Source organism: Flavonifractor sp. An112 (genome assembly GCF_904377885.1).
Taxonomy (GTDB): Bacteria; Bacillota; Clostridia; order Oscillospirales; family Oscillospiraceae; genus Flavonifractor; species Flavonifractor avicola.
The window spans coordinates 1-56,790 of the sequence record NZ_CAJFGT010000003.1 but is presented as its reverse complement, the minus strand read 5'-3'; the positions used below and the strand labels follow the sequence as shown (position 1 = coordinate 56,790).

Here is a 56,790-nt window from a genome sequence, read left to right as displayed (position 1 = left end):
AGGTGTACCTGGCCTACGCCAACATCCGCATCTCCGACGGCGTGGCCTATGAGGTCATCAAGGCCGTGGGCAAGGAGGGCGGCGTGGTGGGCTGCCACTGTGAGAACGGCGACCTCATCGACGCCGCCATCGCCGAGCTGAAGGCCGCCGGCAAGCTCTCCCCCGCCAGCCATCCCCTGTCCCACACCGCCGTCATGGAGGCGGAGGCGGTGGACCGCTGGCTGGCTCTGGCCGAGCAGGCGGGCTACCCCGTCAATGTGGTCCACCTGTCCACCCGGCGGGGCCTGGAGGCGGCCCGCGCCGCCCGGAAGCGGGGCCAGAAGGTCTATCTGGAGTCCTGCCCCCAGTACTTCACCCTCACCGAGGACAAGTACCACCTGCCCGGCTTCGAGAGCGCCAAGTATGTGTGCGCTCCCCCCGCCCGGCCCCAGTCCGACGTGGACGCCCTGTGGGAGGCCCTGGAGAACGGTGAGATCGACACCATCGGCACCGACCACTGCTCCTTCAACTTCAACCCCACCAAGATGCTGGGCAAGGACGACTTCTCCGCCATCCCCGGCGGCATTCCCGGCACCGAGCACCGCCCCCCCATTATGTACACCCTCGGCGTGAAAACCGGCCGCATCACCTCCCATCAGATGATGCTGGCCCTGGCCCAGCACCCCGCCCAGCTCTTCGGTATGTTCCCCCGGAAGGGCGCTCTGGCGGTGGGCAGCGACGCCGATATCGTAATCTTTGATCCCAATTATATCTGGCGTATTACCGCCGAGGCCCAGTACCAGCGGGTGGACTACACCCCCTACGAGGGCATGGAGATGGCGGGCCGCACCGACACGGTGCTGCTGGACGGCCAGGTGGCGGTACAGGACGGCAAGGTGGTCCAGGAGGGTCTGGGTCACTATGTGTCCCGCGGCCCCTCCCAGTTCTGGCGATGAAACGGGTGGGCGCCGTGCTGCTGGCCTCCGGTCTGGGCCGGCGGTTCGGCTCCAATAAGCTGTTGAGGTTGGTAGAGGGCGTGCCCCTCTACCGCCGCGCCATGACCGCTCTGGCAGGGGCGGGGCTGGACCGGCTGGCGGTGTGCTCCCCCTACCAGGAGGTGCTGGAGGCCGGGGAGGAGCTGGGCTTTCTCCCCCTGTACAACCCCAATGGTGCAGAAGGGATCTCCGCCTCCATCCGCCTGGGGGTCTCCCGGATGGGGGACATGGATGGGGTGCTCTTCTCGGTGTGCGACCAGCCTTTTCTGACCACAAAAAGTATTATTCGATTGAAAGATGTCTTTGAGGAATCAAAAGATGCCATCTGTGCCCTGTCCTGGGGTGGAAAACGGGGCAATCCCGTCCTCTTCCCTGCCGATCTGCTGGGGGAGCTGGCCGCCCTCACCGGGGACACCGGCGGCGGCGCGGTGGTGAAGCGCCACCCGGAGCGGCTGGTGCTGGTGGAGGCCCTCTCCCCAAAAGAACTGGCCGATGTGGACCGGCCGGAGGATCTGAGCGTATAAGCAGCAGGGGCGGCCCATAAGGGCCGCCCCTGCTTAAATTTTTTCCCAAAACAGCTTATTTTTTAAGGGATATTTCAGGTTGCCACCATTCTCCTCCTATGTTATAATCTAGATTACGAAATAAATGCGCTCCATTTGTTTCGACCCACCGCATCGCGGCTGAAAAAGAAAGGAAGAATGTTATGAAGAAGCGCGCATTGACTCTGCTCCTGGCTCTGGCCATGATCGTCAGCCTGGCTGCCTGTGGCGGCGGCGGCAGCGGTGCTGCCGGCTCCTATAAGATGACCAAGATGAACGCCGCCGGCGTTGAGATGAACATCGACGACCTGGCTGCTCTGGCCGGCGTGGATATGACCGTTACCCTGGAGCTGAAGGCCGACGGCAACTTCACCCTGGACATGAGCGCTCTGGGCACCGGCAGCGTCTCCGGCACCTGGACCTCCAGCGGCAGCACCGTCACCCTCACCTCCGACGGCGAGGACGTGAACGCCACTATCAGCGGCAAGACCCTGGTGATGGAGCAGGACGGCCAGTCCCTCACCTTCGAGAAGCAGTAAGTCTTGTCTCTTACTTATTGAAAACGCCTGTAAACCGGACTGCCCCATCTGGGGCAGTCCGGTTTTTCTTCCAGTCTATGACCTTGCGCCCTTTCGACCCTTCGTGCTATAATGGATCCCTATTAAGGAAACACCGTCCCCCCTGCCATACCAGCCAGAAAGGAAGGACCTCATGAAGCTGATCCGAACCCGACTCCTTTTGCCCCTGTTGGCAGCGCTGTTTCTGACCGTGGGGCTGACTGCCTGCGGCAGCCCCTCCCAGCCCGCTCCCACCGACACCAGTGCCGACGTGGTGGGCATTTACCGCCTGCAGCACATCTCCGCCGCCGGGCTGGATCTGGACGCCGATGCGCTGAGCGAGACCATGGGCACCAAAATCTCTATCCAGCTGGAGGTGAAGGCCGACGGCACCTTTGTTATGGACTCCGCCATGCCGGAGCTGAACCGGCAGGAGACCATCTCGGGCACCTGGAGCCAGAAGGACGGCGCCATTACCTTTGCCACCGACAGCGAGGAACTGCCCGTCACCTTTTCCGACGGGGTCCTGACCCTGGAGCAGAACGACCAGAGCCTGGTATTTGAAAAGAGCTGAACCGAGAACCGCGGCAGACGAAACCCCCGTCTGCCGCGGTTTTTTGTAAAAACGGCAGAGGCCGGACGCCCGCTCCTGGCGCCCGGCCCCTGCCGAAGGAAAGAGGATACAATGAAATGAAAAGAAACTGTCTCTTGCAAGGATTATGATACCGGAGAGATGTTAACGAAAAAATCCCCAGGTGTTACAATTCCGTTAAATCTGCCATCCATTCTGTAAAGATCCTGTGAAGAAAAGCGAAACGGGCAGCGTTGCGCTCGCTGCCCATTTCTTATGATTGGAGGATAGAATGAAAAGAAGCTTTGTCTCTTGCAAGTGATATCCTAACAGTGGGTTGTTAAAAAAAGTAGCTCTGTTTGTTACAATTTGATTAAATGTACAAAAAAGCCGTCTTCTTTACCTCAAATTCTGGAAAAAGCTCTGGAGCAGTGCGGTACATTCCGCCTCCATCAGGCCGCCGTAGATGCGGGGATGGTGGTTGAACCGCTCCTCAAACAGATTGAGCACCGACCCGCAGCACCCGGCCTTGTCGTCCTTGGCCCCGTAGTACAGGGCGGGGATGCGGGCGTTGACGATGGCCCCGGCGCACATGGGACAGGGCTCCAGGGTGACGTACAGGGTGCAGCCCGTCAGCCGCCAGCCCCCCAGGGTGCGGCAGGCCTGATGGATGGCCTCGATCTCGGCGTGGCCCAGCGCGGTGCGGGCGGTCTCCCGCCGGTTGCGGCCCTCCCCCACCACCACGCCGTCCTTCACGATGACGCAGCCTACCGGCACCTCGCCCTCCTCCATGGCCTGACGGCCCAGCTCCAGGGCGCGGGCCATGTAATCCCGATGCTCCATCCGCTCTCCTCCTTCTCTCACACGGCTTTTGTGGTCATGTGTCCTTATATTTGTTATAGCATAATTTCAAAGGCTATGCTATACTATTTGAAGGAAACCTAACTTTTTTGCAGGTGATTGTTTTGGTCGAAATTTTCCTCATCGCCGTCAGTCTGGCCCTGGACGCCTTTGCCGTTTCGGTGTCCAGCGGCATCTCCATCCCCGGCTTCGGCGGCCGTCAGGCTGTGAAAATGGGGGTCTGGTTCGGTGGCTTCCAGTTTGCCATGCCGCTGATCGGCTGGCTGCTGGGCACCAGCGTCAGTCAGTACATCGAGGCGGTGGACCACTGGGTGGCCTTCGCCCTGCTGGCCGTCATCGGCGGCCGGATGGTATGGGGCGCCCTGCGCCACGGCGCCGGTGAGGAGGAGGAAGCCCCCTCCGACCTGTCCGCCCGGCGGCTGTGCCTTCTGGCCATCGCCACCAGCATCGACGCTCTGGCCGTGGGCGTGTCCATGGCCTTTATGAATGTGCCGGTGCTCCTCTCCGCTGTGGTCATCGGCGTGGTGGCCTTTGTGCTGTCTGTGGTGGGCGGTCTGGCCGGCCGCCGGCTTGGGGCCCTGTTTCAGCGGCGGGCTGAACTGGTGGGCGGTCTGGTACTGGTGGGCATCGGCATTAAAATTCTGGTGGAGCATACGATGGGAGGCTGAACCGTGGGCATTTGGGAACGTCTGGACCTGGACCCGGCGGTCCACCGCATGGTGGCCCTGGTGGGGGGCGGCGGCAAGTCGTCCACCATGTACGCCATGGCCAAACAGGCGGCGGACAGCGGGCGGAAGGCGGTGGTCACCACCACCACCCACATCCTTCCCCATCCCGGCCTGCCTCTGGCGGGGGATCTGGCCCAGCTGGCCGCCCTGCTGAAGAAGCACCGGGTGGTCACCCTGGGGGCCTACGACAGCCGGGGCAAACTCACCGGGGCGGCAGACCCCGCCGCCTGTCTGGAGCTGGCCGACGTGGTGCTCATTGAGGCCGACGGGGCCAAGCTGCGGCCTCTCAAGGCTCCGGCGGACCATGAGCCGGTGATCCCTCCCTCCTGCCACGCCGTTATCGCGTCGGCAGGCCTGGACAGCCTGGGCAAATCTGTGGAGGAGATCTGCCACCGGCCGGAGCGGGTATGCGCCCTGCTGGGGGTGGAGCCCGACCACAAAATCACCCCCGCCGACGTGGCGGCCATTTTGTCCAGCCCTCTGGGCGGACGAAAAGACGTGGGACAAGCCATGGCCTTCCGCTGTCTGCTGAACAAGGCGGACGACGATCAGCGGTGGGCCTGGGGCACGGAAATTCAGGGGCTGTTGGCCCAGCAAGGCATCCACAGCGCCATTACTTACTACAAAGAAGAGGAGCGGGGCGGATCATGCTTATTCTAGTGAAAGGCGCAGGAGATCTGGCCACCGGCACGGCGGTGCGGCTGTACCGGGCGGGCTTTCAGGTGGTCATGACGGACATTGCCCAGCCCACGGCGGTGCGGCGAACCGTGGCCTTCTCCCAGTGTATCTACGACGGTCAAACCACCGTGGAGGGAATTACCGCCCGGAAGGCGGAAAACCGGGACCAGGTCAGGGACATTCTGGCCGCCGGGGAGATCCCGGTGCTGGTGGACCCCCAGGCCGCCATCCTGGCCCAGCTGCCCTTTATGGTAGTGGTGGACGCCATTCTGGCCAAAAAGAATTTGGGCACCACCATCAGCGACGCCCCCATCGTGCTGGCCCTGGGCCCCGGCTTCACCGCCGGCACCGACTGCCACGGCGTCATTGAGACCAAGCGGGGCCACGATCTGGGCCGACTCATCCTGGAGGGGTCCGCCATCCCCAACACCGGCGTGCCCGGCGACGTGGGAGGCTACACCAAGGAGCGCATTATCCGCTCTCCCGCCGACGGGCCTTTTGAGCCGGTGGCTCAGATCGGCCAGCAGGTCAATCTGGGGGACGTGGTGGCAAAAGTCAACGGCATCCCCGTCACCGCCCAGCTCACCGGCATCGTCCGGGGGATGCTCCCCGCCGGTATCCCGGTGACCGCCGGGATGAAGTCCGGTGACATCGATCCCCGGTGCGAGGTGCGCCACTGCTTCACCGTGTCGGACAAGGCCCGGGCCATCGGCGGCGGCGTGCTGGAGGGTATTTTGTACTTTGGAAGGAGATTGCGCCTGTGGAACGACTGATTCTGTGCGGCGGCGGCCACGTCTCCCTGGAGCTGGCCTATGTGGCCGCCCGGCTGGAGTTTGAGGTGGTCGTCATTGACGACCGGCCGGAGTTTGCCAACACTGGCCGCTTCCCCATGGCCCATCAGGTGCTGTGTATGCCCTTTGACCGGGCCCTCAACCAGCTGGGCAGCCGGGACAGCGACTATTTCGCCATTCTCACTCGGGGTCACGCCTTTGACAAGGACTGCCTGGCCCAGGTGCTGCGGGGGCAGTACGCCTATGTAGGCATGATCGGCAGCCGCACCAAGGTGGCCGCCGTGTACAAGGCTCTCCGGGAGGAGGGCTTTTCCCAGGAAATGCTGGACGGGGTATACTCCCCCATCGGCCTGTCCATCGGGGGCCAGACCCCGGCGGAGATCGCCGTGGCCATTGCCGCCCAGCTGATTCAGGTCCGCGCCCAGCGGGGCCCCGGCGCCGTCAGGCCGCCGGAGGGGTCCGGGGTGCTGTGCACCATCATCGAGAAGCACGGCTCCGCCCCCCGGGGTGTGGGTACCTGGATGCTGGTACGCCCCGACGGCAGCTGCGCCGGTACCATCGGCGGCGGCGCCGTGGAGTATGAGGCCAAAAACCACGCCCTGGCGCTGTGGCAGTCCGGCGGACAGGAGGAGGTCGTGGAGTACGACCTGTCTCACGCCGCCGCCGAGCTGGGCATGGTGTGCGGCGGCCGGGTGAAGGTCCGCTTTACGCCGAGAAAAATTTGACTGTACAAAAGCCGCCGGGCGTTGCCCGGCGGCTTTTTTGCGTTTACTCCACAAAATGTCCCGGGAAATGAAACCGTTTGTCCGCCAAAACCGTGTATAGGGCAGAAAGGAGGGCAGCTCACATGGACGAAGGATGGAGAGAGCCAGGCTGGCTGGCCCGGCAGTACGGTCCGGCGGTGTTCCGGCTGGCCTATGCCCGGACGGGCAGCCGGACCGACGCGGAGGACATCATGCAGGAGGTCTTTGTCCGACTGCTGAGGGCAAAGCCGGAGTTTACCGACCGGGAGCACGCCAGGGCCTGGCTGCTGCGGGTGGCGGCCAACTGCGCCAATGACTGGTTCCGGGCCCCCTGGCGGCGGCGGGAGGAGCCCCTCTCCCCCACGCTGCCCGCGCCGGACGGACCGGAGCAGGGCGGTCTGGTGGAGGCGGTGTTGGCCCTGCCCCCCAAGTACCGGGCGGTGGTTCACCTGTATTACTATGAGGAACTAAGCGTAGCGGAGATCGCCGCCATTTTGGGCAAGAGCCAGGGCGGCGTCAAGTCCCGGCTGTTTCGGGCCAGGGGCCTGCTGCGGGAATGGATGGAGGCGGATGAAGATGTTCGGCACGGACTATAAGCGGGAGATGGACGCTCTGGAGCCCAGCCGGGCCGCCATGGACCGGCTAGAGGCGCTGACGAAAGGAGAAGCGGAAGTGAAGCAGGTAAGGCGGTTTGGACGCCGGGCGGTGGTGGCACTGGCGCTGTGCGCCGCCCTTGCGGTTTCCGCCGTGGCGGCGGGAACCGGCATCTGGCAGAGTATTTCCGCCAGGCAGGGCCCCTTTTCCCAGATTGCCCAGACCATTCACGGCGCCCTATGCACAGACCAGGGCATTGAGGTCCAGGTGCTCAGCGCCCTGGCCGACGATGTGCGGGGTCAGGTCTATTTTACCGTCCGGGACGTGACTGGCGACCGGCTGGACCGTCAGCTTACTCTGAAGACAACGGCAGACAGCGATATCGGCGGCGAGCTGGTGGAGTACGATCCGGAAAGCCGCACCGCTCTGTTTGTGGCCCATCTGAACTATTATGACCCCCAGATTCAGGGTGACGTGGGGATCGTCACAGGCCAAAAGCAGTCCGGCGGCGTTATGCGTCTGGCGCTGGACGGCATGACCGCCCGGAACGGATATCTGGAGGCCTCCGCCTCCTGCGCCGGAGTGACCAATCAGCTGCTGGACAGCCTGCCCCTGTCCGACCAGGACAGGGTAGTCCTGCACATCGAGGAGAGCGGCTATACCCAGGCCATCCTGCCGGACCGGCAGGTAGTGCTGGCCCCCGGCCAGACCCCCATGGCCATGGAGGGTACGGAGGATGTGACCATCTCCTCCATGGGCTTTGCCAGCGACGGCCGCTTCCATGTCAGGGTGGCCTATGCGTCAGGAATCACCCACGACGATGTGAGCATGGGCTATTTTCTCTCCCGGATCTATCCTGAAGACGACAGCCAGTCGGGCCAGGAGAAGTACTGGCTGCCCATGGTAATCACCCAGGTGGACGGGGGCCTGGATGTGATGTTCCCCCTCATTCAGGCCGGCGAAGCCAACGAACTGGACGAAGTGTATTTTTACGGCAACTATACCCGCCCGGGGATAGATCTCTCTGGAACCTGGGACATCTCCTTTAAAATGACCTACCACCCCTCCACCACCCTGGCCTGGACGGGCGAGCTGGCCGGACGGCAGGTGACCCGGGTGACGGTCTCTCCCATGACAGTCACCATAGACAGCAACGATACCGGCGGCTTCAGCTCCGACACGCTCTATGCCGTCCTGAAAGACGGCACATCGGTGGCCGCCCAACCCTCTGTGGGTCAGTATGTCAACGTGGGACAAGACGTAGAAGTAATGTGCGCCTACAACACCTGGGAGTTTGAGCAGCCCGTAGAGGTATCTCAGATTTACCATTTGAACCTTCTGGAGCAATCCATTCCCGTCAATTAACCGCGATTCCCCCAAGCCGCCGGGCGTTGCCCGGTGGCTTTTTGATACCCTTGACAGCCTCATGTTTCCCCGCTATAATCTTCTACATAAGAAGAACTTCTACAATAGACGAAGGAGGTGCAAACCATGAAGCAGGACATCCGCCGCCTGCCCGACAGCGAGCTGGAGCTGATGCAGATCATCTGGGACAGGGAGCCGCCGGTGACCCGGCCGGAGATCGAGGAGGCGCTGGCCAAGACCCATCCCCTGGCCCCCACCACCATCCTCACCTTCCTCACCCGGCTGTGCGACAAGGGCTTTCTCAAGCTGGAGCGCCGGGGCAAGGTAAACTACTACACACCGATTATCACCAGAAAGGCCTATCTGGCCCAGGCCAGCCGTGGAGTGCTGGACCAGCTCTTCGGCGGCTCGGTGGCCGCCCTGGCCACCTCCCTGGTGGACGCCGGGGTGAGCCGTGAGGATTTAGAGGAACTGCGTAAGATGCTGGAGGAGGGACGGCTGTGAACCTTGTGCTCATCTGGGGCTACCGTCTGTTTGTGGCCGTCCTGCTGGGCGGCGGCATCGCCTATGCCTTCCATCGGGAGTGGAGCTACGAACAGCAGGTGGCCCTCACCGGCTGCACCAGCCGGGACAGCAACGCACGCAGCACTGTGATTTGGCTTACCCCCTGGTCCCTCCCTATTGTGGTAGCCGTGCTGTGGCTGATCACCCTGATCTATGCCGGTCCGGCGGTGGGGGCCGCCGTACTGACGGAGTTCTCCCTCCAGCTGATGGTACTGCTCACCTTCTATTTCGGAGCGCTGATGCTCCTGCTTCCCCTGCTGCGGCGGAAGATCTCCGCCCGGGCCTGCGCCACCCTGTGGCTGCTGCCCGTCTTTCTCTATTACAACCTGACGGTCTGGCGGAACAGCTACCTGCCGCCCCTGGTGGTCCTGCGTGTGCCGTCCGGTGTGGTCCCCATGCTGCTGGGGCTGTGGGCGGCGGGCTTTGTGGCGGTGGTGCTGTGGCATATGTTCTCCCACTTCCGGTTCCGCCGGGCACTTCTGAGGGACGCCAGGCCGGTGGAGGAGCCGGACGTGGTCAATCTGTGGTGGGAGGAGCAGCGCCAGGTCTTGCTGAAGCGGCACATTCCCCTGCTCACCAGCCCCGCCACCACCTCCCCCCTGACCATCGGGCTGTTTCACTCCACCATGTGCCTGGTGCTGCCGGAGCGGACCTATACCCTGGACCAGTACCGGCTCATCTTCCGCCACGAGCTGCGCCACGTCCAGCGCCGGGACGTGGACACCAAATGTTTTTACATCCTGTGCAAGGCCCTGTGCTGGTTTAATCCCCTGATGTGGCTGGCCGCCCGGAGGGCCTCCGCCGATCTGGAGCTGTCCTGCGACGAGATGGTGGTATACGGCGCGGAGGACCAGACCCGCCGGGAATATGCCTCCCTCTTGCTGGAATCCGCCGGGGACGACCGGGGGCTGTCCACCTGCCTGTCCGCCTCCGCCTCCAGCCTGCGCCACCGGCTGCGGGGGGTGGTCAACCCCGGGGAACACACCTCGGGAACCAAGCTGCTGGCCCTTATGATGGCGATTCTGGTGCTGTGCTCCGGCCTGGTGGGGGTGAGCGGCAGCTACGGCACCCTGGGAGAGGTGGCTTTGGCCTCCTACGGGCCGGACTATAGGGTATCCTCGGTATCCATCGATGGGAGAACCCGCTACCATTCTCAGCGGGATATGGACCCCCAGATCAGTGGGACCCTGCTGGACTACCTGTCCGCTCTGCCGGTGACCAAGCTGGCCACCGGTCAGACGGTCAGTGACAGCGAGGGCAGCCACCTGAGCGCCTTTGTGGCCGCAGGGGACGCATATCTCTTCCTGAACCTCACCGACCAGCTGTGCTCCGTCCAGGACGTGAACAGCGACCAGATCTCTGCGGTGCTCTGCCGGGTGGATGGCCCGGTGGATTGGGACTATCTTGAATCCCTGCTGGAATAGTCCAAACAAAAGAGCGGCCCCGGCGCAAATGCGCCGGGGCCGCTTGTTGATTTTGTTACCGCTCCTCCCGGAAGTAAGGCAAACCGAGGGAGTTCGGGGGCTGCTTGTCTTTGCTGTTGCGCAGGGAGGTAAAGATCAGCACGATGACGGTGACCACATAGGGCAGGATCTTGTACAGCTCGTCGGGGATGAAGCCCAGGTGGAGCCGCTGGTACAGGATCATCAGCGCGCCGAAGAGGATGGAGCCCCAGATGGCGTTGAGGGGCCGCCACAGGCAGAAGATGACCAGGGCAACCGCCAGCCAGCCCTCGCCGGACAGGGCCTCATGGTTCCACACGCAGCTGGCGATGGTCATGATGTACACCATGCCGCCGATGGCCGAGATGCCGCCGCCGATGACGGTGGCCAGATATTTGTACCGGGTGACGTTGACGCCGGCGGCGTCGGCGGTGGCGGGGGACTCGCCCACCGCCCGCAGGGACAGGCCCGCCCGGCTCTTGTTGAGGAACAGATGCATCCCCACCGTCAGCACGATGCCCAGGTAGAGGAAGATGCTGTGACCGAAGAGCAGGGGTCCCACCACCGGCAGCTCCTGCAGGGCCGCCGGGAAGGGGGAATTGAGGAAAACCGCCTTCAGGTCGTTGCTCACCGCCACATAGCCGCCGGAGGTCACCCGCATATACTCGCCGATGAACTGGCCCGCGCCGGTACCGAAGATGGCCAGGGCCAGACCGGTGACGTTCTGGTTGGCCCGGAGGGTGATGGTGAGGAAGGAGTAGATGAGGGCTCCGATGGCGCCCCCCAGGAAGGCGAAGAACAGAGCCAGGATGACGGCCAGCACGCCGCTGGTGCCGCCGGCCCCCTCGAAGTAAAAGGCAGCGCCCAGGCCCATGGCTCCGCCCATGAACATCATGCCCTCCACGCCCAGGTTCAGGTTGCCCGCCTTTTCCGACAGGATCTCACCCAGGGTACCGTAGAGCAGGGGCACGCCGTTGAGAACGGCGGCCATGATCAGGAGCAGGACCGCATTGCTGTTAATACCCATAATCAGGCCACCTCCTTATGGCTGCCCCGGAAGATGAGGCGGTAGTTGATGAAGAACTCACAGCCCAGCATACAGAACAGGAAGATGCCGGTGATGATGTCCGAGATGGAGGCGGGCACGGAGAGCTGGGTCTGAAGGGTGTCGGCGCCCTTGTCCAGCACCGCCAGCAGCACCGAGATGCCCACCATGGCGAAGGGATTGAGCTGGGCCAGCCAGGCCACGGTGATGGCGGTAAAGCCCACGTTGGCGGCCACGCCGGAGTACAGGGTGTTGTCGGCGCCGGAGCAGACGATGAAGCCCACCAGACCGGCGATGGCGCCGGAGAGGAACATGGTCCGCATGATGATCTTGCCCACGTTCATACCGGCGTACCGGGCGGTGTTCTCGCTCTCGCCGATGACGGCGATCTCATAGCCCTGCTTGGTGTACTTCATGTAGAAGAACATGGCCACCGTCAGGATGAGGACGATGATCCAGCCGCAGTGGACCCCCAGCACCTTGGGCAGCACGGCGGCGGAGTCGAACTGGGGAATGATCTGGGAGCCGGGACGGCCCTCCCAGGGGCCGCCCTGGAGCCATTTCACCACGCCGATCATGATATAGTTCATCATCAGGGTGAACAGGGTCTCGTTGGTGCCCCACTTGGCCTTGAAGAAGGCGGGCACCAGGGCCCACAGGCCGCCGCAGATGGCGCCGGCCACGGCCATGACCACCAGCAGGGCGGGACCGGGCAGCTTATCCGCCCAGAACAGGGCGAAGTAGGAGGCGCCCACGGCGCCGGCGGTGATCTGGCCCTCGGCGCCGATGTTCCAGAAGCGCATCTTGAAGCAGGGGGCGATGGCCAGTGCGGTGCCCAGCAGGGGCACGGCAATCTTCACGGTCTGGCGGATGGCGGTGGGCTTGCCCAGGGAGCCCCCCACCATGGTGCCGAAGGCCCCGAAGGGGTTGTGGCCCATCAGCAGGAAGATAAGGGCGCTGATGAGGATGGCCGCCAGGAAGGAGGCCCCGCGGATGGCCCACACCTGGCCCTTGGGCATTCCATCCCGCTTGGCCAGACGGATCAGGGGTGTATTGGATTCATGCACGGCTCTCTCCCTCCTTTCCGCCGCCCACATGGGTCATGAGCAGGCCTACCTGCTCCTTGGTGGCGGTGGGTCCGTCCACAATGCCGGACACCTGGCCGCCGCACAGCACCAGAATCCGGTCGCACAGCTCCAGCAGCACGTCCAGATCCTCGCCCACCAGCAGCACCGCCACTTCCTTCATCTTCTGCTCGTTGAGCAGCCGGTAAATGGTGTAGGAGGAGTTGATATCCAGGCCCCGGACGGGATAGGCGGTCATGAGCACGGTGGGGGTGGAGGCGATCTCACGGCCCACCAGCACCTTCTGCACGTTGCCGCCGGACAGACGGCGCACCGGGGTGGCCACTCCGGGGGTGACGATCTCCAGCTCGTCAATGAGCTTTTCAGCCAGAGCCTTGGGGGTCTTTCGGTCCACCAGGGGGCCGGGGGTGTCCTTGTAGGTCTTGAGCATCATGTTGTCCACCATGCCCATGCCCCCCACCAGGCCCATGCCCAGCCGGTCCTCGGGCACGAAGGCCAGGGAGACGCCTACCTTGCGGATCTGGCCGGGGGTCTTGCCCACCAGCTCCTCCCCCGCCTTGTCCACCGGCACATGGTGGCCGGCGATGTCGCTTTCAGGGTGGGGCGGATAGTAGAAGATGTGGCCGGAGTCCGCCTTCTGCAGGCCGGCAATGGCCTCCAGCAGCTCCTTCTGGCCGGAACCGGCGATACCGGCGATGCCCAGGATCTCGCCGCCGAAGGCCTGGAAGGAGATGTCCTTCAGCACCGGCAGGCCCTCGCCGTTGCGGCAGTTGAGGCCCTTCACCTCCAGCCGCAGGTCCTTGTACTTGGCCTGGGGCCGGTCGATGTTCAGGGTGACGGCGTGGCCCACCATCATCTCGGTGAGCTTCTGGGGGTTGGTGTCGCAGGTGTTGACGGTGCCGATGTACTTGCCCTTGCGGAGGACCGCCACCTTGTCGGACAGGGCCATCACCTCGTGGAGCTTATGGGTGATGATGACGATGGCTTTGCCGTCGGCCTTCATGGCCCGGAGGATATTGAAGAGCCGCTCGGTCTCCTGGGGGGTAAGGACGGCGGTAGGCTCGTCCAGGATGAGGATCTCCGCCCCCCGGTAGAGCACCTTGACAATCTCCACCGTCTGCTTCTCGGACACCGACATATCATAGACCTTCTTGTTGGGGTCGATGCCGAAGCCGTACTTGTCGCTGATGGCCTGGACCTGGGCGGCCACCGCCTTGCGGTCGTGCTCCTTCCCCTTCAGGCCCAGGGCGATGTTCTCGGCGGCGGTAAACACCTCCACCAGCTTGTAGTGCTGGTGGATCATGCCGATGCCGTGGGCAAAGGCGTCCTTGGGAGAGCGGATGGTCACCGGCTTGCCGTCGGCCAGAATCTCTCCCTCATCGGGGAGGTAGATGCCGGAGAGCATATTCATCAGCGTGGTCTTGCCGCTGCCGTTCTCCCCCAGCAGGGAGAGGATCTCCCCCCGGTTGATGGTCAGGTCAATACTGTCGTTGGCCACCACCTTGCCGAAGCGTTTGGTGATGTGCCTGAGTTCAATTGCGTGGACAGGTTCCAAGGCTGTCATCCTTCCTGTGATGAGACGTGGGTGGGTGCTTTACGGGATTTCCCGGGAAAGGACAGAAAAGAGGGCTGCGTGTGCAGCCCTCTTTTGGGTTAAGGTCATCAATAGGCGGAGTTGAGCCACTCGATGCCGTCGATCTGCACGGTGAAGTAAGGCGCAGACTGGAAGTAGGACTCATGGAAAGCGCCGTCAAACACGGCCTCCTGGTCATCGGCCACGAAGTCGCCGTCGGTATCCAGGGCCATGCAGGTGGTGAGGGGCTGGCCTTCCACGGTGAAGGTGGAGGTGTCGAACACCTGCAGCTCGCCGGAGCGGATCTGCTCCTCCACCTCGGCCAGCTTCTCAGCGGTGCCCTCGGCAGCGATGTCGGTGTTCAGCTCGGTCATAACCACAGCGCCCTCGTCCATGCCGTGGCACCAATCCTGGTCGAACTCCTCGCCGTTGGCCACGGCCTCGATGGCGTACTCAAAGTACACGGACCAGTCGATGCGGGTACCGATGAGGGAGGAATCGGGAGCCACGGAGATCATGTCGTTGTTGTAGCCGGTGTGGAAAGCGCCGTTGTTCTGAGCGGCGGTGGCGGGGGTGGTGTTGTCGGAGTGCTGGGAGATCATGACGCAGCCGGCGTCGCACAGAGCCTGGGCGGCGTTGCCCTCCTCAGAGGCGTCAGACCAGGAGCCCACGAACTGGACCTTCATGGTCACGCTGGGGCACACGCTCTTGGCGCCCAGGTAGTAGGCGGTAAAGCCGGAGATCACTTCGGCGAAGGAGTAGGCGCCCACATAGCCGATGACGGCCTGGTCGGCGGTGATCTCGCCGTTGTCGATCATCTCCTGGAGCTTCATGCCGGCCACCACGCCGGCCAGGTAGCGGCCCTCATAGATGTTGGCGAAGGCGTTGTGGGTGTTGTCCAGGCCGTCGTTCCAGGAAGCCTGGTTGGTGCAGGCGATGAACTCGATCTCGGGGTAGTCGGGAGCCACCTTCAGCATGAAGGGCTCAAAGCCGTAGGAGTTGTTGATGATCAGGTCGCAGCCGGCCTCGGCCAGCTCGATGTTGGCGTCCTCACAGGAGGAGTCCTCGCCGATGTTCCACTTGACCTGCCAGTCCACGGTAATGCCCTTGGCGGCCAGCTTCTCGGTGACGGCTTCCTTGCCGCGGATGAAGTTGTAGGTGTAGCCCTGGTCGTTCTCGTCGCCGATACAGATCAGGCCCACCTTGACGGTCTTGCCCTCACCAGAGGGGGTCTCGGTGCTGCCGGAAGTGGTCTCGCCGCCAGCGGGGGTCTCGCTGTCCCCACCGCCGCCGCAGGCAGCCAGGCCCACCATCATGGCGCCGGCCAGGAGCAGTGCAAGCAGTTTTCTCTTCTTCATGTCCAAGTTTCCTCCTTTGATCCACAAAATCTTCCATTCTTTCTTTCAAAACAGCCTGCTTCCCCACAGGCTGGTCTGAACACACAAAGGGGCCACAGCGCACCCCATACGGCGGATGTTTAGCAGAACTCCACGCCGTCCTCTACACTCATACTCTTAATACGAGCCAGAGATTCCACCCGCACGCCCATGCCGCGGATCAGGTCGCCGCCGGGCTGGAAGGCCTTCTCCACGGCGATACCGGCGCCCACCAGGGCAGCCCCGGCGTCCCGCACCAGCTTGATGAGGCCCTGGAGGGCAGAGCCGTTGGCCAGAAAGTCGTCAATGATGAGCACCCGATCCTCGGGCAGCAGGAACTGCTTGGCCACAATGATATCGTACACCTTGCCGTGGGTGAAGGACTCCACCTTGGAGGTGTACACGTCGCCGGCGATGTTCTTGGTCTTGTTCTTCTTGGCGAAGATCACCGGACAATCAAAAAACTGCGCGGCCACACACGCGATCCCGATCCCCGATGCCTCGATGGTCAAAATCTTGGTAACCCCGCAGTCCTTGTACAAACGCAAAAATTCCTTACCCATTTCCTGAAACAGCTTGACATCCATCTGATGATTGAGGAAGCTGTCCACCTTCAGCACGCCGCCTTCCCGAATGATGCCGTCGGTGCGGATGCGATCTTCCAGCAATTTCATATCGCCGTCTCCTTAACAAAAAATTCATTTTTATTGTATCGAATTCTGCATCCCTCTGCAACTGACCATATTCTATCAAAAAACAGCGTTCTCGTCACCCCTTTTTATTCATTTTGTCTGATTTATACAGGGTTTTTTCTGCCTCCCGCCCGGGAGGCCCTCCGTTTTTCGTTGTACTTTGCCTGCTCCTTTGTTAAAATAATAGATGTCAGACCCAATTTCCTGTTTTACCCATGATAAAGGAGGTCTTTTTTTCATGAAGCGCCGGATCTGTGCGGCGGCTCTCACCGCCGTTTTACTGCTTTGCGCCGCACCCCTCTCCCCCGCCGCCCGGGCTTTTTCCGACACCGGCGGCCACTGGGCCCAGGCCGACATCGACAAGGCCCGGGATTACGGCCTGATGGAGGGCTACCCCGACGGCCGGTTCGGCATCGGCGACGACATCACCCGGGCGGAATTTGTCACCGTCCTGTGCCGGATGTTTGACTGGGACATGATCTCCCCGTCCTCCCCCTCCTACATAGACTGCGGCACCAAGGAGTGGTACTACTCCGCGGTGGAGACCGCCCGGGCCCACGACGTGATGGACCCCAACGGCGCCTTCCGGCCCCTGGATCTCATCAGCCGGGAGGAGATGGCGGTGATGCTGGTCCGGGCCCTGGGGTACGACACCCTGGCCCAGGATCTGTCCTCCCTGTCCCTCCCCTTTGACGATGTGAAGAGCAACGCGGGCTACATCGCCATTGCCTATGACATCGGCATGATCAAGGGGGTGGCCGGCCCCAACGGTCAGCTCAAGTTCCTGCCCTCCCACTCGGCCACCCGGGAGGAGGCCGCCACCATGCTGGTGCGGGTATATGAGCGGTACATCTCCAAGGTGGACTGGCTCCACGGCTTCTACGCCTTCTCCTCTTACTCCCAGATCAACCTGACCGCCGATATGGACGCCGTCAGCGTGGGCTGGGCCCGGCTGGAGTACGGCGAAAACGGCCCCACCCTCAACTCCACCAGCGCAAACGGCAACGACTGGGTGAAACCCTCCGATCCCACCCCCGCCACCGACTACTTTACCAGCCACGGGGTAGACTACAACCTGTGTGTCTTTGGCTCTGCCACCGACTCGGTGACCCTGGCCGACGGCTCCACCACCTCCACCGTGGCCGCTGTGGTCAACAACTCCAACGCCCGGGCCCAGGCCATTGACGCCCTGGTGGCCGCCGCCGGAGACTACGCCGGCCTGACCATCGACTTCGAGGGGCTGAAGGGGGATACCATAAAGAAGAATTATGTCACCTTCATGCAGGAGCTGCGGGCCGCTCTGCCCGACAGCAAGACCCTGTATGTGTGCGTCCAGCCCGACACCTGGTACACCGGCTTTGACTACCGGGGCCTGGGTGAGGTGTGCGACAAGGTGATCCTCATGGCCCACGACTACCAGTGGACCTCCATCCCGGAGTCCTATGTGGGCACCGGCAACACCGACTCCCCCGTCACCCCCATCGCCAGCGTGTACGAGGCCCTGCGGGATATCACCGATCCGGATGCCGGCGTCCAGGATGTGAGCAAGATCACCCTGGCCATCTCCTTCGGCACCGCCGGGTTCCACATTGACAAGGACGGAAAACTCCTGGACACCACCATCTACCACCCCGGCGCCTCCACCCTGGCCGCCCGGCTGGCCCAGCCGGACACGGTGGTAACCTACAGCGACAAGTACCGCAATCCCTACGCCATCTACACCAATGAAGAGGGGGAGCGCTACAAAGTGTGGTATGAGGACGCCCGCAGCGTGGCGGACAAGCTCCAGCTGGCCAAAATGTTCGGCATCACCGGGGTATCCCTGTGGCGGGTGGGCACCATCCCCGCCAGCAGCGGATATGACGTGTGGAGCGCCGTCCAGGCCGCCCGATGACAGGACTCCCCCCTGACGAAAAGGAGAGATGGACATGATATCGGACAAAAAGCGATTCTGGAAGGAATTTTTCTGGATGAACGTGGCCACGGTCATGATCTCCGTGGGCGTCTACTGCTTCAAATTCCCCAACAACTTCTCCATGGGAGGGGTGTCCGGCCTGTCCATCCTGCTGGGCAAGGTGCTGCCCGTGCTGTCGGCCTCCTCCTACAACACCATTATTAATGTGCTCTTCCTGATCCTGGGCTTTATTATGCTGGACAAGAGCTTCGGGTTCCGGACGGTGTACTGCTCCCTGCTGTCGGCGGGCCTGATCCAGGTGTTCTCCTGGGTGTGGCCCCTCACCGCCCCCCTCACCGATCAGCTGATGCTGGAGCTCTTCTTCGCGGTGATCCTGCCCGCCCTGGGGGCCGCCATCCTGTTCAACATCGACGCCTCCTCCGGCGGCACCGACATCGCCGCCATGATTTTGAAGAAGTACACCGGTCTGGACGTGGGCACCGCCCTGCTCATCTCGGACGTGGCCATTGCCGCTGCCGCCCTCTTCGTCTTTGACGCCACAGCGGGCCTGTGTTCCCTGCTGGGTCTGGCCCTCAAGTCGGTGCTGGTGGACTCGGCCATTGAGTCCCTCAACCGCCGGAAGGCCTTCTTTGTCATCACCTCCGACCCGGAACACGTCTGTGACTACGTCACCCACACCCTGGTGCGGGGCGCCACCATCTGGACCGCTCAGGGAGCCTACACCCACGACGTCCACCATGTGGTGCTCACCGTTCTCTCCCGCAGGCAGGCGGTCACCCTGCGCCGCTATCTGAAGCAGGTGGACCCCCACGCCTTTATGATCGTGGCCAACTCCAGCGAGATTTTCGGCAAGGGCTTCCTGCGGGCGTAGGGGCAGAACACCGATAGATCTATACCCCCTGTACCGGGGCGGCGTTTGTGAATTTTCGATGAACGCCGCCCCGGTTTTCTTGCCTGTAGAGAAAAAAAGGTGTACACTAGTGCTGTTTCGCCGGAACAGTCCGGCAATCACAAGGAGGAACGAGATATGAATTGGAAGAAACTCTTGTGCGCCGGACTGTGCGGCGCGCTTCTGGCCGGGGCTATGGCCGGATGTGGCGCAGCGGAGCCCCAGCCCACCCCCGCCGCCGATGATATCGCCTATCAGGCCACCGGCCTGAGCCGGGACACCGTGCTCTTCACCGTGGACGGCCGGGAGGTCACCGCTGACCAGTACCTGTACTGGCTGCTGACCAGCATCTCCACCGCCAAGAGCGCCGGCTATCTGGCCGACGACGAGGCCTGGGAGGAGGAGATCGAGGGCCAGCCCACCGCCGACTACCTGAAGGAGCAGGCCCTGGAGATCAGCAAGCTGTACGCCGCCGTTGCCAACCATGCCGACGAGGCGGGCATCGTGGTCACCGAGGATCAGCGGGCCGAGGCTGAGGAGCAGCTGGACCAGATGGGCGCCATGTATGAGGCCTACTACGGCCTGACCACCCAGGAGTGGCTGGACCAGCAGTGCATCAGCCGGGAGGGCTACCTGGGCCTGAACGACGCCTACTACCTGGTGACCGGTCTGGAGGAGTCCCTGAAGGAGTCCGGCGAGCTGGACCCCACCGATGATGACATCCGGAACATGATCGATTCCGAGGGCATTTACAGCTGCAAGCACATCCTGCTGGCCTTCCCCCAGCACGACGACGGCTCCGATCCCACCGATGAGGAGAAGGCGGCCACCAAGGCGGAGGCCGACGCCCTGTATGCTGAGATCACCGCTGCTGCCGATCCCGCTGCCGCCTTCGACACCGCTATGAACGAGCAGAGCGACGACGGCCGGGACGAGACCACCGGCGAGCTGTATAAGCCTGAGGGCTACACCTTCCTGTCCACCGGCGCCATGGTGGACGGCAGCGGCTCCCTGGTCACCGAGTTCGTCACCGCCGGTACCGATCTGGAGGTGGGCCAGATCAGCCAGCCCGTGGAGACCGACTACGGCTACCACATCCTGCTGCGGCAGGACGCCGACAATGAGGAGACCCGCACCGCCTACACCGACTATGCCATGAACCAGCTGCTGGACCAGTGGACGGCGGACGCCAAGGTGGAGACCACCGAGGCCTATGACAACCTGGACCCCAAGGCCTTCTACGACTTCATGATGAACATGGTCCTGGAGTGGCAGGAGGAGCAGCAGGCCGAGGCCGAGGCCGCCGCCTCTGCCAGCCCCTCGGCGGAGACCGAGAGCCCCGCTCCTGAGACCGAATCCCCCGCGGCGGAGCCTTCCGCCTCCCCCGCAGCCTGAGGCCCTTTTTCGCATCCCCACGCAGCAGCCCGGCTTTGTCCCGGCTGCTGCGTTTTTTATTCATTCTTTCAACTATAATTATTTGATTTAAAACGATAGTTTCTTGTAAAAATACTGAGTTGTGACACCCTATATCTATAGTTGGGATATCCTCAGATATGCGGGGTGGCTGCTGTGGAAAAACAAGAGAAAAAGCGGTGGCTGGGTGAAGTGGGCACACGGGTGTGGAACTCCCGCGCCCAGCTGGGCATGAGCCGGGAACAGCTGGCCGAGCGGCTTGGCATTACAGCTCAGTACGTCAGCGACATTGAGCAGGGTAAAAAGTGTATGTCTATGTCTATTTTTGTCGAAATGAGCCAGGTGCTGGGAGTAGGACTGGACTTCCTGGCCCACGGCACTCCGCCGGAGGACCCGGCGGTGGATCGGCTGGAGCGCCATCTACGCCAGACCTCTCCGCTGGACCGGGAACTGGCCGCCCATATGCTTCTGCTGGCCCTGGAGGCGGCAGAGGCCATGGGCCCGGAGGAATAGGGCATGGCTGCCCACATTCGGGTGCTGGTGGCGGAGGATGACCCCGCCGCCCGGCGGCTGCTGAGCGAAGCCCTGCCCCGGCTGCCTGGGCTCTCCCTGTGCGGTGTGGCCGCCGACGGGCTGGAGTGCCTGGCCCTCATAGACCTGCTGCAGCCCGACGCGGTGCTGCTGGACCTGGTCATGCCCAACCTGGACGGGCTGGGGGTGCTGCGGGCCATGGGCCGGCGGCGGGATGGCCCTGTGGTGGTGGTCACCTCCCAGATCTCCCACCAGGGAGTGGTGGGGTGCGCCCTCTCCCTGGGCGCCAGCTACTATCTGGTCAAGCCAGTGAATGTCCAGGCCCTGCCGGAACTGCTCCAGTTCCTCTGCGGCGCGCCTCTGGAGCGTCAGGCTCTGGAACTGCTGTCCTCCATGGGAGCCTCCGGCCTGGGCATGGAGGCGGCGGCACGGGCCGCCGTGGTCCTCCATCAGCACCCCAACGCCCTGCTGAAGGAGGCTTACGCCCCCACCATTGCCGGTCAGCGCACCTGTTACGGCAGCGTGGAAAAGAACATCCGCTCCATGGTGGACAAGCTCCACGCCGCCGCCCGCCCGGCTTACATCGACCTGATGGGCGGCCTGCCGCCCCAGCGGCCCAGCAATCTGATCTTTCTCCGCCACCTGGCCCAGGCTCTGGACCAGAAGGACCGGTAAATGGAAAATATTTCCTATTCGACACCCTTAGGCCTCTTTTGCGGAAAAATATGGTAATCTATAGTCAGACCAACTACTTACCACCGCGAAGGAGGCGCTTTTATGCCGCTGCTACGTCGAAAGGGCCTGTTTGAAAGCAACCGGGTCCAGTTTATGCCCATTTCCGCCATTTCCCCCAATCCGGCCCAGCCCAGAAAGGTCTTTGCCCAGGACGGGCTGGAGGAATTGGCGGCCAGCATTAAGGAGCACGGGGTGCTCCAGCCCCTGTCGGTGCGCCGGACAAGCACCGGGCTGGAGCTGGTGTCGGGAGAACGCCGTCTGCGGGCCTCCAAGCTGGCGGGGCTCACCGAGGTGCCCTGCATCATTGTCAGTGTGGATGGGCAGGAGTCCTCCCTGCTGGCCCTGGTGGAAAATTTGCAGCGCCGGGACCTGGATTTTGTGGAGGAGGCCGCCGCTCTGTCCTCTCTCATTCAGACCTACCGGCTCTCCCAGGAGGAGGCCGCCAAACGGGTGGGCAAGTCCCAGTCCGCCGTGGCCAACAAGCTGCGGCTGCTGCGGCTCCCCCCTGCCGCCCTGTCGGTCCTCCGGGAGCACGGCTGCACCGAGCGCCACGCCCGGGCCCTCCTGAAACTGGACGACCCCGCCGCCCAGGAGGCCGCCGCCCGCTATGTGGCGGAGGAGGGCCTGACGGTGGCCAAGACCGAGCAATATGTGGAGGAGCTGCTCCACCCCGCCCCGGACAAGCCCGCCCGAAAGAAGCCCGCCTTTATTATTAAGGATGTGCGGCTCTTCCTCAACACCGTTACCCGTGGGCTGTCCATCATGAAAAGCGCCGGGGTGAACGCCAACTGCAAACGCCAGGAGACGGCGGACTCCATCCAGCTGACCATTACCATTCCCAAATCATAGCCTTCCCTCTCTTTTGGAGTGTTTCACGTGAAACAGTGAAACACTCCTTTTTCTGTTTGACAATTAAGCTGTGTTTCACGTGAAACAACTTAAGGAACAACCATTCTTTTTCTTTTGCTGTTGAATTGCGTCAGGCAAGGGGATATAATAGAGCCTGAACCTTTACAAGAAAAAGGCAGGTGCGCTATGGCAAAAACCATCGCTATTGTAAATCAGAAGGGCGGGGTGGGCAAAACCACCACCTGCGTCAACCTGGCCGCCGCCCTGAAAAAGCTGGACCAGCGGGTGCTGGTCTGCGACTTTGACCCCCAGGCAAATACCACCTCCGGTTTCGGTGTGGACAAGACCATCTCCCCCAACATCTACGATGTGCTTCTCAACGGCGCCGACGTACACAAGGCCGTGGTGTCCACTCCCTATGTGGATGTGATCCCCGCCAACAAGTCTCTGGCAGGCGCCACGGTGGAGATGATCACCGCCGACCACCGGGAGTATCTGCTGAAAAACGCCCTGGATACCCTGGAGTCAGACTATGACTATATCTTCATTGACTGTCCCCCCTCTCTGGAGCTGCTCACCCTCAACGCCCTGTGCGCCGCCGATTCCGTGCTGGTGCCGGTACAGTGCGAATATTACGCACTGGAAGGACTGAGCGACCTGCTCTCTACCATCCGCATCGTCAAGCGGTCCCTCAACCCCAGAATTGGACTGGAAGGAGTCATCCTCACCATGTACGACGGGCGGACCAATCTGTCCATGCAGGTGGCGGAGGAGGTCAAGCGCCACTTCCCTGGTCAGGTGTACGCCACGGTAATCCCCCGCAACGTCCGTCTGTCCGAGGCCCCCAGTTTTGGCAAGCCGGTGCAGGCCTATGACCCCTATTCCCGGGGGGCTGAGGCCTATGGAGCCCTGGCGGCCGAGCTGCTGGAACACAACCAATTTGCCATTACCCGGGAAGAAAGGAGCGAATGACTATGGCATTGGAACGCGGCCTGGGCAGAGGCCTGGGCGCGCTGCTGGGCGACGCCGCCCTCCAGTCCCAGGAGGGTGGTTCCCTCTCCCTCCCCATCTCCCAAGTGGAACCTGGCCTGAAACAGCCCCGGAAGCGGTTCGACGAGGAATCCCTCCAGGACCTGGCCGACTCCATCCGCACCCACGGGGTCATTCAGCCCCTGACTGTGCGGCGGCTGGCCTCCGGCTACTATCAGATCATCGCCGGGGAGCGCCGGTGGCGGGCCGCTAAGCTGGCGGGCCTCACCGAAATTCCCGCCGTCATCATCGAGGCCGACGACCGGAAGGTCATGGAATTGGGCCTCATTGAAAACCTCCAGCGGGAGGACCTGAACCCGGTGGAAGAGGCCAACGGCTACAAAGTCCTGATGGACGAGTACGGCCTCACCCAGGAGGAGGTGGCCCAGCGGGTGGGCAAATCCCGCCCGGCGGTAGCCAACGCCCTGCGGCTGCTGGCCCTCCCCGACCCCGTCCACCAGCTGCTGGAGGAGGGCAAGCTGTCCGCCGGACACGCCCGGGCCATTCTGGCCGCCCCCACCGGCGAGCTGCAAAAGAAGCTGGCCCAAAAGGTCATTGCCGAGGATCTCAGCGTCCGGCAGACCGAGGCCCTGGCCAAGCGGCTGGCAGCCGGCGAAAAGGAGCCCCCCTCTCCCCCGCCCGGCCCCGACCTGTCCATCTACCTGCGGGCGGCGGAAAAATCCCTGGCCGCCCGGTTTGGCCGCAAAGTCAACATTATCAGCGGTAAGAAAAAGGGTAAAATAGAACTGGAATACTATAATCCGGAGGATCTGAATACGCTGCTGGACCTGCTGGAACAGCTGCCCTCCTCCAATCAGGGAGGTGCCGACCTTTGAGCAAACCCGATCCCGAGAAGCAGGAGCGCAGCCGCCTCCAGCATGAGGCCGAGCATGAAAAGCCAACCAAGCGCAACCCGGTGCTCTTCTATCTGATGATCCTGTTCGCAGCAGCCTTTTTGCTGCTGCTCATGTCCTTCCTCATGCAGCGTCGGGCCAATCAGGAGGCCATCGACAACCTACAGGAGACCTCCAACTCCGCCACCCAGTCCCTGCAAAATACCATTGCCCAGAATGAGACCCTGACCAAACAGGTGGAAGATCTGCAATCCGCCGTCTCCGAAAACCAGCAGACCATCCGGGATCAGGAGGACCGTCTGGAGGAACTGGAGCAGGAGAACGAGGAGCTGACCAAGAGCACCCAGGCCATGGACTGGTTCTGGCAGATCAACGAAGCCTATGTGCGGGGCCGCTACACCCAGGCCCGCACCCTCATTGAGGATATGGGCGAAGAGCTGCCGGAGTACCTGCCCAAGGAGAGCATCACCGACAACGACCGCTTCTCCCCCTACGACCGCTATCAGGAGATCTACGAGGCCCTTTATTAAGGGGTATTGTTTCACGTGAAACAGCAGGCGGCAGAAAGCCCCCTGCCCCCTCTTCCCTATCAATTATCAGAAAGGTTGTATCACACCATGCTGGATATCAAGTTTGTTCGTGAGAACCCCGAGATCGTTAAGGAAAACATCAAGAAGAAGTTCCAGGACGAAAAGCTGCCCCTGGTGGACCAGGTTATCGCCCTGGACGCTGAGAACCGCAAGACCATCCAGGAGGCCCAGGACCTGCGTACCGCCCGCAACGCCAAGAGCAAGCAGGTAGGCGTGCTGATGGGCCAGTCCAAGAAGGACCCCTCCAAGCTGGCCGAGGCCGAAGCGCTGAAGGCCGAGGTCAAGGCGGACGCCGACCGTCTGGCTTTCCTGGAGAACCGGGAGACCGAGCTGGCCGAGGAGATCCGTAAGATCATGCTGGTCATCCCCAACATCATCGACCCCTCTGTGCCCATCGGCCCCGACGACTCCTGCAACGTGGAGGTTCAGCGCTTCGGCGAGCCCGTCACCCCCGACTATGAGATCCCCTACCACACTCAGATTATGGAATCCTTCGACGGCATCGACATGGACGCCGCCGGCCGGGTGTCCGGCAACGGCTTCTATTACCTGATGGGCGACATTGCCCGCCTCCACGAGGCGGTGCTGGCCTACGCCCGTGACTTTATGATTGACAAGGGCTTCACCTTCTGCGTGCCCCCCTTCATGATCCACGGCAACGTGGTGGAGGGCGTTATGTCCCAGACCGAGATGGACGCCATGATGTACAAGATCGAGGGCGAGGACCTGTATCTGATCGGCACCTCCGAGCACTCCATGATCGGCAAGTTCATCGACCAGATCATCCCCGAGGAGAAGCTGCCCCAGACCCTCACCTCCTACTCCCCCTGCTTCCGCAAGGAGAAGGGCGCTCACGGCATCGAGGAGCGGGGCGTGTACCGCATCCATCAGTTCGAGAAGCAGGAGATGGTGGTTGTCTGTAAGCCCGAGGACTCCATGAAGTGGTACGAGCAGATGTGGCGCTACTCTGTGGAGCTCTTCCGCTCCCTGGACATCCCCGTCCGTCAGCTGGAGTGCTGCTCCGGCGACCTGGCCGACCTGAAGGTCAAGTCCTGCGATATCGAGGCCTGGTCTCCCCGTCAGCAGAAGTACTTCGAGGTTTGCTCCTGCTCCAACCTGGGCGACGCCCAGGCCCGCCGCCTGAAGATGCGCGTCAAGGGCGAGAAGGGCACCTACCTGCCCCACACCCTGAACAACACCGTGGTGGCTCCTCCCCGTATGCTCATCGCCTTCCTGGAGAACAACCTCCAGGCCGACGGCAGCGTGAAGATTCCCGAGGTCCTGCGCCCCTACATGGGCGGCAAGGAAGTGCTGGTGCCCAAGCACTAATGAACGTAGGGGCGGCCCTTGTGGCCGCCCGCACAGAATAAAGGAGTACCAAATGTCCGCAAAAGAGAAAACCAAAGGCTTTATGGCCGAGTTCCGCAAGTTTATTGCCCGGGGCAACGTGATGGATCTGGCCGTCGGCGTTATCATCGGCGGCGCCTTCAAGACCATCGTGGATTCCCTGACCAACGACATTCTGATGCCCTTCGTGGGCCTGTTCATCGGCGAGTCCACCTTCGCCGCCCTCACCTTCCAGCTGGGAGGCGCCACCATCGCCTTCGGCAGCTTTATCCAGGCGGTGGTCAACTTCCTCATCATGGCCTTTGTCATCTTCTGCCTGGTGAAGGGCATCAACCGCTTCCACCGCAAAAAGGAGGAGGCCGCCGAGACCGCTCCGGCAGAGCCCGTGCTCACCACCCAGGAGCAGCTGCTCACCGAGATCCGTGACCTGCTGAAGGAGCAGAACCATGACTGACCGGCCCGACAACAACACCAACCGGGAGGAGCGGGAACCCTACGTTCCCGCCTCCCCGGTCAAGCGTATTATGGCCTGGGTGGGCATTGTCTATATGGTGGGCTTTGTGATCCTCAACATCTACCCCTTCTTCAACCAGGGAAACTATCTCACCGGCATCGCCCCCCTCTTCGCCTGCCCCGGCATTGCCGGCATCTTCGCCATTTCCCTCTATATGGCCCGCCATCCGGACAGCACCTATTCCCGGAAAGTGTCCATGGCCATTCTGGCGGTACTCTGCGCCGTGGGCTTTGTGGTAAGCCTGGTGCTGGGGTTCCCTCCCCTGCTGGCCAACTTCGGTATCTGATTGGAACAAGCCCCGGGACGTTGCGTCCCACCGTGAAACGGAGGTAAGCGCTATGAAACGACTGCTCTCCCTGCTCGTGACCGGTTCTCTGCTTGTAACGCCTGCCCTGGCCGCCCAAACCGGCGTGAAGGACTCCTTCCCCGCTGTGCGGGAGCCCGCCTCCTTCGCAGACGTGGCCAGCGGCAGCTGGTATACCGACGCCGCCGGTCTGTGCTACGTCACCGGCCTGCTCAACGGTACCGGCAACGGAAACTTCTCCCCCAGCCGCTCCGTCACCATCGGCGAGGCTGCCACCCTGGCCGCCCGCATCCACCATATCCTGAGCGGCGGGGACGGCACCCTGCCGGAAGCACCGGCGGAGTGGGGCCAGGTAGTCCTCACCCGCGCCGGCGGCGCCTCCGCCGGATTCCACGAGAACAGCGAAACCGGCTTCTGGCTGGATGAAAAGAGTCTCCAGCTCTGTTTCAATCTGGATGAAAGCTGGAATGCCGCCGAAGGCCAGACCGTTACCCTCACCCTCAACGGTACCAGCTACACCGGCACCCTCAATCGGCAGACCCAGAGCTGGAAGCCGCCGTTTTACTTCCAGCCTGACTTCCACAGTCAGAACTACCAGCAGTATTACGATGATCTGTGGGACGCCCTGTGGCGGCCCGCTCCCGGCAACTGGAGCCGAAACACCGCCTACTATCTGGAGATGGTGCTCCATACCGGTCCCAACCAGGTCAACGATCTGGGCACAACCGCCACCCGGCTGGACTTTATAAAGCTGCTCTCTCTGGTGTCCGGCGACCTTCTGGAGCCCATCAACGATATCACCGACTTCCCCGATGCCACCGAGGAGACCAAGGATGTGGTCCTCCCCTTCTATCAGGCGGGCATCCTCACCGGCACCGACGACTACGGCACCTTCCGGGCCAACGGCACCCTGAGCCGGGCGGAGATGGCCACCATGGCGGCCCGGCTCATCCGGCCGGAGCTGCGCCAGGAATTCACCATTAAGACGGTGGACGACAGCCGCTATACCCTTACTGCCCTGGATCTGAAGGGCGGTCAGGCCGAGGGCAGCTGGTCCACCTCCTCCCTGCTCCCTGTGACCTATGAGGACCACTGGGCCCTGTACCGTGCCGACGGCAGCTGGTACACCCCGGAGGAGGGCATGGTGTTCCTGGACGCCAACGAGGACGGCCTGGTGATGATGCAGGCCGCTGACGATAGCTACGCCGTGGCGGACAGCACCAAGGACTGGGCCGCCGTTCCCTTTACCCCCAACTGGTCCTGCAAGCTGCTGGGCGACGGTTTGTTTATCAGCCAGCCCTCCTATGGGGCCGATCCCATCCTCCACGACCGGACCGGCGCCTCCATTGCCACCCTCACCGGCGGCGGCCACTGGGACGTGCTCAGCGACGGACTGGCCCCCTGCCTGGATGAGAGCGCCCGGCTGTACGGCTTTGTGAACACCAAGGGCCAGTGGGTCATCCCGGCCCAGTACAACAGCGTGGAGCACTTTGCCGACGGCTATGCCATGGTCCGGAAGGACAGCGGCTGGGGCGTCATCGACACCACCGGCAAACTGGTGATCCCCTGCTCCTATCCCCAGCTCCGCCACCGGGGCGGCCCCTACTTCTACAGTTCCGCCGTGGGGGCGTCCGACGGCATCTGGCTCACCGCCGACGGCTCCGCCGTACCTGCCGCCGCCTCCTCCTACAACGGCCAGAACATCACCCTCACCGGAAACTACTTCCCCTGCGGCACCTACTACCTGGACCGGAACTTCCAGCCCGTCACCCCCCAGATCTTCGACTGGACCGGGCCGGTGGATGAAAACGGGCAGGCCTTTGTGGGGCTGGACGGGGCCACCTGCCGGATCACCCTGAAGTAAGGGCCGGTTTTTCACATTCTCTCCCCTCTTGGGGGAAACGTATCTGAAAAAGGAGTCAAATCCATGGCCGACGAGAAAAACACCACCCAGACTTCCACCTCCTTCTGTCTGGACGCCCAGCTGCCCCGCATTCAGCAGGGGCTGGATACACTGGGCATCCATACGCCGGGGGGCGCGGAAGCCCTGGCCCAATACGGCGCCATGCTGCTGGAGCAAAATCAGGTCATGAATCTGACCGCCATCACCGATCCCGACCAGGTGGTGGACCTCCACTTCCTGGACTGCGCCGCCCTGCTTACCATCGGCGAGGACTTCAAAGACAAGACCCTCATCGACGTGGGCACCGGCGCCGGGTTCCCCGGTATGCCTCTGAAAATCCTGGAGCCCTCTCTGAATGTCACTCTGCTGGACAGTCTGGGCAAACGGGTCAACTGGCTGGAAACTGTATGTAAAGCGCTTTCACTTGACAAAGTAACCTGTCTCCACGCCCGAGGCGAGGAGCAGGCTCACCAGGAGGGCTTCCGGGACAGCTTTGACTTCGCCGTGTCCCGGGCGGTGGCCTCTCTGGAGCTGCTCAGCGAACTGTGCCTGCCCTATGTAAAGGTGGGCGGCAAGTTCCTGGCCATGAAGAGCGTGGACAGCGGCGACGAGGTGGACAAGGCCTCCCGGGCCATCGCCAAGCTGGGGGGCCGCCTGCTGCCCCGGGTGGACTATGAGATCCCAGGCACCGGGGTCACCCACCGGGTGGTGGTGGTGGAGAAAATCTCCCCCACCCCCAAGGGCTATCCCCGCCGGTGGGCCAGAATGCAGAAATCCCCCCTTTAAGGCAGATTTGTGCATATGTTACTAAGTTAAGCATTGCGTCTGACGAAATAATGTGTTATTCTAATCTTGTATGTCGGGAGTGAACCTATGTCCACAGCAATCGTTATCACTTCAGGGAAGGGCGGCACAGGAAAGACCTCCCTCACCGGCGGCGTAGGCTCCTGCCTGGCCGCTCTGGGACATCAGGTCCTGTGCATCGATATGGATATCGGCCTGCGGAACCTGGACCTGAATCTGGGCCTCAGCGACCGGGCCCTGATGGACTTTACCGACGTGCTCTGCGGACGCTGTCCGCTGGAGCGGGCGGCAGTCCCCCACCCGGTGATCCAGGGTCTGAACCTGATCACCGCACCGGTGAATCTGCCCGACGAGCCCCTCAGCGAGTACGCCATGCGGGATCTGGTCCGCCAGGCCAAGCAGAAGTACGACTATATTTTGATGGACTCCCCCGCCGGACTGGGCGAGGGCTTCCGGCTGGCCTGCTGCGCCGCGGATCGGGCCATCGTGGTCTCCACCACCGATTCCTCCGCCCTGCGGGACGCACAGCGCACCGTGTCGGTGCTGCGCAAGCAGCTGCCCCAGCTCCACCTGGTGGTCAACCGGGTGCAGCCCAAGATCCTGCGGCGGCTCCACACCACCATTGACGACGCCATGGATACCGCCGGTCTGCCCCTGCTGGGCATCGTGCCGGAGGACCCCCAGGTCATCCTCAGCGCCAACCGGGGAGAACCCCTCATCCTGTGTGCCAGCCGAGGGGCTGCCATCGCCTACTTAAACATTGCCAAGCGGCTGACGGGACAAAAGGTCCCGCTGATGAAGCTTCGAGCCTGATATCTCGAAAGGAAGAGAAGGTGTAGTATGAATATCGCGTTGATGAGCCACGATCGAAAAAAAGAGCTGATGGTGCAATTCTGCATTGCGTACTGCGGCATCCTGTCCAAGCACACGATCTGCGCCACCAACACAACAGGTCGTCTGGTGGCGGAGGCCACCGGTCTGCCCGTCCAGCTCTTCCTGTCCCACGAGCACGGCGGCAGCCAGCAGATCGGCGCCCGCATTGCCTACAATGAGATCGACATGGTGCTCTTCTTCTCCGATCCCCAGTCCAGCGATCTGGACGCGGACCTGAAGTATATCACCCGCCTGTGCGACCAGTACAATATCCCGGTTGCCACCAACGTGGCCACCGCTGAGATGTTGATTCATGGTCTGGAGCGGGGCGATCTGGATTGGAGAGACATCATCAATCCCAAGACCAAACCTTTTACCGCCTAAACAGCAAACCATCGCCCCGCTCCAGCACGCCGCCCCGGCGGCGCGGCGGCTCATGCCGCCGAAGGCCGGCGGAATTCACTTCCGGCGGCCGCATCTGAAATCACTGGGGTCCCCGCACGATGGATACCATCGGGTGGGGCGCGGGGCGACCTTGATTGGAGAGACATCATCAATCCCAAGACCAAGCCTTTTACCGCGTGATTCAGACGGGCGGCCCTGTGGGCCGCCCGTTTTATTGCCGCAAAGCGTGGAAAAGGATTGACTTTTCCCCCTTTTCGGGATAATATCGTAAGAGCTGAAACCGCAATGACGGAGCAAGTACCGCTCACACCGCCGCACCAGAGAAGGGTCCCCTGGCTGGAAGGACCTGCGGCAGGCGGCCGGGAGACGGCTCCACCAGCGGGCCCGGAGACGGGCGCGGTCCCCTTCCCGCAACAGAAGGCCAGAGGGCGCTTTTTAAGCGCCGAACATGGGTGGCACCACGAAAGCAGGCGCTTTCGTCCCGTGACAAGGGACGAGAGCGCCTTTTTGCGGATATCCGCCCTCACCGAGCCAAAATCCCAAATGTTACGATACAAAGGAGCATCACTATGGCCCAGATCAAACCCCGTACCCTGTCCGGCTTCATGGAGCTGCTGCCTGCCCGCCAGGTACAGTTCGACCGGATGGTGGACACCCTCCGCAAGAGCTACTCCCTCTACGGCTTCACCCCCCTGGACACCCCGGCCATCGAGGCCAGCGAGGTGCTGCTGGCCAAGGGCGGCGGCGAGACCGAGAAGCAGATCTACCGCTTCACCAAGGGCGACAGCGACCTGTCCCTCCGCTTTGACCTGACCGTCCCCCTGGCCAAGTATGTGGCCCTCCACCAGAACGAGCTTACCTTCCCCTTCCGCCGGTTCCAGATCGGCAAGGTGTACCGGGGTGAGCGGGCTCAGAAGGGCCGCTACCGGGAGTTCTATCAGGCCGACATCGACGTCATCGGCGACGGCGCCCTGGACATCACCAATGAGGCCGAGATCCCCTCCATCATCTACAAGACCTTCACCGCCCTGGGCCTGCGCCGCTTTAAGATCCGGGTGAACAACCGGAAGGTCCTCAACGGCCTCTTTGCCCTGCTGGGCCTGGAGGAGCAGGCCGGCGACGTGATGCGCACCATCGACAAGCTGGAGAAGATCGGCCCCGAGAAGGTGAAGGCCATCCTGGTGGACGACTTTGCCGTGGCCGCCGACACCGCCGACACCCTGCTGGGCCTGCTGGCGGCTGAGGACCCCATGGCCGCTCTGGAGCCCTTCAAGGGCAAGAACGAGCTGTTCGACCTGGGCGTGTCCGAGCTGGAGACCGTGGTCAAGTATATGTCCGCCTACGGCGTGCCGGAGGACCACTTTATGGTGGATCTCACCATCGCCCGGGGCCTGGACTACTACACCGGCACCGTGTATGAGACCGTCATGCTGGACCACCCCGAGGTGGGCTCCATCTGCTCCGGCGGCCGGTACGACAACCTGGCCGAGTACTACACCGACAAGCAGCTGCCCGGCGTGGGCATCTCCATCGGCCTGACCCGGCTGTTCTCCGTGCTGGAGGCCCAGGGCTACCTGAACGAGGAGCTGCTCACCGCCCCCGCCGACGTGCTCATCCTGCCCATGACCGAGGACCTGTCCGCCGCCATCTCCTTCGCCACCACCCTTCGGGACGCCGGCGTCCGGGCCCAGCTCCACTGCGAGAAGAAGAAGTTTAAGCAGAAGCTGTCCTACGCCGATAAGCTGTCCATCCCCTACGCCGCCTTCCTGGGTGAGGACGAGATTGCCCAGGGCAAGGTGACCGTGAAGGATCTGACCACCGGTGAGCAGCAGACCGTGACTCCCGCTGAGGCCGTGGCTCTGGTCCAGGCCGGTCTCACCGCCCGGTCCGCCGGCGCTCCCATCCGGGACAAGGACTGAATGGAACTTTCCCCCTTTCAAGCCGTCTATAAAAGACAAACCTGTGCCATTTGACAAGGAGGAATCATTCCATGAAAAAGCTTGCCGCTCTGATCCTGTCCGCCTCCCTGCTGGTGGGCTCCGCCGCCGCCATCTCCCCCGAGGAGGCCTTCCCCAAGGTCAACGAGTACCCCGGCTTCATTGATGTGGAGGCCGGTTCCTGGTACGAAGATCCCGCCCGCATCTGCGCCGAGGTGGGACTGATGCAGGGCACGGGCCACGCCTTTGCCCCCTTCCAGATCCTCACCGTGGGCGAGGTGGCCGCCATCGCCGCCCGCATGAACGAGGCCATCACCGGAGACCCTATCCCCATGGCCACCCCCAAGCCCGGCGAGACCCTGCCCTGGTATTTCTCCTATGTGAAGTACCTGGAGGATCTGGGCATCGACGTGCCCGACCCGGAAAAGCAGGCCACCCGTCAGGAGTTTGTGTCCATCCTGGCCGCTGTGGTGCCCGAGGAGATGCTCTCCCCCATCAACACCATCACCACCCTGCCCGACACCAAGGATGAGGCGGTGCTGCGCTTCTACAACGCGGGCATCCTCACCGGCGTGGACGACTGGGGCACCTTCGCTGCCAATAACAGCCTGACCCGTGCGGAGACCGCCGCCATGGTGGCCCGTGTGGCCCGCACCGACCTGCGCCAGACCTTCACCCCCGCCGACTACACCCCCTTCACCGCCGCCGGTTTCAAGCCCTCTGACGTGCTGTTCACCAACGGCACCACCGCCGGGGCCTGGCTGCCCTATGTGCAGAGCCTCATCGACGGCCTGGAGGCCGACTGCGCCGCCGCCGGCATGGAGTTCAACTGGTTCAACACCGTGGACGGCGTCACCTTCCTGGACTACGTGAAGAACACCGCCCTCACCCACTTCGGTGTCACCGCCAAGCAGGGCACCGACCTGTACAAGAACTTCGACGTGCAGGTGTACTACAGCAAGGTCATCGACCTGCGGGGTTAATTGCAAACAAGGGCAAAAACCCAGCTATTTTGTAATATATAAAAGAAATAATACAATCTGGAGTTGATTTCACATGGCTAATGTCAAAACCGCCTACCGCACCCACACCTGTGGGGAGCTCCGCATGGAGCAGGTAGGCCAGACCGTCACCCTGGCGGGCTTCCTGGAGAACTTCCGTGAGGTGGGCGCCAGCCTGGGCTTCGCCGTCCTGCGGGACTTCTACGGCACCACCCAGGTGGTGGCCGAGACCGAGGAGATGGTCAAGACCATCAAGGCTCTGAACAAGGAGTCCACCATCGCCGTCACCGGCGTGGTGCGGGAGCGTGACTCCAAGAACCCCAAGCTGCCCACCGGCGACATTGAGGTGGTACCCGAGAAGATCGAGGTGCTGGGCCGCTGCCGCCACAACGAGCTGCCCTTCCAGATCAACCGCAGCCGTGAGGCCGACGAGACCCAGCGTCTGAAGTACCGCTACCTGGATCTCCGCAACCCCGCCGTCAAGAACAACATCATCCTCCGCTCCCAGGTGGTGGCCGCCCTGCGGCAGGCCATGACCGCCCAGGGCTTCATGGAGATCACCACCCCCATTCTGACCGCCTCTTCTCCGGAAGGCGCCCGTGACTACCTGGTACCCAGCCGCAAACACCCCGGCAAGTTCTACGCCCTGCCCCAGGCTCCCCAGCAGTTCAAGCAGCTGCTGATGGCCTCCGGCTTCGACAAGTACTTCCAGATCGCCCCCTGCTTCCGGGACGAGGACGCCCGCGGCGACCGCTCCCCCGGCGAGTTCTACCAGCTGGACATGGAGATGGCCTTTGCCGGTCAGGAGGACGTGTTCGCCGTTCTGGAGCAGGTGCTCCCCCCCATCTTCGCCCAGTACGGCACCTACAACGTGGCCTCTGAGGCTCCCTTTAAGCGGATCTCCTACCTGGAGGCCATGGACAAGTACGGCTCCGACAAGCCCGACCTGCGCATCGACCTGACTGTCACCGACGCCACCCAGGTGCTGGCAAACTGCGGCTTTGGTCCCTTCGAGGGCAACACCGTCAAGGCCATCGTGGTGTCCGGCTTTGAGGGCACCCGCAAGCAGATCGACGGCATCTGCAACGAGGTGGAGGTCCAGTCCGGCAACAAGGCCTACTGGTTCCGCCTGGATGAGAAGGGCGAGATCGTGGGCGGCATCGCCAAGTTCGTCCAGCCCATCAAGGACGCCGTGGTGTCCGCTCTGGGCCTGGAGCCCGGCTGCTTCGTGGGCCTCACCGCCGGCAAGCTGCTGACCGCCCAGAAGACCGCCGGCGTGCTCCGCTCCAAGCTGGGCAACTTCTGCCCCAACCACATGGACAAGGAGCGCTATGAGTTCTGCTGGATCGTGGACTTCCCCATGTACGAGATCGGCGAGGAGTCCGGCGAGTTGGAGTTCTGCCACAACCCCTTCTCCATGCCCAACGGCGGCCTGGAGATCCTGAAGAAGGCCGCTGCCGGCGAGGTGGACCCCCTGTCCATCACCGCCTTCCAGTACGACCTGGTGTGCAACGGCGTGGAGCTGTCCTCCGGCGCCGTCCGGAACCACGACCCCGAGATCATGATTGAGGCCTTCCAGCTGGTGCGGCTGGGCGAGGAGGACGTGAAGGCCAAGTTCCCCGCCATGTACAACGCCTTCACCTACGGCGCTCCCCCCCACGCGGGCATCGCCCCCGGCGTGGACCGTATGGTCATGCTGCTGGCCGGCGAGGACTCCATCCGTGAGATCATCCCCTTCCCCATGAACAAGAACGCTCAGGACCTGATGATGGGCGCGCCTTCCTTTGTCACCGACGCCCAGCTCAACGAGCTGAACATCGTGTGCACCAAAAAGGAAGAGGACGAGTAAAGCGCCCATCATCAGGGGGCCCCGCACAGCGGGGCGCGCTTTGCGCGTACAAGCGTTTTCGCCTGTGGCGAAAACCTTGGCGCAGGCGGAATTCACTTCCGCCGAGCAAGTAAAATCATCCCTGGGTCCCCGGACAGCCCAGGCTGTCCGGGATCTGGGCGCTCCCTCCTTTGTGACCGACGCCCAGCTCAACGAGCTGAACATCGTGTGCACCAAGAAAGAGGACGAGGAATAAAACCAAACAGAACGGCCCCCACCGGATATCCTCCGATGGGGGCCGTTTTTCATTTTATTTCTTGCCCAGCAGCTCCATGCCCACCTGGCGGCCCAGCTCCTCGGCCTGGGCGGTGACGGTGTCCACGATTTCATGGACGTAGTCGCAGTTGCCGCACAGGGAGGCCCAGCCCGGCAGCTTACCCCCCAGCCCCGCCAGCAGCTCCCGCTCGGGGATGAGGCCCAGGGCGGTAATGAGGGTGTCGCAGGCCACCTGCTCCTCCTTGCCGCTGTCCAGATGGCGGAGGGTGACGCCGGTAAGCCGCCCCTCGCCGTGGAGGCGGGTAACGGTGGTCCGGGTCATCAGAGGGATGCGGTGCTCCAGCAGACAGGAGCGGTAGTTGCGTACCATGCCGCCGCATCTCCCCTTCTGCTCCACCACCCCCAGCACCTGGCAGCCCTCCAGCACGAACCGGCGGGCCATGATAAGGCCCAGATCCCCGCTGCCCAGCACCAGCACCTTTCTCCCCGGCCGCCAGTGGCGCAGGTTGATCATCCGCTGGGCCTCACCGGCGGTAAACACCCCGGCGGGCCGGGTGCCGGTGACGGGGAGAGAACCGATGGTCTTTTCCCGGCAGCCGGTGGCCAGAATGAGCCGCCGGAAGGCCACCGGCTCATACCCGCCGGGGCCGGACAGCTCCGCCGTCCGCCGCTGGGACAGGGAGAGCACGGTGGTGTTGAGGCGCACGCTTACCGCCGCCCCCTCCATCTGGGCCACGATGCGGGCGGCGTACTCCGGCCCGGTGAGGTTGCGCTGGAAGTAGCCCAGGCCGAAGCCCTGGTGGATGCACTGGGGCAAAATGCCCCCCAGCCGCTCCTCCCGGTCCACCAGCAGCACCGAAACCGGTCCCGCGCCCGCGGCGGCCAGTGCGGCGGACATCCCCGCCGCGCCGCCGCCCACCACCAACAGATCAACCTTCTCCATGCCGTCCTCCTGTTAGCAGCCGGGAACCCGGCCCGTCCTTTTGCAGATCCTCCGGGGGCACCCCCAGCATCCGGGCCATAAGAGCCATAATCCGGTCCCCGCAGAAGGCCCCCTGGCACCGGCCCAGGCCGGCGCCCGTCCGCCGCTTCACCCCATCCAGGGTGACCGCCCCCCGGCGGATGGCGTCCCGCACCTCCCCCTCGGTGATGCCGCCGCACCGGCACAGAATGCGGCCATAGGCCGGGTCCCGGGCCACCAGCGCCGCCCGGGCCTCCCGGGTCAGATCCCGGGGCCGTACCGGCGCTTTTCGCTCCGGCCGGAAGGTGGAGTCCAGTTCCCCCTTCCCCAGCTGGTCCGCCACCTGGGGGGCCAGCCAGGCCCCCAGGGCCTGGGCGCAGGTGAGGCCGGGGGTCTTGATGCCGATAAGGCTCCACAGCCCTCTGGCGGGATTGGTGACGGTGAAATCGTGGATGCTCTGGGCCCGCACCACATTGTAGGGCTTGGGCCGCACCCCGGCAAAGGAGCGGATGGTAAGCTCCAGATCCAGCTCGGGGGCCACCTGGGCCGCCAGCTGGCGCAGCTTGGCCAGGCCCGCCTCAGTGGTGGCGGACAGAGGCCCCACCCCCGGCTGCTCCGAGGGGCCCAGCAGCAGCTTGCCGTCCAGGGTGGGCACCATGGTCAGGCCCTTGCCCTTCTCCTCCGGCTCATGGAAGATGACATGATTGACATAGTGGCCCGCCCCCTGGTCCAGGATCAGGTAGTCCGCCTTCTCGGGGGTGATACGCACCGTAGGCGGAGCGGCCAGCTCCTGGACCTGGTCGGCGTGGAGGCCGCAGCAGTTGACCACCGCTGCCGCCCACAGCTCCCCCCGGAGGGTGACCACCCGCCAGCCCCCGTGTTCCGGCAGCAGGTCGGTGACCGGGGCGTTGAGCCAGGGGGTGACACCGTTGGCCAGGGCGTTCTCCCAGGCGGCATAGCACAGCTCCCAGGGGTCGGTCACCCCGGTGTCGGGGGCGTAGAGGGCGGAGGACACGCCGGGGGCCAGCCCCGGCTCCCACTCCAGGGCCGCCCGGCCGGACATGAGTTTGAGGCCCTCCACCCCGTTCTCCATGCCCTGGATCATCTTCCGCTGTAATGTCTGGTCGGCGTTGGGCCCGTAACTTACCATTAAGGAGCCCCGCCGGGCGAAGGGCACCCCCAGCTCCCGGCACAGGTCCCCGAAGCCCTTGCAGGCCGCCACGCACAGCCGGGTCTTGAGGGTGCCCGGCTTGGTGTCGCAGCCGGTATATACAATGGCGGTGTTTGCCCGGGAAATGCCGGTACACACGTCCTCCCGGGCCTCCACCAGGGCCACCTTCAGGGGGTGGCGGCGCAGCTCCCGGGCCATAAAGCAGCCCAGCAGCCCGCCGCCCAGTACCGCCACGTCGTAGCGCTCCATGGTCCATCCTCCTCTCTTAATGTGCCCCTTTAAAAATGCCGCCGCACCCGGCCGGGCTGGTCAATGGTGTAACCCCCCAGCTGTTCCAGCCGTTCCCGGAAAGCCGGGCTTTGCAGCACCTCCAGCAGGGCCTCCACCGCCGGGGTGCCCCAGGCGTAATCGGGGATGAGCAGGTCGTACTGCTCCACGCACACCGGCAGAAAATCCAGGTCATACAGCCGGGCGGCGGACAGGATGCCCATGCCCGCGTCAGCGGTGCCGGCGGCGATCTGTGCGGCCACCGAGGTGTGGGTCAGCTCCTCCCGGTCGTAGCCGTACACGGCGGCGGGGTCGATGCCCTCCTTCCGGCACAGGTAGTCGGCCAGAATGCGGGTGCCCGAGCCCTTCTGCCGGTTGACGTACCGCAGGTTGGCAATGTCCCCAAAGCCCTTGATACCCAGGGGATTGCCTTTGGCCACCATCAGGCCCTGGGTGCGGCCCACGCACTCCACCTGATACACCCCCCCTGGGGGAAATACTTCTCCAGATAGGAAGTGTTGTAGGTTCCGTCCTTCTCATTGAGCAGGTGGCATCCCGCCCCGTGGGCCTCCCCCCGGCGGAGGGCCATAATGCCCCCCATGGAGCCCACATGGGTGGAGCTCATGTACAAGTCAGGGTGGGTCTGGTGGAGCAGATCGGCCACCTCGTCCAGCAGGGGGTCGTGGCTGCCCATCATTACCAGAGTGCGCTCCAGCTCCTCCCGGGGCCGCAGGAGAGAGACGGTGACCTTCTCCCCCGCCTCCAGGCCCTCCTTGCCCTGGGGGATGTCCAGGATGCCGTCGGCCTTCAGGAAGGAGGACACCACCCCGGCCCCACGGGCCAGGGGGGAGGCCACCAGCTTATCCCCCACCCGGCCCAGCCGTACCCGGACGAACTCCCGGTATTTCAGCCCCGACACCACCCGCCGGGCCAGCACCGCCTCCGCCTGTTCCCGGGCGGAGGCTTTCTTGCCGGTCCAGTGTTCGATGAGGGGGCGGAGCAGGTGCTCCAGCACCAGAATGCCGCTGACCGGATAGCCGGGCACCCCCAGCACCGGCACCGGGCCTCTCCGGCCCAGAATGGCGGGCTTGCCGGGGCGGATGGCCAGCCCGTGGCACAGCACCTCCCCCACCGTGCCAATGACGGCGGCGGAATAGTCCTCCCGGCCCGCCGACGACCCGGCGTTGAGCACCACCAGGTCGCACTCCTCCGCGGCCCTGGTGAGGGCGTCAGTGAGGTCAGCCTTGTTGTCCTTCACGATGGGGTAGGTCCTGGCCGTACCGCCCCATTCCCCGATCATGGCGGAGAAGATGGAGGAGTTGAACTCCAGCACGTCCCCCGGCTGGGGGTGGTCGGTGGGGGGCACCACCTCGTCCCCGGTGGGGATGATCCCCACCACCGGGCGGGTGAACACCTCCACCGCCAGCACGCCACCGGCGATCATGGCCCCGATGGCGGCGGGGGTAATGGAGGTATGGGTGGGGAGGAGCATCTCCCCGGCGCACACGTCCTCCCCGATCTGCCGGATGTGCTGCCAGGGGGCGGCGGCCTCATGGAGGACGGCCTTCTCCCCCTCCCACAGCACATCCTCAATCATCACCACCGCGTCCTTCCCCTCGGGCAGGGGGTCACCGGTGTCCACCACCGTGAACTGATGGGGTTCCAGGGTCACCGGCGTGGTCTCGGTGGCGCCGAAGGCATCCGCCGCCGCCACGGCGATGCCATCCATGGCGCAGGCGGGATAGTGGGGGGCGCACAGGGTGGCGTAGACCGCCCGGGCGGTCACCCGGCCCGCCGATTGCGCCACCGGCACCGTCTCGGTTTTGGGCTGAAAGCCCCCCTCCGCCAGCCAGGCGGGGTAGCGCTCCTCCGCCTGCTCCAGGGGGAGGTTGGTCAGATAAGTAAAGGGCATAAAAACGCCTCCTGATATAAAACTACCCGAAGAGGGACACCTCTACAGATTCCCCGGCCGGGATGCCCTCCCGGTCCCGGGGGACGCAGAAGAAGCCGTCCGCCCCGGCCAGGGTGGTAATGAGCCCCGACTTGCCCCAGATGGGCACGGCCCACATCCCGTCGGGCTTCTCCTCCAGAGTGACGCCGGTGTACTGGGCCCTGCCGTGGTTGGCGGGGACGGTCTGGGCCAGACGTGCCGACACCGTCCGCTCCGCCCAGGTCCGCCCCTCCAGCCGGGCCAGCAGGGGGATGAGAAAAAGCTTTGCGGTGAACAGGGCGGCCACCGGGTGGCCGGGCAGGCCCAGGATGGGCTTGCCCCCCGCCTTTCCCAGCAGGGTGGGCTTGCCCGGCTTCATGGCCACCCCGTGGCACAGCACCTCACCCAGAGAGGCCATCACCCGGCAGGCGGCGTCCTTCTCCCCCACCGAGCTGCCTCCCGACAGCACCACGCAGTGGCAGCGCTCCAGAGCCTTCTCCACCGCCTCTCTCAGCAGTTCCTCCCGGTCGGGGACAATGCCCAGGGGCACCGCTTCCGCCCCCGCCTGGGCCAGCAGAGCGGCCACCAGGGGGCCGTTCACGTCCCGCACCTGTCCGGGGCCGGGGTCCCCCTCCGGGGGCACCAGCTCGTCCCCGGTGGAGATCAGGCCCACCCGCAGTTTGGGGACCACCGGCACCTGAGTCACCCCCAGGGCCGCCAAAGCCCCTACGTCCTGGGGCTCCAGCCTGCGGCCCTTGGGCAGCACCAGGTCCCCCGGCTTCACGTCGTCCCCTTTAAAAATCAGGTTGGCCCCCGGGGGAACGCTCTTTACAATGCCGATCTCCCCGCCGCCGTAGTCCTCGGTGTGCTCCACCATCTGGACGGCGTCGGCGCCTTCCGGCAGGGCCCCGCCGGTGGGGATGGCGGCGCACTGATAGGGGCCCACGGCAAAGGCGGGCTCCTTGCCCATCTCCACCGCCCCGGTGCAGGTGAGCAGGGCGGGGATGGACTCACTGCACCCGAAGGTGTCCGCCCCCCGCAGGGCGTAGCCGTCCACGGTGGAGCGGTCAAACCCGGGCACATATTCTTCAGCCAGAATATCCCGGGCCAGCACCCGGCCCAGGGCACGGTCCAGCCCCACGGTTTCCGGGGGCCGGTCCAGGGGGCCGAAGGTATTTGCAATCCGTGTCAAAAGTTCCTCAGGGGTCATGACGGTGAGCATGGTCCCCCTCCTTTCCCACCCCGAAAAAGTCCAGGGCGAAGGCTTGAAATTCCAGCCCCACAGGGCTGAGATGTTTTTCCCGCTTGAAGCACAGCATCAGGGGCCGGGCAAACCGGCCGCTGGCCAGCCGGGCCAGGGCAATGCGGGAGTCTGCCCGGTAGGGGGCGGCGGCCCCCTCGGGCACAAAGCCCAGGGCCAGTCCGGCGGCCACCACCTGGCGGTGACCCTCCCGGTCGTTGACCAGACAGCGGGTGGCCGGATGGAGGTTGAGCCCGGCGCACAGGTAGTAGGGCTCCTCCAGCCAGTGGCCGGGGCTGCTGAGAAAGACCATGGGCTGGCCCTCCAGGGCCTTCAAATCCACCGGCTCCCGGCGGGCCAGAGGGTGGTGGGCAGGCAGGGCCAGCAGGTAGCGCTCGCTGCCCAGGGGGTAGCCCCGGAACTTCTCATACCGGCTGTCGTCGGGACAGAGCAGCATATCGTATTTGTTGATGTCGGGGACCTCCAGCTCCTCAATGCGGCAGTCCAGCTGGAACTCCACCCCTGGCCGGGCATCGGCAAAGGCGGCCAGACAGGCGGCCACCTTCTCCTCCCCGCCGCAGCACCCCACCGACAGCCGCTTCACCGGCCCGGCGGACAGCTCCCCCAGCTCCAGCAGGGTGTCGTCCAGGTCCCGGAGCATGGCCCGGGCGCTCTCCAGAAACCGGCGGCCCGGCTCATTGAGCAGGATGCGCTTGCCGGAGCGGGTAAACAGCGGGGTGCCCAGCTCCTCCTCCAGCCGGGCGATGCTGCGGGACAGGGAGGGCTGGCTGAGGTGGAGGGCCTCCGCCGCCTTGGATAGGTTTTGCAGCTGGGCGGCGGTGACGAAATATCGGATCTGGGCGATCTGCAAGCTGCTCCCTCCTTATAGCCAAAAGGTATATGCGGGGGTGGGCCGCCAATCCCCGGCGGCAACAGGCTCCCGCCTTACAGGGGCAATTCCTTACCCCGGTTTTGATGGCAGAACGTACAGTTTAGCTGCCCTTATTATACGGCCCTTTATGCACAAAAGCAATATGAATTCCCAGTCCTTCCCTTTACTTCCCGCCCCCGTGCTCCTACACTAAAATCAGGAGTTCAAATTCTGTTTCAAAAGGAGGTGTGCCTCCGTTCCCGCCGGGAATGGGAGGAAAGGGATGAAACAACTCGTTGTCAAGCCGGAGAAATGCATCGGCTGCCGCACCTGCGAGCTGGTGTGCTCCTTCGGCCACTACCAGCAGTTCAACCCCCGCCTGGCCAACATCACCGTGCTGGAGTATGAGGCCGCCACCCTGGCGGTGCCGGTGGTGTGCCAGCAGTGCGAGGACGCCAGCTGCATGAAGGTGTGCCCGGTGAAGGCCATCCGCCGGGACGAAAACGGGGCCTGCGTCATCAACTACGACAAGTGCATCGGCTGCAAGATGTGCCGCAGCGCCTGCCCTCTGGGCAATATGTCCTATTCCACCATCGTGAAGAAGGTATTCAAGTGCGACCTGTGCGGCGGGGACCCCAAGTGCGTCAAGTACTGCCCCGGCGGGGCCCTGAGTTTTGAGGACCCGGACGCGCGGGACGTACGAAAAAAATTGACGGCGGACAAGATTGTGGCCGCCATGGGAACGGAGGGGTGAGCCATGGGAAACGGATATACCGGCACGATTTTACGCATTGATCTGGCGGCGGGGTCCATCCGCAGGGAGCCCCTGAACCAGAAGAACGCCCAGGAGTATGTGGGGGCCCGTGGTCTGGGCACCAAGTATTACTGCGACGAGTGCGACCCCAACTGCGACCCCCTGGGGCCGGACAACAAGCTGATCTTCATGACCGGCCCTCTGACGGGCACCTGCGCCACCTCCTCCGGCCGGTACAACGCGGTGGCCAAGTCCCCCCTGACGGGCACCATCGGGGCGGCCAACTCCGGCGGCCACTTCGGCCCCGAGCTGAAATACGCCGGGTACGACGGCATCATCTTTGAGAACATCTCGGAGAAGCCGGTGTACCTCTACATCAACGACGGCACGGTGGAACTGCGGGACGCCTCCCACCTGTGGGGCAAGGACGTGTTCGAGACCACCGACCTGCTGCGGGAGGAGCTGGGGGACGAGTTCCGCATCGCCTGCATCGCCCCCGCCGGGGAGACCGGCTGTCTCTTCTCCGCCATCATGAACGACAAGCACCGGGCGGCGGGCCGGGGCGGCATGGGCACGGTGATGGGCTCCAAGAAGCTGAAGGCCATCGCCGTCCGGGGCACCGGCTCGGTGACGGTGGCCCGGCCCGAGGCCTTCTTTGAGGCCTGCGTGGACGCCCGGGCCAAGCTGAAGGCCCACCCGGTCACCGGAGCCGGCCTGTCGGCCTACGGCACTCAAATTCTGGTAAACATCGTCAACGCCACCGGCGGCCTGCCCCTGCGCAACGGCCGGGACGGCTCGGTGTACGATCTGGCCGACGACATCTCCGGCGAGACCCTGGCCGCCAAGTATCTGCTGCGGAACAAGGGCTGCTTCGGCTGCTCCATCGGCTGCGGCCGGGCGGTGGAGATCAAGGAGGGGCCCTTCAAGTCCAAGGGCGAGGGTCCCGAGTACGAGGCGGGCTGGTCCTTCGGCGCCGACTGCGGCGTCAACGATCTGGCGGCGGTGTGCGACGCCAACTTCCTGTGCAACCAGTACGGCATCGACCCCATCACCATGGGAGCCACCGTGGCCTGCGCCATGGAGCTCTTTGAGATGGGAGCCATCCCCGAGTCCGACATCGGCTTCCCCCTCCGCTTCGGCGACGCGGCGGCCATGGTGAAGGCGGTGGAGATGACCTGCAAGGGGGAGGGCTTCGGCAAAATCATGGGCCTGGGCTCCTACCGCATGGCGGAAAAATACGGCCATCCCGAGCTGTCCATGTCGGTGAAGAAGCAGGAGATGCCCGCCTATGACGGCCGGGCCATCCAGGGCATCGGCCTGGAGTACGCCACCTCCAACCGGGGCGGCTGCCACGTCCGGGGCTACATGATCTCCCCCGAGGTGCTGGGCATCCCCATGAAGATGGACCCCTTGGTCACCGAGGGCAAGGCGGGTCTGCTGAAAACCTTCCAGGACCTCACCGCCCTGGTGGACGCCACCGGCATCTGCCTGTTCACCACCTTCGGCATCGGCCTGCCCGAGGTGGCGGCCCAGTACCGGGAGGCGGTGGGCAGCGACGAGAGCGACGAGGAGATCCTGCTGAAAGGTGAGCGGATCTGGAACCTGGAGAAGCAGTTCAACATTGCCGCCGGTGTGGAGAAGGACACCCTGCCTCCCCGGCTGCTGCGGGAGAAGCTGCCCGAGGGCCCGGCGGCGGGCAAGGTCAACGACCTGTACACCATGCTGGCGGAGTATTACGCCGCCCGTGGCTGGACGGCGGAGGGCATCCCCACCCCGGAGAAGCTGGCCTCCCTCAACCTGAAATAAGCCTATGACGGTGAAATTCTTTGCCTATCTGCGGGAAAAGGAGTTTGCCGGGACCAAGGAGCTGGTCCTCTCCCCGCCCCCCACCGTGGGGGCGCTGGGGGAGGACCTGTCCCGGCGTTTTGGCCCCCGGTTCCGGGGGGAGTTCTTCTCCCCCGCCGGGGACGCACTGGGGGAGAAAATCATCGTGCTGGTCAACGGCCGCCGGGTGGAGTTCCTCTCCGGCCTGGACACTCTGCTGAAAGACAGCGACACGGTGCAGATCTTCCCGGTGGTGGCCGGGGGCTGAGCCCCCGCTCCCCCGCCAAACCCAAAAAAGGCGGTGAAACCCATATGGATATCCCCATGGAGGACATTCAGGCCATCTTACAGGCCTATCCCCCGGAGCAGCGGTTCAGCCTGGCCATGCTCCAGGATATGCAGCATAAATTCAACTACATCCCCCGGGAGGGCATGGAGGCCCTGGCGGCCTACCTGGGCTGTCCCCTGTCCTCCCTGTACGCCATGGCCACCTTCTACAAGGCCCTGAGCCTCAAGCCCAAGGGCAGGCACATCATCAAGCTGTGCGACGGCACTGCCTGCCACATCCGGGGCTCCACCACCCTGCTGGACGGGGTGCGGCGGCTGCTGGGCATCGATGCCGGGGAGACCTCGGAGGACGGGCTGTTCTCCCTGGAGCTGGTGAACTGCCTGGGCTCCTGCGCCCTGGCCCCGGTGATGGTGGTGGACGGCACCTACTACGGGCGGGTGACCCTGGAGAAGCTGCCCAAAATTCTGGACCAGTACCGGGAGGTGGAAGGCCATGAGTAAAACGGTATTGGTGTGCTGCGGCACCGGCTGCCTGGCCAACGGCAGCGCCAAGGTGGCGGAGGCCTTCCGCGCTCTGCTGGCGGGCACCGGCCATCAGGTGGAGTGCCTGGTCAAGGAGACCGGCTGCCAGGGGTTCTGCGAAAACGGCCCCATGGTGCGCATACTCCCCGACGACATCACCTACTACAAAGTGAAGCCCGCCGACGCCGCCGAGATCGTGGCCCAGACGGTGGAACAGGGTCAGCCTGTCACCCGGCTGCTGGCCAAAAACGACGCCGGTCAGCCGGTCACCCGCCGGGAGGACAATCCCTTCTTTGCCCCCCAGGTGAAGGTGGCCCTGCGGAACGTGGGCATCATCTCCCCCGCCAGCGTTGAAGATTATGTCAACCGCGGCGGGTACAGCGCTTTGAAAAAGGCCCTTGCCATGACCCCCGACGAGATCATCACCCAGGTGGAGCTGTCCGGCCTCCGGGGCCGGGGGGGCGCCGGCTTCCCCACCGGCCGGAAGTGGCGCACCGCCGCCGGGTATGACAACTTCCCCAAGTATGTGGTGTGCAACGGCGACGAGGGCGACCCCGGCGCCTTCATGGACGGCTCCATTCTGGAGGGAGACCCCCACAGTGTGCTGGAGGGCATGGCCATCTGCGCCCTGGCTATCGGGGCGGAGACCGGCTTCCTCTACATCCGGGACGAGTACGCCCTGGCGGTGGCCCACATCAAGGAAGCCATCGCCAACGCCGAGGCGGCGGGCATTTTAGGTGATCACATCCTGGGATCTGACAAGAAATTAAAACTCTCCGTTGTCAGAGGCGGCGGCGCTTTTGTGTGCGGCGAGTCCACGGCGCTGATGGCGTCGGTGGCTGGCCGGGTGGGCGAACCCCGGGCCAAGTACATCCGCTCGGTGCAGCGGGGCCTGTGGGACCAGCCCACGGTGCTCAACAACGTGGAGACCTTCGCCAACATTCCGGTGATTTTGGACCGGGGCGGAGCGGAATTTGCCAAGCTGGGCACCGAGGGGTCCAAGGGCACCAAGGTGTTCTCCATGGTGGGCAAGGTGAAGCGCACCGGCCTGGTGGAGGTGCCCATGGGGGCCACCCTCCGCCACCTGATTTTCGACATCGGCGGCGGCATCCAGGGGGATCGCCCCTTCAAGGCGGTGCAGACCGGCGGCCCCTCCGGCGGGTGCATCCCCGAGGAGCTGCTGGACCTGCCGGTGGACTTTGACACCCTGAAAAGCCACGGGGCCATGATGGGCTCCGGCGGCATGATCGTTATGGACAACCGCAGCTGCATGGTGGAGGTGGCCCGATATTATGTAAAGTTCCTCTCGGAGGAATCCTGCGGCAAGTGTACCCCCTGCCGGGAGGGCTTGAGGCATATTCTGGCCATCCTCACCGACATCTGTCAGGGCAAGGGGCAGCTCAGCGACCTGGAAGTGCTGGAGGAGCTGTGCCGCACCCTGGCGGACAGCTCCCTGTGCGCCCTGGGCAAGTCGGCCCCCAACCCGGTGCTCACCACCCTGAAGTATTTCCGGCAGGAGTACGAGGCCCACATTCTGGAGCACCGCTGTCCGGCAGGGGTGTGTACCGCCCTCACCAGCTTTGCCATTGACAAGGACAAGTGCGTGGGCTGCGGGGCCTGTAGCCGGGCCTGCCCCGCCGGGGCCATCTCCGGCGGCGTGAAGGAGCCCCATGTCATTGACCCCGCCCGGTGCATCGCCTGCGGCTCCTGCCGGGAGGCCTGCAAGTTCGGCGCGGTGGAGACGAAAGGCAAGGTGGCGGGATGATCATTACCATTGACGGAAAACAGTGCAGCTGTGAGAAGGGGGAATTTCTCCTCCAGGTGGCCCGGCGCAACGGCATCTACATCCCCACCCTGTGCCACCACGAGGCCCTGCCCGGGCAGGGCTGCTGCCGGGTGTGCATTGTGGAGGTAGACGAGGGCAAGGGCCCCAAAATCGTGGTGTCCTGCGTCTACCCGGTGGAGCGGGAATGTACCGTGTCCACCGACAGCGACAAGGTCCGCCGCCAGCGGGGGATGATTCTGTCCCTCCTCCACAAGCGGGCTCCGGACAGCGAACTGATTGCCCAGATGTGTACCCACTACGGCGCGCCCCCGCTGGAGCGGCTCAAGCCGGTGGACAGCGGCAAATGCATCCTGTGCGGGCTGTGTACCCGGGCCTGCGCCGAGCTGAGCGTGGGGGCCATCTCTACGGTCAACCGGGGAGTCACCAAGGAGGTGGCTACCCCCTACCACGACCCCAGCCCGGTGTGCGTGGGCTGCGGCTCCTGCGCCAGCGTGTGCCCCACCGACGCCATCCCCCTCACCGAGACGGCGGACACCCGCACCATCTGGGGCAAGACCTTTACCCTGGTGCGTTGCGCCCAGTGCGGCGCGGTGATCGGCACGTCGGAGGAGCTGGCCCTGGCCGCCCAAAAGGCGGGCGAGGAGCCGGAAACGCTGTGTGAGCGCTGCCGGAAGGCCGCCCTGGCCCAGGTGCTGGCCCACACCTACGGAGACCAATAACAGCACAAAAAAGCCCGGCGCGTCGTATGACGCGCCGGGCTTTTTATGTTTGATGATCTTACCCCAGGTAGGCCAGGGGGTTGACGGCAGTGCCGTTGATCTGTATCTCAAAGTGGCAGTGGTTGCCGGTGGACCGGCCGGTGGAACCCACACGGGCGATGGGCTGGCCCTGGTAGACCTTGTCGCCGGTGGAGACCAGCAGGCTGGAGCAGTGGGCGTACAGGGTACGCACACCGTTGCCGTGGTCGATGACCACATAGTTGCCGTAGCTCCAGTAGCTGCCGGTACCGGTGCCGGACCACACCACGGTGCCGCCGTCGGCGGCCTTGATGGTGGTGCCGTAGGAGGTGGCGATGTCCAGACCGCTGTGGTAGCTGTAGGAGCCGAAGATGGAGCGGTAACCAAAGCTGGAGGTGATGTTGCCGTACACCGGCCAGATGTAAGTGCCGGTAGGCAGCCAGGAGGGCCGCACCTTGGTGCCCACCGCGATGACCTTGTTGGTGGCCTCACGGGTGACCTGGGTCTCCAGCACCGTGCGCTCCTGCTCCACGCCGTTGAGGTAGGACACATCGGCGGTGACCACCTGCTCGCCGGGCACGCCGGCGTCCAGTACCTTGGACTCACCCTGGTACATGGAGTCATCCTCCACTTCCACCACAGGGCAGGCAATCTCCTCGGTGTAGGTCACGTGATCCACCGTCTTAACGGACAGGAAGGGGATCTCTTCCTTCACGTTGACGATCTGACCGATGTAAATGCGGCTGCTGTCCACACCGGGGTTGAGGGCCTCCAGCTCGGACAGGGTCATGCCGTTGGCCACGGCGATGTCCACAAAGGTATCGCCCTGCTGCACCTCATAGGTGGTCTGGCCGTTCTGATTGGCGGTGAGGGCGGCCAGCATGGCGTCGGCATCCTGGTTGACGTCGGAGGCGGTGTACTCGTGGGTGATGTACACGCCAGAGGTAAACTCGGCGGAGATGGTGTTCTCATTGATATAGGGGGCCTTCACCTGGTCCAGAACGATATCCAGAGTCTCACGGTCCTGGGCGGCGCCGATAAACTGGCCGTTGACGGTGAGCACATAGTTCTTCATCACGTCGCCGATCTGATCGAAGAGATAGGTCTCAAACTCAGCGGCGGGGGTAATGTTCTCCTGCTCAACCAGGGCGAAGGAGTAGGTAATATCACCGTCCAGAGTGTAGTCATATCCCAGGATCTGCGTGGCCCGGGCCTCTACCCGATCCACCGCGTCCTCAAAGACCTGAGGAGAGGTGACGGTGCCCAGAGCCACGCCGTTCATCTCCACCACATAGGCGGGGGTGTAAACGGAGGTGACCACAGCGGCCACGCCCACAACGGCGGCCACAGCCAGGAAGTGGAACGGGCTGACAATGCGGCCGCCGCCGGCAGTGGCGGCGTCGGCCCAGTGCTGGAACCGCCCGGCGCCGGCGCGGATGGCGCCGCCGGCGGTCTGGGCCTTGGCCCGCAGCCGGGCGGTCAGACTCTCAGTCTCCCGTTCCTGTGGAATATGAAGGATCTCGTCCATGGGGGGATTCCCCTCCTATATCGTGGAATATCAATGAGTCTGTATCCGGTCTGTATCCGATCGGTAACAGCCGGAAACGAAAAGGTTACAAATGGTTACAGTCGTAATGATACACGCATCTGATCCAAAAGTCAAGGCTTTCCGGGAAAAGCGAACAGTTTCTCTCCCTGTGGAGAAAGGAATTTTCACACCACGACATCTGGTGGATAGGACAAAAAAGGAACCGCCCCACCCCCAAGACCGGCGGTTTTCCGCCCCTGTCCGCCAAACTTTTTTGTCAATTTGCCGGAAGCCTTCCATATATAAAAAACCGGAGCACCCTGACGAGTGCTCCGGTTTCCGTAAGTAACTGATTAAGCCAGCGCAGCAGTGATAATAGCCATAGAATAGACTTCCTGGGCGTTGCAGCCGCGGGACAGGTCGTTGATGGGGGCGTTCAGGCCCAGCAGCACGGGGCCGTAGGCATCGAAGCCGCCCAGACGCTGGGCGATCTTGTAGCCGATGTTGCCGGCGTTGATGTTGGGGAAGATAAAGGTGTTGGCGTAGCCGGCCACGGGGGAGCCGGGGCACTTCAGCTGGCCCACCTTGGGGGACACGGCGGCGTCAAACTGCAGCTCGCCGTCCACGGCGAAGTCGGGGTTGGTAGCCATGACCTTCTCGTAGGCGTGGCGCATCTTGTCCACGGTCTCGCCCTTGCCGGAGCCCTTGGTGGAGTAGCTCAGCATGGCCACCTTGGGGTCGATGCCGAAGGTGCGGGCGCAGTGGGCCACCTCGGTGGTGATCTCCACCAGGTCGTCCTCGGTGGGGTCAATGTTGATGGCGCAGTCGCCCATGGCCAGCACGGTGTTCTCGCCCACGCCCTCACGGACCAGGATGAAGCAGGAGGACACGATCTTGTTGCCGGGCTTGGTCTTGATCAGCTGCAGGGCGGGACGGACGGTGTCGGCGGTGGAGTAGGTAGCGCCGCCCAGCAGGCAGTCGGCCACGCCCATCTTCACCAGCATGGTGCCGAAGTAGTTGCCCTTCTTCAGAGCAGCGCGGCACTCATCGGGAGTCATCTTGCCCTTACGCAGCTCCACCATGGCGTCCACCAGCTTATCCATCTCGGGATAGGTGGCGGGGTCAATGATCTCGGCGCCCCGGATGTTGAAGCCGGCCTCCTCGGCGGCGGCGTGAACCGCCTCCTCGTTGCCAATGAGGATGGGGGTCAGGAAGGTACCGGCCAGCAGACGGGCGCTGGCTTCCAGGATACGGGCATCGGTACCCTCGGTGAAAATGATCTTCTTGGGGCTCTTTTTCAGAGTGTCAATCAGGGTCTGAAACATATGAATAGCCATGGGAATCTCCTCCATTTCATTGATCCGAACTTTTGCCAAATACTTGGCGGTATAACTATTATACACCTGTCCCGCTGGCCGCTACAAGAACCTGGATGAAAAATATTGTGGAAAAATCCGCTTTACTTTTGGTATTTTTGCAATTATACTATACACACTGTTTATTAGGAGAGGTGTACTATGACTTCTGATTTTTCCCGCTGCCTGTCTCTGCTGCGGCAGGAGAAGGGCGCGTCTCAGCGGGCGGTGGCCAAGGACCTGGGCATCAGCCAGGCGCTGCTGTCCCACTATGAAAACGGCGTCCGGGAGCCCGGCCTGGCCTTTGTCATCAAGGCCTGCAACTACTATAACGTATCCGCCGACTTCCTGCTGGGCCGGACCCTGAGCCGGGACGGCACAACCATCGCCGCCGAGGAGCTGTACGACTACTCCACCGAGAAGGACAACGTGCTCCACGGCTCCATCCTGGCCACCCTGAACAAGAAGCTGCTGGTCAACTCCACCGGCGTGCTCTTCGACCTGCTGGGCAAGACCGGCAAGAAGGAGGCCATCAACGCCGCCGCCGACTATCTGGGCACCGCCATCTATAAGCTGTTCCGCCACCTCTACCGGGCGGACGGCACCCAGAACGAGGACTTTTTCTCCGTCCCCGCCCGGCAGTTCACTGCCGGGGTGCCCTTTGCCGACATGATCTGCGCCGAGGCCGACTACACCGAGGCCCTGGCCGCCCACGTCAAGGACAAGGGCAACTTCCCTCCCATGAACAACGACGCCCTGATGGAGAACTATCCCGGCCTGTACCAGTCCCTGCTCCAGATCATCCACAATACCGGCGAGCGCATCAACCGCCGGACGGCAGAGCGCCGGGAGAAGTAACAGACCTTCCCCCCACCCCATCACCAAAATCACATCATTACGGGAGGTATGACCTCGTCCTCCCAAACTCCATATCCTTCGCTTTCCCCTGACGGGCAAAGCTCACTCATTCCGTTGCTCGTCCTCTCCAAATCAAACCCGTTGCGCTGGGCTTTGATTTGGTTCATCCCCCAACTGGAGGTTTGTCTATGACTGATCAATCCAAGATTCGTAACTTCTCGATCATTGCTCACATCGACCACGGCAAGTCCACCCTGTCCGACCGGCTGATCGAGCAGTGCAACGCCGTCACCGCCCGGGAGATGGAGTCCCAGCTGCTGGACAACATGGACCTGGAGAAGGAGCGGGGCATCACCATCAAGGCCCGGGCCGTCAAGCTCAACTACGCCGCCGAGGACGGCAACACCTACGAGCTCAACCTCATCGACACCCCCGGCCATGTGGACTTCAACTACGAGGTGTCCCGGTCCCTGGCCGCCTGCGAGGGCGCCATTCTGGTGGTGGACGCCGCCCAGGGCATTGAGGCCCAGACCCTGGCCAACACCTACCTGGCCATGGAGCACGACCTGGAGATCCTGCCGGTGGTCAACAAGATCGACCTGCCCGCCGCCGACCCCCAGCGGGTGAAGGACGAGATTGAGAATATCATCGGCATCCCCGCTCAGGACGCCCCCGAGATCTCCGCCAAGGTGGGCATCAATATCCCCGCCGTGCTGGAGGACATCGTGAAGAACGTCCCCGCCCCCAAGGGGGACCCCAATGCCCCCCTGAAGGCCCTCATCTTCGACAGCCAGTACGACCCCTATCGGGGGGTCATCGTCTACTTCCGGGTGATGGAAGGCACCATCAAGACCGGCATGAACGTGAAGCTGATGGCCTCCGGCGCCACCTACCAGGTGCTGGAGTGCGGCCACCTGCTGCCCCTGGGCATGGAGCCCTGCAACGAACTCATCGCCGGCGAGGTGGGCTACTTCACCGCCTCCATCAAGAACGTGAAGGACACCCAGGTGGGCGACACCATCACCGGGGCGGAGGCCCCGGCGGCGGAGCCTCTGCCCGGCTACCGCCCCGCCCGGGCCATGGTGTACTGCGGCATCTACACCGAGGACGGCTCCAAGTACCCCGACCTGCGGGACGCCCTGGAGAAGCTCCAGCTCAACGACGCCTCCCTGTCCTTCGAGCCGGAATCCTCCGTGGCTCTGGGCTTCGGCTTCCGCTGCGGCTTTTTGGGGATGCTCCACATGGAGATCATCCAGGAGCGGCTGGAGCGGGAGTTTGACCTGGACCTGATTACCACCCTGCCCTCCGTTATTTACCGCATCACCAAGACCGACGGCAGCGTGGTCATGGTGGATAACCCCCACAACTACCCCGATCCCGCCGTCATTGAAATGGCGGAGGAGCCCTACGCCAAGGTGTCCATCGTCTCGCCCCCCGACTATGTGGGCAACATCATGCCCATGTGCCAGGAGCGCCGGGGCGAGTATAAGGATATGCAGTATCTGGACACCAACCTGGTGGAGCTCCACTACTCCATGCCTCTGGGCGAGATCATCTACGACTTCTTCGACACCCTGAAGGCCCGCACCAAGGGCTACGCCTCCCTGGACTACGAGATGGACCGGTATGAGCCCTCCGAGCTGGTGAAGGTGGATATGCTCCTCAACGGCGACCAGGTGGACGCCCTATCCTTCATCGCCCACAAGGACAAGGCCTATCCCCGTGCCCGGCGGCTGTGCGAGAAGCTGAAGGAGAACATCCCCCGTCAGCTCTTCGAGATCCCGGTCCAGGCCGCCATCGGCGGCAAGGTCATTGCCCGGGAAACCGTGAAGGCCATGCGCAAGGACGTGCTGGCCAAGTGCTACGGCGGCGACATCACCCGAAAGAAGAAGCTGCTGGAGAAGCAGAAAGAGGGCAAGAAGAAGATGCGGAGCCTTGGTACGGTTCAGATCCCGACAGAGGCGTTTATGGCCGTGCTTAAATTGGACGAAGAATAAGGCAAAAGACCTGCTGCATGATTGCAGCAGGTCTTTTTTGTATCCGCCTCCTCAGCTGAGGAACAGCTCCACATCCTCCACCGTCAGACCGGTCTGGAGGGCCAGGTTGATGCCGAACCCCACCACCTTGGCCAGGTCGGTGACCCGGGCGTCGATGTCCCTGGGGGTGACCATCAGCCCCTCCCCCGCCCCCTGAAGGGCCTGGGGGTCCAGATGGGCCTGGCCCGCCTCAGCCAGCAGGTCGGCGGCCAGGGTGGCCCCATCCACCACCGTGGGCACCCCCACGGCGATGACAGGCACCCCCAGGCTGGCCCGGTCCAGGGCCGCCCGGGCGTTGCCCACCCCGGAGCCGGGGGTGATGCCGGTATCGGCCAGCTGAACGGTGGTACACACCCGGCTTAGGCTGCGGGAGGCCAGGGCGTCCACCGCGATGACGCAGGAGGGGCGGATCTTTTCGGTCACCGCCCGCACCAGCTCCCCGCTCTCCACGCCGGTGGTGCCCAGCACCCCCGCCGCCAGAGCGGCCACCGGCCGGAAGGAGCCGAAGTGCTCCGGCACCTGCTCCACCAGATGGCGGGTGACCATGGTGTGGTCGGCGGCGGCGGGTCCGATGTTGTCCGGGGTGATGGCCCGATTGCCCAGCCCCACCACCAGGGCAGGGGCCCCTTCCGGCAGCTTGAGCAGGGCTTTCAGCTCGGCCGCCACCGCCCGGGCCGCCCGGCCAAAGGCGTCCTCCTCCCGGCGGACCAGGGCGGACAGGTCCACCGTCACATAGGTGCCCACCGGCTTGCCGATGGCCTTTGCCCCCCGGTCGTCCAGCACTTTGACCGTGGTCACCGGGTAGCCCTCCCGGGTGGATTCCTGCTGGGTCACGCCGGGCAGCTCCCCGGTATTGCCCCCCTCCCGCCACAGCTGGGCGGCCTCCAGCGCCAAATCCGTCCTTCTTTGTTCCATATGCGTCCTCCTGTACACCCCAAGATATGGTGTTTTGTATGCTGCTTGCCTCTATTTTTTGCGGAGAGCGGCCCCATATACAAAAAAAGTGAAAAAACCTAAAAAAAACTGTTGCAATTTCTCTTGCTTCCTGCTAGAATGTAAAAATGCACAGGCAAACTATGTGTATTTACTATCGTCATCGGAGGAGGTGTTTGGTTTGCCGAATATTAAATCTGCCAAGAAGCGTGTCCTGGTGAACGAGACCAAGGCCATGCAGAACAAGGCCGCGAAGTCCGCTCTCAAGACCGACATCAAGAAGTTTGAGGCTGCGCTGGCTGAAGGCAACCGCAGCGAGGCCGAGGGCGCTTACAAGGTGGCCGTTAAGGCGGTCGACAAGGCCGTGGTTCATGGTCTGCTGCACCGGAACAACGCTGCGCACAAGAAGAGCGCCATGACCATCAAGCTGAACAAGCTGGCCTAATCTGTGGTCAACATGAAACCGCCTGCCATGCAGGCGGTTTTTTGCTGCCCAAACGGGACAGGCCGGTCTCTCCCCTTGCAATTTCTTCCATTTTATGGTATATCTAAAAGGAACCTGTGTCCGGGAGGTGGGCCCATGCCCAAAGAGCTGCTGAAAAAGAAGCCGGTGAAATTTGCGCTGGAGATGGTGGACATTTATTTCTCCAAGCACATCTCCCGCTCGGCGGCGGAGCTGGCCTACTTTCTCATCCTGTCCTTTTTCCCCCTGCTCATCTGCATCAATGCATTTATCAGCCTGCTGCCGGTGGATCTGGAGGAGGTGCTGGCTGCCGCCTCCCCCCTGCTGCCCAGGGCGGCCCGGGATATTCTGATGGAGTATGTGGGCTATATCACCACCAATCAGTCTCCCGGCCTGCTCATTGCAGGGGTTTTCATGACGGTGTTCTTTGCTTCGGCGGCCTTCCGGGCCCTGATGAACATTATGGAGGAGATTTACGGCCGTAAGGGCTACCGGGGCCTGCGGCAGGTGATCGCCAGCGTGCTCTTTGCCCTGCTGCTGCTGGTCACCATCTTTCTCTCCCTGGTGGTGCTCCTCACCGGCGGCTGGCTCTTCCAGGCGGCGGAGCGGTTGCTCCATCTGGATACCAACTCCCTGCCCTGGGATTGGCAGTGGATGCGCTTTCTGCTCCTCTTTCTGCTGGTGTTTCTCTTTGTGATGCTGGTGTACCGGGTAGCCGCCCCCCAGGGCAAACCACGCCCGCCGGTAATGACCGGGGCCTTTCTGACCGCGGTGGTGCTCTCCGTCTTTTCCATCCTGTTTTCCTGGTTCATCGGCCTGTCCTCCCGGTACTCCCTGGTGTACGGGTCTCTGGCCTCCATCATCATCATGCTGGTGTGGCTCTACCTGTGCGGCAATATCCTCATCATCGGCAACATCTTCAACTGCGTGTGGTACAAGCACAAAAAGCTGAAGCTGCTGAAAGATCTGAAAAAAGAAGAGAAATAAAAAGGGCCTGTTGCAAAATGTGCAGCTCGTACAAAGACCCGTCATTCCGAGAAAAACGGCCGCCCACCGGGCGGCCGTTTTTCGTGGGAATCCGTCCCTTT

At 63.4% G+C, this 56,790-nt stretch carries 55 protein-coding genes and 1 pseudogene (1 of these 56 only partly in view); 42 read left to right on the top strand and 14 right to left on the bottom strand.

The window, feature by feature from the left end:
- From hydA to IHN22_RS00850, 4 genes are all read left to right on the top strand, one after another.
- On the top strand, positions 1-935 hold the 3' portion of the coding sequence (hydA, locus tag IHN22_RS00865; RefSeq protein WP_191433068.1) for a dihydropyrimidinase. The gene continues 448 nt to the left of window position 1, outside the view; 935 of the gene's 1,383 nt are visible here — the last part of the coding sequence; the start codon falls outside the window, past its left edge; it ends in the stop codon at positions 933-935.
- Entirely contained in the window at positions 932-1,498 is a 567-nt protein-coding gene (locus IHN22_RS00860; RefSeq protein WP_300985262.1) for a nucleotidyltransferase family protein, read from the top strand. The genes hydA and IHN22_RS00860 overlap by 4 nt, the downstream gene beginning before the upstream one ends.
- A 182-nt stretch (positions 1,499-1,680) precedes the next feature.
- Positions 1,681-2,055, top strand: coding sequence for a lipocalin family protein (locus IHN22_RS00855; protein WP_087187303.1), 375 nt, complete (start codon positions 1,681-1,683; stop codon positions 2,053-2,055).
- A gap of 172 nt (positions 2,056-2,227) precedes the next feature.
- The gene (locus IHN22_RS00850) at positions 2,228-2,647 is read left to right on the top strand and encodes a hypothetical protein (RefSeq protein WP_191433067.1); all 420 of its coding nucleotides are present in this window, start codon (positions 2,228-2,230) and stop codon (positions 2,645-2,647) included.
- A 396-nt stretch (positions 2,648-3,043) separates the two neighbouring features.
- On the opposite strand, the gene IHN22_RS00845 is transcribed toward IHN22_RS00850, so the two are convergent.
- A complete protein-coding gene (locus IHN22_RS00845; protein ID WP_087267535.1) occupies positions 3,044-3,487 on the bottom strand; it encodes a nucleoside deaminase in 444 nt (147 codons plus the stop codon).
- Between the two features lie 113 nt (positions 3,488-3,600).
- On the opposite strand from IHN22_RS00845, the gene IHN22_RS00840 reads away from it, so the two are divergent.
- The 8 genes from IHN22_RS00840 to IHN22_RS00805 all read left to right on the top strand — a co-directional run bounded on the left by IHN22_RS00840 (position 3,601) and on the right by IHN22_RS00805 (position 10,392).
- Entirely contained in the window at positions 3,601-4,173 is a 573-nt protein-coding gene (locus IHN22_RS00840) for a manganese efflux pump MntP (RefSeq protein ID WP_365813464.1), read from the top strand.
- A 3-nt stretch (positions 4,174-4,176) separates the two neighbouring features.
- Positions 4,177-4,893 (top strand): selenium cofactor biosynthesis protein YqeC, encoded by a 717-nt coding sequence (yqeC, locus tag IHN22_RS00835; protein WP_191433066.1) that lies wholly within the window; start codon positions 4,177-4,179, stop codon positions 4,891-4,893.
- The gene (yqeB, locus tag IHN22_RS00830) at positions 4,881-5,684 is read left to right on the top strand and encodes a selenium-dependent molybdenum cofactor biosynthesis protein YqeB (protein WP_087399122.1); all 804 of its coding nucleotides are present in this window, start codon (positions 4,881-4,883) and stop codon (positions 5,682-5,684) included. Before yqeC ends, yqeB begins: the two co-directional genes overlap by 13 nt.
- Entirely contained in the window at positions 5,672-6,427 is a 756-nt protein-coding gene (locus IHN22_RS00825; RefSeq protein ID WP_191433065.1) for an XdhC family protein, read from the top strand. The genes yqeB and IHN22_RS00825 overlap by 13 nt, the downstream gene beginning before the upstream one ends.
- A gap of 122 nt (positions 6,428-6,549) precedes the next feature.
- Positions 6,550-7,041 (top strand): RNA polymerase sigma factor, encoded by a 492-nt coding sequence (locus tag IHN22_RS00820; protein WP_191433064.1) that lies wholly within the window; start codon positions 6,550-6,552, stop codon positions 7,039-7,041.
- Complete coding sequence (locus tag IHN22_RS00815; protein WP_191433063.1) at positions 7,022-8,404, top strand: hypothetical protein; 1,383 nt, start codon at positions 7,022-7,024, stop codon at positions 8,402-8,404. Before IHN22_RS00820 ends, IHN22_RS00815 begins: the two co-directional genes overlap by 20 nt.
- 126 nt (positions 8,405-8,530) lie before the next feature.
- Positions 8,531-8,908, top strand: coding sequence for a BlaI/MecI/CopY family transcriptional regulator (locus IHN22_RS00810; RefSeq protein WP_087326389.1), 378 nt, complete (start codon positions 8,531-8,533; stop codon positions 8,906-8,908).
- Positions 8,905-10,392, top strand: a complete 1,488-nt coding sequence (locus tag IHN22_RS00805) for a M56 family metallopeptidase (RefSeq protein ID WP_191433062.1) — start codon at positions 8,905-8,907, stop codon at positions 10,390-10,392. The genes IHN22_RS00810 and IHN22_RS00805 overlap by 4 nt, the downstream gene beginning before the upstream one ends.
- Before the next feature lie 55 nt (positions 10,393-10,447).
- Here IHN22_RS00805 and IHN22_RS00800 read toward each other — a convergent pair whose 3' ends face one another.
- The 5 genes from IHN22_RS00800 to IHN22_RS00780 all read right to left on the bottom strand — a co-directional run bounded on the left by IHN22_RS00800 (position 10,448) and on the right by IHN22_RS00780 (position 16,163).
- On the bottom strand, positions 10,448-11,437 hold the full coding sequence (locus IHN22_RS00800) for an ABC transporter permease (protein WP_087187297.1): 990 nt from the start codon (positions 11,435-11,437) through the stop codon (positions 10,448-10,450).
- Between the two features lie 2 nt (positions 11,438-11,439).
- Positions 11,440-12,522: an ABC transporter permease gene (locus tag IHN22_RS00795; RefSeq protein ID WP_300985259.1), complete on the bottom strand. Its 1,083-nt coding sequence runs from the start codon at positions 12,520-12,522 to the stop codon at positions 11,440-11,442.
- Entirely contained in the window at positions 12,515-14,104 is a 1,590-nt protein-coding gene (locus IHN22_RS00790; RefSeq protein WP_365813453.1) for an ABC transporter ATP-binding protein, read from the bottom strand. Before IHN22_RS00790 ends, IHN22_RS00795 begins: the two co-directional genes overlap by 8 nt.
- A gap of 98 nt (positions 14,105-14,202) precedes the next feature.
- Positions 14,203-15,471 carry a BMP family ABC transporter substrate-binding protein gene (locus IHN22_RS00785; RefSeq protein WP_087267557.1) on the bottom strand — a complete coding sequence of 423 codons (1,269 nt, stop codon included), beginning with the start codon at positions 15,469-15,471 and terminating at the stop codon, positions 14,203-14,205.
- Between the two features lie 119 nt (positions 15,472-15,590).
- Positions 15,591-16,163 (bottom strand): xanthine phosphoribosyltransferase, encoded by a 573-nt coding sequence (locus tag IHN22_RS00780; protein WP_087187293.1) that lies wholly within the window; start codon positions 16,161-16,163, stop codon positions 15,591-15,593.
- A gap of 256 nt (positions 16,164-16,419) precedes the next feature.
- Between IHN22_RS00780 and IHN22_RS00775 the strand changes: the two genes are divergently transcribed.
- From IHN22_RS00775 to IHN22_RS00680, 20 genes are all read left to right on the top strand, one after another.
- The gene (locus tag IHN22_RS00775; RefSeq protein WP_191433059.1) at positions 16,420-18,075 is read left to right on the top strand and encodes an S-layer homology domain-containing protein; all 1,656 of its coding nucleotides are present in this window, start codon (positions 16,420-16,422) and stop codon (positions 18,073-18,075) included.
- A gap of 34 nt (positions 18,076-18,109) precedes the next feature.
- Entirely contained in the window at positions 18,110-18,967 is an 858-nt protein-coding gene (locus IHN22_RS00770; RefSeq protein ID WP_300985257.1) for a YitT family protein, read from the top strand.
- A 156-nt stretch (positions 18,968-19,123) separates the two neighbouring features.
- A complete protein-coding gene (locus IHN22_RS00765) occupies positions 19,124-20,380 on the top strand; it encodes a peptidylprolyl isomerase (protein WP_191433058.1) in 1,257 nt (418 codons plus the stop codon).
- Positions 20,381-20,554: 174 nt separating this feature from the next.
- Positions 20,555-20,911 carry a helix-turn-helix domain-containing protein gene (locus IHN22_RS00760; RefSeq protein WP_087267569.1) on the top strand — a complete coding sequence of 119 codons (357 nt, stop codon included), beginning with the start codon at positions 20,555-20,557 and terminating at the stop codon, positions 20,909-20,911.
- A gap of 3 nt (positions 20,912-20,914) precedes the next feature.
- A complete protein-coding gene (locus IHN22_RS00755) occupies positions 20,915-21,604 on the top strand; it encodes a response regulator (RefSeq protein WP_191433057.1) in 690 nt (229 codons plus the stop codon).
- A 102-nt stretch (positions 21,605-21,706) separates the two neighbouring features.
- The gene (locus IHN22_RS00750; RefSeq protein ID WP_087187289.1) at positions 21,707-22,513 is read left to right on the top strand and encodes a ParB/RepB/Spo0J family partition protein; all 807 of its coding nucleotides are present in this window, start codon (positions 21,707-21,709) and stop codon (positions 22,511-22,513) included.
- A 186-nt stretch (positions 22,514-22,699) separates the two neighbouring features.
- Positions 22,700-23,485: a ParA family protein gene (locus IHN22_RS00745; RefSeq protein ID WP_087399130.1), complete on the top strand. Its 786-nt coding sequence runs from the start codon at positions 22,700-22,702 to the stop codon at positions 23,483-23,485.
- Between the two features lie 2 nt (positions 23,486-23,487).
- Entirely contained in the window at positions 23,488-24,378 is an 891-nt protein-coding gene (locus tag IHN22_RS00740; RefSeq protein WP_191433056.1) for a ParB/RepB/Spo0J family partition protein, read from the top strand.
- Positions 24,375-24,926 (top strand): hypothetical protein, encoded by a 552-nt coding sequence (locus IHN22_RS00735; RefSeq protein ID WP_191433055.1) that lies wholly within the window; start codon positions 24,375-24,377, stop codon positions 24,924-24,926. The genes IHN22_RS00740 and IHN22_RS00735 overlap by 4 nt, the downstream gene beginning before the upstream one ends.
- 87 nt (positions 24,927-25,013) lie before the next feature.
- Entirely contained in the window at positions 25,014-26,315 is a 1,302-nt protein-coding gene (gene serS / locus IHN22_RS00730) for a serine--tRNA ligase (RefSeq protein ID WP_087187286.1), read from the top strand.
- 52 nt (positions 26,316-26,367) lie between these two features.
- Positions 26,368-26,787, top strand: coding sequence for a large-conductance mechanosensitive channel protein MscL (mscL, locus tag IHN22_RS00725; protein ID WP_087187285.1), 420 nt, complete (start codon positions 26,368-26,370; stop codon positions 26,785-26,787).
- A complete protein-coding gene (locus tag IHN22_RS00720; RefSeq protein ID WP_191433054.1) occupies positions 26,780-27,133 on the top strand; it encodes a hypothetical protein in 354 nt (117 codons plus the stop codon). The genes mscL and IHN22_RS00720 overlap by 8 nt, the downstream gene beginning before the upstream one ends.
- A 52-nt stretch (positions 27,134-27,185) precedes the next feature.
- On the top strand, positions 27,186-29,015 hold the full coding sequence (locus tag IHN22_RS00715) for a WG repeat-containing protein (RefSeq protein ID WP_191433053.1): 1,830 nt from the start codon (positions 27,186-27,188) through the stop codon (positions 29,013-29,015).
- A 63-nt stretch (positions 29,016-29,078) separates the two neighbouring features.
- Positions 29,079-29,840 carry a 16S rRNA (guanine(527)-N(7))-methyltransferase RsmG gene (rsmG, locus tag IHN22_RS00710; protein ID WP_191433052.1) on the top strand — a complete coding sequence of 254 codons (762 nt, stop codon included), beginning with the start codon at positions 29,079-29,081 and terminating at the stop codon, positions 29,838-29,840.
- Positions 29,841-29,927: 87 nt separating this feature from the next.
- Positions 29,928-30,671: a septum site-determining protein MinD gene (gene minD / locus IHN22_RS00705; RefSeq protein WP_087187281.1), complete on the top strand. Its 744-nt coding sequence runs from the start codon at positions 29,928-29,930 to the stop codon at positions 30,669-30,671.
- Between the two features lie 27 nt (positions 30,672-30,698).
- Positions 30,699-31,115: a methylglyoxal synthase gene (locus tag IHN22_RS00700; protein ID WP_087187280.1), complete on the top strand. Its 417-nt coding sequence runs from the start codon at positions 30,699-30,701 to the stop codon at positions 31,113-31,115.
- Positions 31,116-31,705: 590 nt separating this feature from the next.
- On the top strand, positions 31,706-33,055 hold the full coding sequence (hisS, locus tag IHN22_RS00695) for a histidine--tRNA ligase (RefSeq protein ID WP_191433051.1): 1,350 nt from the start codon (positions 31,706-31,708) through the stop codon (positions 33,053-33,055).
- A gap of 71 nt (positions 33,056-33,126) precedes the next feature.
- Positions 33,127-34,056 (top strand): S-layer homology domain-containing protein, encoded by a 930-nt coding sequence (locus IHN22_RS00690; RefSeq protein ID WP_191433050.1) that lies wholly within the window; start codon positions 33,127-33,129, stop codon positions 34,054-34,056.
- 73 nt (positions 34,057-34,129) lie between these two features.
- Positions 34,130-35,923 carry an aspartate--tRNA ligase gene (gene aspS / locus IHN22_RS00685; RefSeq protein ID WP_191433049.1) on the top strand — a complete coding sequence of 598 codons (1,794 nt, stop codon included), beginning with the start codon at positions 34,130-34,132 and terminating at the stop codon, positions 35,921-35,923.
- Between the two features lie 64 nt (positions 35,924-35,987).
- The gene (locus tag IHN22_RS00680; protein ID WP_158098713.1) at positions 35,988-36,158 is read left to right on the top strand and encodes a hypothetical protein; all 171 of its coding nucleotides are present in this window, start codon (positions 35,988-35,990) and stop codon (positions 36,156-36,158) included.
- A gap of 54 nt (positions 36,159-36,212) precedes the next feature.
- On the opposite strand, the gene IHN22_RS00675 is transcribed toward IHN22_RS00680, so the two are convergent.
- From IHN22_RS00675 to IHN22_RS00655, 5 genes and pseudogenes are all read right to left on the bottom strand, one after another.
- Positions 36,213-37,121 (bottom strand): NAD(P)/FAD-dependent oxidoreductase, encoded by a 909-nt coding sequence (locus IHN22_RS00675; protein WP_191433048.1) that lies wholly within the window; start codon positions 37,119-37,121, stop codon positions 36,213-36,215.
- Positions 37,108-38,559, bottom strand: a complete 1,452-nt coding sequence (locus IHN22_RS00670; protein WP_191433047.1) for an NAD(P)/FAD-dependent oxidoreductase — start codon at positions 38,557-38,559, stop codon at positions 37,108-37,110. The genes IHN22_RS00675 and IHN22_RS00670 overlap by 14 nt, the downstream gene beginning before the upstream one ends.
- A gap of 29 nt (positions 38,560-38,588) precedes the next feature.
- A pseudogene (locus IHN22_RS00665) lies at positions 38,589-40,489 on the bottom strand (molybdopterin biosynthesis protein).
- Positions 40,490-40,511: 22 nt separating this feature from the next.
- Positions 40,512-41,729 carry a molybdopterin molybdotransferase MoeA gene (gene glp / locus IHN22_RS00660; RefSeq protein ID WP_191433046.1) on the bottom strand — a complete coding sequence of 406 codons (1,218 nt, stop codon included), beginning with the start codon at positions 41,727-41,729 and terminating at the stop codon, positions 40,512-40,514.
- A complete protein-coding gene (locus IHN22_RS00655; RefSeq protein ID WP_087399142.1) occupies positions 41,707-42,618 on the bottom strand; it encodes a LysR family transcriptional regulator in 912 nt (303 codons plus the stop codon). The genes glp and IHN22_RS00655 overlap by 23 nt, the downstream gene beginning before the upstream one ends.
- Before the next feature lie 283 nt (positions 42,619-42,901).
- Here IHN22_RS00655 and IHN22_RS00650 point away from each other — a divergent pair, with 283 nt between their 5' ends.
- Genes IHN22_RS00650 through IHN22_RS00625 form a run of 6 tightly spaced genes read left to right on the top strand, consistent with a single transcriptional unit; the run spans position 42,902 to position 48,511 of the window.
- Entirely contained in the window at positions 42,902-43,372 is a 471-nt protein-coding gene (locus tag IHN22_RS00650) for a 4Fe-4S dicluster domain-containing protein (RefSeq protein WP_087187272.1), read from the top strand.
- A gap of 3 nt (positions 43,373-43,375) precedes the next feature.
- Positions 43,376-45,178: an aldehyde ferredoxin oxidoreductase family protein gene (locus IHN22_RS00645; RefSeq protein WP_191433045.1), complete on the top strand. Its 1,803-nt coding sequence runs from the start codon at positions 43,376-43,378 to the stop codon at positions 45,176-45,178.
- A 4-nt stretch (positions 45,179-45,182) separates the two neighbouring features.
- Positions 45,183-45,464, top strand: a complete 282-nt coding sequence (locus IHN22_RS00640; protein WP_087326474.1) for a MoaD/ThiS family protein — start codon at positions 45,183-45,185, stop codon at positions 45,462-45,464.
- 44 nt (positions 45,465-45,508) lie between these two features.
- Entirely contained in the window at positions 45,509-45,985 is a 477-nt protein-coding gene (locus IHN22_RS00635) for a complex I 24 kDa subunit family protein (RefSeq protein ID WP_087326476.1), read from the top strand.
- Positions 45,978-47,771 carry an NADH-ubiquinone oxidoreductase-F iron-sulfur binding region domain-containing protein gene (locus IHN22_RS00630; RefSeq protein ID WP_191433044.1) on the top strand — a complete coding sequence of 598 codons (1,794 nt, stop codon included), beginning with the start codon at positions 45,978-45,980 and terminating at the stop codon, positions 47,769-47,771. The genes IHN22_RS00635 and IHN22_RS00630 overlap by 8 nt, the downstream gene beginning before the upstream one ends.
- Positions 47,768-48,511 (top strand): 2Fe-2S iron-sulfur cluster-binding protein, encoded by a 744-nt coding sequence (locus tag IHN22_RS00625; protein ID WP_191433043.1) that lies wholly within the window; start codon positions 47,768-47,770, stop codon positions 48,509-48,511. Before IHN22_RS00630 ends, IHN22_RS00625 begins: the two co-directional genes overlap by 4 nt.
- 58 nt (positions 48,512-48,569) lie before the next feature.
- Here the strand turns inward: IHN22_RS00625 and IHN22_RS00620 are convergent, their stop codons facing one another.
- Positions 48,570-50,057, bottom strand: coding sequence for a peptidoglycan DD-metalloendopeptidase family protein (locus IHN22_RS00620; protein ID WP_191433042.1), 1,488 nt, complete (start codon positions 50,055-50,057; stop codon positions 48,570-48,572).
- A gap of 353 nt (positions 50,058-50,410) precedes the next feature.
- Positions 50,411-51,394, bottom strand: a complete 984-nt coding sequence (gene pta, locus IHN22_RS00615) for a phosphate acetyltransferase (RefSeq protein ID WP_191433041.1) — start codon at positions 51,392-51,394, stop codon at positions 50,411-50,413.
- A gap of 180 nt (positions 51,395-51,574) precedes the next feature.
- On the opposite strand from pta, the gene IHN22_RS00610 reads away from it, so the two are divergent.
- Positions 51,575-52,270, top strand: coding sequence for a helix-turn-helix domain-containing protein (locus IHN22_RS00610; protein WP_087267636.1), 696 nt, complete (start codon positions 51,575-51,577; stop codon positions 52,268-52,270).
- Positions 52,271-52,458: 188 nt separating this feature from the next.
- Entirely contained in the window at positions 52,459-54,267 is a 1,809-nt protein-coding gene (gene lepA, locus IHN22_RS00605; RefSeq protein ID WP_191433040.1) for a translation elongation factor 4, read from the top strand.
- Positions 54,268-54,318: 51 nt separating this feature from the next.
- Here the strand turns inward: lepA and gpr are convergent, their stop codons facing one another.
- Entirely contained in the window at positions 54,319-55,221 is a 903-nt protein-coding gene (gene gpr, locus IHN22_RS00600) for a GPR endopeptidase (RefSeq protein WP_191433039.1), read from the bottom strand.
- A gap of 199 nt (positions 55,222-55,420) precedes the next feature.
- Here gpr and rpsT point away from each other — a divergent pair, with 199 nt between their 5' ends.
- Both rpsT and IHN22_RS00590 read left to right on the top strand, forming a co-directional pair.
- A complete protein-coding gene (gene rpsT / locus IHN22_RS00595) occupies positions 55,421-55,684 on the top strand; it encodes a 30S ribosomal protein S20 (RefSeq protein WP_087187261.1) in 264 nt (87 codons plus the stop codon).
- Positions 55,685-55,819: 135 nt separating this feature from the next.
- Complete coding sequence (locus IHN22_RS00590) at positions 55,820-56,689, top strand: YihY/virulence factor BrkB family protein (RefSeq protein WP_087267643.1); 870 nt, start codon at positions 55,820-55,822, stop codon at positions 56,687-56,689.
- The last annotated feature ends 101 nt before the right edge of the window (positions 56,690-56,790 follow it).

Excerpts from the sequence above, each read along its gene's own strand:
- yqeB (WP_087399122.1), top strand. The coding sequence starts at position 4,881 with ATGCTTATTCTAGTGAAAGGCGCAGGAGATCTGGCCACCGGCACGGCG.
- IHN22_RS00720 (WP_191433054.1), top strand. The coding sequence starts at position 26,780 with ATGACTGACCGGCCCGACAACAACACCAACCGGGAGGAGCGGGAACCC.
- rsmG (WP_191433052.1), top strand. The coding sequence starts at position 29,079 with ATGGCCGACGAGAAAAACACCACCCAGACTTCCACCTCCTTCTGTCTG.
- IHN22_RS00855 (WP_087187303.1), top strand. The coding sequence starts at position 1,681 with ATGAAGAAGCGCGCATTGACTCTGCTCCTGGCTCTGGCCATGATCGTC.
- minD (WP_087187281.1), top strand. The coding sequence starts at position 29,928 with ATGTCCACAGCAATCGTTATCACTTCAGGGAAGGGCGGCACAGGAAAG.
- IHN22_RS00750 (WP_087187289.1), top strand. The coding sequence starts at position 21,707 with ATGCCGCTGCTACGTCGAAAGGGCCTGTTTGAAAGCAACCGGGTCCAG.
- aspS (WP_191433049.1), top strand. The coding sequence starts at position 34,130 with ATGGCTAATGTCAAAACCGCCTACCGCACCCACACCTGTGGGGAGCTC.
- IHN22_RS00775 (WP_191433059.1), top strand. The coding sequence starts at position 16,420 with ATGAAGCGCCGGATCTGTGCGGCGGCTCTCACCGCCGTTTTACTGCTT.
- IHN22_RS00690 (WP_191433050.1), top strand. The coding sequence starts at position 33,127 with ATGAAAAAGCTTGCCGCTCTGATCCTGTCCGCCTCCCTGCTGGTGGGC.
- serS (WP_087187286.1), top strand. The coding sequence starts at position 25,014 with ATGCTGGATATCAAGTTTGTTCGTGAGAACCCCGAGATCGTTAAGGAA.
- IHN22_RS00860 (WP_300985262.1), top strand. The coding sequence starts at position 932 with ATGAAACGGGTGGGCGCCGTGCTGCTGGCCTCCGGTCTGGGCCGGCGG.
- IHN22_RS00800 (WP_087187297.1), bottom strand. The coding sequence starts at position 11,437 with ATGGGTATTAACAGCAATGCGGTCCTGCTCCTGATCATGGCCGCCGTT.
- IHN22_RS00670 (WP_191433047.1), bottom strand. The coding sequence starts at position 38,559 with ATGGAGCGCTACGACGTGGCGGTACTGGGCGGCGGGCTGCTGGGCTGC.
- IHN22_RS00790 (WP_365813453.1), bottom strand. The coding sequence starts at position 14,104 with ATGACAGCCTTGGAACCTGTCCACGCAATTGAACTCAGGCACATCACC.
- IHN22_RS00845 (WP_087267535.1), bottom strand. The coding sequence starts at position 3,487 with ATGGAGCATCGGGATTACATGGCCCGCGCCCTGGAGCTGGGCCGTCAG.
- IHN22_RS00645 (WP_191433045.1), top strand. The coding sequence starts at position 43,376 with ATGGGAAACGGATATACCGGCACGATTTTACGCATTGATCTGGCGGCG.
- IHN22_RS00850 (WP_191433067.1), top strand. The coding sequence starts at position 2,228 with ATGAAGCTGATCCGAACCCGACTCCTTTTGCCCCTGTTGGCAGCGCTG.
- IHN22_RS00810 (WP_087326389.1), top strand. The coding sequence starts at position 8,531 with ATGAAGCAGGACATCCGCCGCCTGCCCGACAGCGAGCTGGAGCTGATG.
- IHN22_RS00765 (WP_191433058.1), top strand. The coding sequence starts at position 19,124 with ATGAATTGGAAGAAACTCTTGTGCGCCGGACTGTGCGGCGCGCTTCTG.
- IHN22_RS00815 (WP_191433063.1), top strand. The coding sequence starts at position 7,022 with ATGTTCGGCACGGACTATAAGCGGGAGATGGACGCTCTGGAGCCCAGC.
- hisS (WP_191433051.1), top strand. The coding sequence starts at position 31,706 with ATGGCCCAGATCAAACCCCGTACCCTGTCCGGCTTCATGGAGCTGCTG.
- lepA (WP_191433040.1), top strand. The coding sequence starts at position 52,459 with ATGACTGATCAATCCAAGATTCGTAACTTCTCGATCATTGCTCACATC.
- IHN22_RS00715 (WP_191433053.1), top strand. The coding sequence starts at position 27,186 with ATGAAACGACTGCTCTCCCTGCTCGTGACCGGTTCTCTGCTTGTAACG.
- IHN22_RS00650 (WP_087187272.1), top strand. The coding sequence starts at position 42,902 with ATGAAACAACTCGTTGTCAAGCCGGAGAAATGCATCGGCTGCCGCACC.
- IHN22_RS00640 (WP_087326474.1), top strand. The coding sequence starts at position 45,183 with ATGACGGTGAAATTCTTTGCCTATCTGCGGGAAAAGGAGTTTGCCGGG.
- IHN22_RS00590 (WP_087267643.1), top strand. The coding sequence starts at position 55,820 with ATGCCCAAAGAGCTGCTGAAAAAGAAGCCGGTGAAATTTGCGCTGGAG.
- IHN22_RS00625 (WP_191433043.1), top strand. The coding sequence starts at position 47,768 with ATGATCATTACCATTGACGGAAAACAGTGCAGCTGTGAGAAGGGGGAA.
- IHN22_RS00620 (WP_191433042.1), bottom strand. The coding sequence starts at position 50,057 with ATGGACGAGATCCTTCATATTCCACAGGAACGGGAGACTGAGAGTCTG.
- IHN22_RS00820 (WP_191433064.1), top strand. The coding sequence starts at position 6,550 with ATGGACGAAGGATGGAGAGAGCCAGGCTGGCTGGCCCGGCAGTACGGT.
- mscL (WP_087187285.1), top strand. The coding sequence starts at position 26,368 with ATGTCCGCAAAAGAGAAAACCAAAGGCTTTATGGCCGAGTTCCGCAAG.
- IHN22_RS00675 (WP_191433048.1), bottom strand. The coding sequence starts at position 37,121 with ATGGAGAAGGTTGATCTGTTGGTGGTGGGCGGCGGCGCGGCGGGGATG.
- IHN22_RS00770 (WP_300985257.1), top strand. The coding sequence starts at position 18,110 with ATGATATCGGACAAAAAGCGATTCTGGAAGGAATTTTTCTGGATGAAC.
- IHN22_RS00700 (WP_087187280.1), top strand. The coding sequence starts at position 30,699 with ATGAATATCGCGTTGATGAGCCACGATCGAAAAAAAGAGCTGATGGTG.
- pta (WP_191433041.1), bottom strand. The coding sequence starts at position 51,394 with ATGGCTATTCATATGTTTCAGACCCTGATTGACACTCTGAAAAAGAGC.
- glp (WP_191433046.1), bottom strand. The coding sequence starts at position 41,729 with ATGCTCACCGTCATGACCCCTGAGGAACTTTTGACACGGATTGCAAAT.
- IHN22_RS00630 (WP_191433044.1), top strand. The coding sequence starts at position 45,978 with ATGAGTAAAACGGTATTGGTGTGCTGCGGCACCGGCTGCCTGGCCAAC.
- IHN22_RS00610 (WP_087267636.1), top strand. The coding sequence starts at position 51,575 with ATGACTTCTGATTTTTCCCGCTGCCTGTCTCTGCTGCGGCAGGAGAAG.
- IHN22_RS00780 (WP_087187293.1), bottom strand. The coding sequence starts at position 16,163 with ATGAAATTGCTGGAAGATCGCATCCGCACCGACGGCATCATTCGGGAA.
- IHN22_RS00635 (WP_087326476.1), top strand. The coding sequence starts at position 45,509 with ATGGATATCCCCATGGAGGACATTCAGGCCATCTTACAGGCCTATCCC.
- IHN22_RS00740 (WP_191433056.1), top strand. The coding sequence starts at position 23,488 with ATGGCATTGGAACGCGGCCTGGGCAGAGGCCTGGGCGCGCTGCTGGGC.
- gpr (WP_191433039.1), bottom strand. The coding sequence starts at position 55,221 with ATGGAACAAAGAAGGACGGATTTGGCGCTGGAGGCCGCCCAGCTGTGG.
- IHN22_RS00785 (WP_087267557.1), bottom strand. The coding sequence starts at position 15,471 with ATGAAGAAGAGAAAACTGCTTGCACTGCTCCTGGCCGGCGCCATGATG.
- IHN22_RS00755 (WP_191433057.1), top strand. The coding sequence starts at position 20,915 with ATGGCTGCCCACATTCGGGTGCTGGTGGCGGAGGATGACCCCGCCGCC.
- IHN22_RS00745 (WP_087399130.1), top strand. The coding sequence starts at position 22,700 with ATGGCAAAAACCATCGCTATTGTAAATCAGAAGGGCGGGGTGGGCAAA.